This window comes from Serratia sp. MMO-28 (assembly GCF_037199905.1).
Classification (GTDB): domain Bacteria; phylum Pseudomonadota; class Gammaproteobacteria; order Enterobacterales; family Enterobacteriaceae; genus Chania; species Chania oryzae.
Window position 1 is genome coordinate 1 of the sequence record NZ_JBBCVB010000039.1, and the last position, 47,899, is coordinate 47,899.

Sequence of the window (47,899 nt, forward strand, 5' to 3'; positions counted from 1 at the left end):
GATTCTTCCTGGCTGGGCGACCTTGTCAGTCGTTGTTCCCGGTCAGTGGAGGCGCATTATAGGGAGTTCCGCGCCGGCCGCAACCCCTAAATTCAAAAAATGTTTCAAGCGTTCATAAAACAGACAAAAACATCCTTTAAAGGTGTTTATTAGCCAGAAAGAGACCGTTTTTAGCGAAAAAGGCACCAACCAAGCTAAACAAAAAGAAAGGGGGCGGTTCATACAGCACCGCCCACCTTTGCTACAAACACTGACAACACTTACTGCTTGGCAACAATATGCTCGTTTTCCACATCCAGCGTCACAGGTTTGCCCGGTATCAGTTTCCCAGAGAGGATTTGCTGCGCCAGCGGGTTTTCGATTTCCTGCTGGATAGCACGCTTCAATGGTCGAGCGCCATAAACCGGGTCGTAACCGGTTTTACCCAACAGCTCCAACGCCGGCTCAGTGATACTCACCTCATAACCACGCTCTTCCAGACGTTTGTATAGGCGAGCCAACTGAATCTTGGCAATCGCTGCAATATGTTTCTGGCCCAATGGATGGAACACCACCACTTCATCAATACGGTTGATGAATTCCGGGCGGAAATGATGGCTCACCATCTCCATAACCGATTCTTTCATCTGCGCATAGTTCATCTGGCCAAAATGTTCCTGAATCAGATCGGACCCCAGATTAGAGGTCATGATCACCACGGTGTTGCGGAAATCGACGGTGCGCCCTTGCCCATCCGTCAAGCGCCCATCATCCAACACCTGCAATAGAATGTTGAACACATCAGGATGTGCTTTTTCCACTTCATCGAGCAGAATCACCGAATAAGGCCGACGGCGTACCGCTTCCGTCAAATAGCCGCCCTCTTCATAACCGACATAACCTGGAGGTGCCCCAACCAGCCTTGAGACGGAGTGCTTCTCCATAAACTCGGACATATCGATACGCACCATGGCGTCATCACTGTCGAACAGGAATGAAGCCAGCGCTTTACACAGTTCCGTTTTACCTACCCCCGTTGGACCAAGGAACAGGAATGAGCCGATCGGCCGGTTCGGATCGGAAAGCCCAGCGCGACTACGACGAATGGCATTAGATACTGCAACCACGGCTTCGTCCTGCCCAATCACGCGCGAATGCAGCTCTTGCTCAAGACGCAACAGTTTGTCACGCTCACCTTCCAGCATTCTGGCGACCGGAATACCGGTAGCTTTTGCCAATACTTCGGCAATCTCCGCATCGGTAACACGATTACGCAGCAGCTTCATGGTCTTGCCTTCAGCCTGTGTTGCAGCAGCAAGCTGTTTTTCCAGTTCCGGAATTTTGCCGTACTGCAACTCAGACATACGGGCAAGATCGCCCAGGCGGCGGGCCTGCTCCAGGCTAATTTTGGCCTGCTCAAGCTCAGCTTTGATATTCTGCGTACCGGAAAGCGAGGCTTTCTCCGCTTTCCACTCTTCTTCCAGTTCAGAATATTCACGCTCTTTCTGTTCGAGTTCACTGCTCAGCATTTCCAGGCGTTTTTTACTGGCATCATCAGATTCTTTATTCAGCGCCTGCTGTTCCAGCTTCAGCTGGATGATACGGCGCTCCAGACGATCGAGCGATTCTGGTTTGGAGTCCATCTGCATACGAATGCTGGATGCCGCTTCATCGATCAGGTCAATGGCTTTATCCGGCAACTGGCGATCGGAAATATAACGATGCGACAAGGTCGCCGCAGCCACAATCGCCGGATCGGTAATCTGCACATGGTGATGCAGTTCATAACGCTCTTTCAATCCACGCAAAATGGCGATGGTATCTTCGACCGTCGGTTCTGCCACATAGACTTTCTGGAAGCGGCGCTCAAGCGCGGCATCCTTTTCTATATACTGACGATACTCATTCAGCGTGGTGGCACCCACGCAGTGCAGTTCTCCACGGGCCAGCGCTGGCTTGAGCATGTTGCCCGCATCCATCGCGCCGTCGGCCTTACCGGCACCGACCATCGTGTGCAGTTCGTCGATGAACAGAATGACGCTGCCTTCCTGCTTGGAGAGATCGCTCAACACCCCTTTCAGGCGTTCTTCAAACTCGCCGCGGTATTTTGCCCCAGCAATCAACGCGCCCATATCCAAAGAAAGTACACGCTTATGCTTGAGCCCTTCCGGCACTTCGCCATTAATGATGCGCTGCGCCAAACCTTCGACAATCGCCGTCTTACCGACGCCCGGTTCACCGATCAGAACAGGGTTATTTTTGGTACGGCGCTGCAATACCTGAATGGTACGACGGATCTCTTCATCGCGGCCGATGACCGGGTCAAGTTTACCCTGCTCAGCACGCTCGGTGAGATCGATAGTGTATTTCTTCAATGCCTGACGCTGATCTTCCGCACCTTGATCATCCACGCTGTCACCGCCTCGCATTTGTTCAATGGCTTTAGAGAGTTTATCCGCCGTTGCACCAGCTGCTTTCAGCAGATCGGTTAACGTACCGCGATCTTCAAGCACCGCCAGAACAAACAGTTCGGAAGAAATAAATTTGTCTGCACGTTTTTGCGCCAGCTTGTCGCACAGGTTGAGTACGCGCACCAGTTCGTGTGACGGTTGAACGTCACCACCAGTGCCTTCAACCTGCGGCAGACGGGTTAACGCCTGATCGATCTCGCTGCGCACACGCCCGGCGTCGATCCCGGCAGAAGTTAACAATGGGCGAACCGTGCCCCCATCCTGATTGAGCAATGCACTCATCAGATGTAACGGTTCGATAAATTGATTGTCGCGCCCTAGGGCCAAAGACTGGGCATCGGCGAGGGCAAGCTGGAATTTGTTGGTAAGACGATCCAGACGCATAACACCTCCAATATAGTGCAGAATTGCTACAGGAGATTAAATGAGGTCATCCCTCAAATTTTCAAGGTTATTCTGACACTATATTATTAGTACAACGTCATGCATCTGTGGATCGTCCTAGGGCAGTAGGTTATCTCACCCAGATCAAACTTGCCAGACGTCCGGTTACTCCATCGCGCCGATAGGAGAAAAAATGACTCATTTCGCTCACGGTACATCGATTTCCACCATAAATGGCGAAAATACCCGCACGCTGAAGGCGCTGACGCGCCAAAAGATAGATATCGGCGAGAAATTTATCGCCATGGGGAGTAAATGCTGAAGCCGCCGCAGTATCTGCGGCAATAAACGCCGCACGCACTTCTTCCCCCACTTCAAACTGCTGTGGGCCGATGGCCGGGCCAAGCCAGGCCGTGATTTTCCCCGGCGCAGCGGCAAAGTGTTCTATCGTACGCTCTAAGATGCCATTACAGAGCCCACGCCAGCCCGCATGAGCGGCGGCCACTTCATCACCGGCCTGTGAAGCAAACAGCACCGGCAGGCAATCCGCCGTCATCACCGCACACACCTGCCCAGCCACCCGGCTGTAAACCGCATCGGCACGCAAATCATCCGGCGTTTGCCCGTCCAACGTCAGGACTCGAGTTCCGTGCACTTGCTCTAGCCACAGCGGCATCTGCGGTAAACCCGCTCCTACCATCAGCCGTTGACGGTTATCAGCCACTGCCTGGGCATCGTCGCCCACATGAGCCCCCAGATTCAATGAATCGTAAGGCGGTAGGCTGCCCCCCCCATGACGGGTGGTACTGCAGGCCTTTACGCCTGCAGATATCGGCCAATCGGGCAAAATGAGCGCGTCCATTACCAATCCATTTGGTCTTTGAATTCTTCGGTATCCGCTTTCAGCGCCTCGATCAGCTCAACCATATCCTGCGGCAATGGCGCATGCCATTCCATCTGGATACCGCTGATGGGGTGATACAAACGCAGCATCGTGGCGTGCAATGCCTGACGATCAAACCCACGCAGGGTATTGATGAATGCCTCTGATGCCCCTTTTGGCGGGCGCGGACGGCCACCATACAGCGGGTCCCCCACCAGCGGGTGGTTGATGTGTGACATATGCACACGGATCTGGTGAGTTCGGCCGGTTTCCAGGCGCAGGCGCAGACGGGTATGCGCACGGAAATGTTCCATAATGCGGTAGTGCGTTACCGCCGGCTTCCCCATCGGGTGCACGGCCATATGGGTACGCTTGGTGGAATGGCGCGCGATCGGCTCTTCCACCGTGCCCCCCGCGGTCATGGTGCCAATCGCCACCGCTTCATATTCCCGGGTGATGTCACGCGCCTGCAGTGCTTCTACCAGGCGGGTTTGCGCCGGGACGGTTTTCGCTACCACCATCAGGCCGGTGGTATCTTTATCCAGGCGGTGCACAATACCGGCACGCGGCACATCGGCAATTTCCGGGTAATGATGCAGTAACGCATTGAGTACCGTGCCATCCGGGTTACCGGCACCCGGGTGGACGACCAGATCGCGAGGTTTGTTGATCACCAGAATATCGGCGTCTTCATAGACGATATCTAATGCAATATCCTGCGGCTCCCAACGGGCATCTTCTTCTATCTGTGCATCAATGGCGACCGTCTCTCCCCCCAGTACCTTCTCTTTCGGCTTGTTTACGGTTTTGCCATTGACCTGTACCCGATCTTCCAGGATCCAATCTTTTATGCGCGATCTGGAATAATCAGGGAACAATTCGGCCAAAGCCTGATCTAAACGTTGTCCGAGTTGAGTTTCGGCCACCGTTGCGGTGAGTTGTACTTGTTGTGCCATATGCAGCTTCTTTCGTTAACGTTGGGTTTTCACGGCGATGCCGTTTAATATAATGTGCTATTGTAACTGGTCTTTTGTCGGGAGCTTAACGGACAGTCTCCCGGAATAACACCCTGAGGATAATCAAAACGTCATGACGCGTATGAAATATCTGGTGGCGGCAGCCACGTTGAGCCTGGCGCTGGCTGGTTGCTCCACATCCAAGGATGCGGTTCCCGACAGCCCACCTTCGGAAATCTATGCTACTGCCCAGCAAAAACTGCAAGACGGTGACTTTAAGGGCGCGATTAAACAGCTTGAAGCGTTAGATAACCGCTATCCTTTCGGGCCGTACTCCCAGCAGGTCCAGTTGGATCTGATTTATGCCTACTATAAATCTGCCGATTTACCGTTGGCGCAGGCTTCTATCGATCGCTTTATGCGCTTGAACCCAACGCACCCGAACATTGATTACGTCATGTACATGCGCGGTTTGACGGATATGGCGTTGGATGACAGTGCGTTACAGGGCTTCTTCGGGGTTGACCGTTCTGACCGCGATCCGCAATATGCCCGCGCCGCATTCCGCGATTTCAGCCAGCTGCTTCAGCAGTATCCGAACAGCCAGTACGCCACTGATGCATACAAACGTCTGGTGTTCCTGAAAAACCGTCTGTCTAAGTATGAGCTTTCAGTGGCGGAATACTACACTAAACGCGGTGCTTACGTCGCGGTCGTTAATCGCGTTGAACAGATGATGCGTGAATTCCCGGACACTAAAGCGACCCATGATGCGTTACCGCTGATGGAAAATGCCTATCGTCAACTGGAGTTGAATGCTCAGGCTGACAAAGTGGCGAAAATCATCGCAGCCAACCCGGCGTAAGCTTTCAGGTAGTCACAGAAATAAAAAACGGCAGCTTCGGCTGCCGTTTCCATTTGCGGTAAATCCACAAGCAAAAACACAATGTTAACAACCTTTTGCTGCTTGTTAACCTATCAATAATGCGCGTTCTGTCAGTAAGACTCAAGTGTTAGATAGCGGTTTCAGAGCCTAAATCACAGATTGCATTAACTTTGCAAAAAGTGACAAAAATACGTGATTTCTCTCACCCATTTCAGCAAAAAGCGAGTTATGCTGAACATATCCAAGACGGAAAGACAAAGAGGTAAGTTATATGACAATCAACATTACCAGCAAACACATGGATATCACCCCCGCAATCCGTAGTCACGTCGAAGACCGTCTCACCAAACTGGATAAATGGCAGGCTCAACTGATTAACCCGCATATTGTTTTATCCAAAGAACCTAAAGGGTTTGCCGTAGACGCAACCATTACCACCCCTAACGGCCCGCTGGTTGCCAGCGCAAAACATGAAGACATGTACACCGCCGTTAATGACCTGATCGCCAAACTTGAGCGTCAGCTGAACAAAGTGCAGCACAAGAGCGAAGCGCGCCGCGCATACGCTAGTGTGAAAGACATTGCTCCGGAAGTGATCCCGGAAGAGTAATCGCCTTTTCATGGTTGTTTTTCATCAAACGCGCCCTCGGGCGCGTTTTTTGATTACCGGTTTTTATTGACACAGAGAAAAGCCAGCGGTTACCTTAAAACCTGATGCATAGCGATTTTGGACAACAATGACTCGTAAACCGTTTTTCTTCGCATTCTTTTTTACCTTCCCCTGATTGGGAGGCGTTTCGTCGTGTGATAAAGAATGCGAAGACGAACAACCAAGCCTCCTGAAAACAGGGGGCTTTTTTTATGGCTATTTAACGACTTTACCCAAAATAATTCGCGTTGCCTGTAGGCGGCAACTGAGTGAAACCCTAGGGGCATAGATAAGCTCTGTGACTAGGGTGAACGAAGGCAGCCAACCCCCAAGCAGCTTGAAGTATGAAGGGTATATAAGAACACAAGGCAAAGCTGATTATGACTGACAACCCGTTACTCGTGCTGCGCGAACGCATCAGCGCACTGGATCTGAAACTGCTGGCACTGCTGGCAGAGCGTCGTGAGCTGGCGGTGGAGGTGGGCAAAACCAAGCTGCACTCACACCGGCCAATCCGCGATAAAGAACGTGAACGCGACCTGCTGGATGCGCTGATTAGCGCCGCCAAACCTTATGACCTTGACGGTTTTTACGTCACCCGCCTGTTTCAGCTCATCATTGAAGACTCTGTGCTCACGCAACAGGCCCTGTTACAGCATCAGCTTAACCAAATCAGCCAGCACTCTGCGCGCGTTGCTTTCCTCGGCCCCAAAGGGTCTTACTCGCACCTTGCGGCACGCCAATACGGCGCTCGCCACTTCGATCAACTCATCGAATGCGGCTGCCAGAAATTCCAGGATATCTTTACCCAAGTTGAAACCGGCCAGGCGGATTACGCCATTCTGCCAATCGAAAACACCAGCTCTGGTTCAATCAACGATGTGTACGACCTGCTGCAACACACCAGTCTGTCGATCGTCGGGGAACTCACGTTACCGATCGATCACTGCGTACTGGTTGCTGACGCAACCGATCTGAACCAGATCGAGATCGTTTACAGCCATCCACAACCTTTCCAGCAGTGCAGCCAGTTTATTAATCGTTATCCACATTGGAAAATCGAATATTGCGAAAGCACCGCTGCCGCCATGGAAAAAGTGGCCAAACTGAATTCACCAAAGGCGGCGGCATTGGGCAGCGAAGCCGGTGGTGCGCTGTACCAACTGCAGGTCCTTGAGCACAATCTGGCTAACCAGCAGCAGAACATTACCCGGTTCATCGTGCTGGCACGCAAAGCGATCGAAGTCTCAGAACAGGTTCCCGCCAAAACCACGCTGATCATGGCCACCGGCCAACAGTCAGGTGCACTGGTAGAAGCTTTGTTGGTGCTGCGTGACAACGGCATCATCATGACCAAGCTGGAATCACGCCCGATCAACGGCAACCCGTGGGAAGAGATGTTTTATATTGATGTACAGGCCAACCTGCGCTCTGAATCCATGCAGAAAGCCTTGAAAGATCTGACGCCAATCACCCGTTCATTGAAGGTGCTAGGGTGCTATCCGAGCGAAAATGTGGTGCCGGTAAACCCATCTTAAGACCAAAAATTCCAGGTATAAAAAACCCCCGCATCATGCGGGGGCCCTTGAGCATAAACCTGGCTGATTGTGTTACTGGTATTCGCTCATCGGGACGCAAGAACAGAACAGATTACGATCGCCATAAACGTCATCAAGGCGTTTCACGCTCGGCCAGTACTTGTTTTCACGCACACCCGCCACCGGGAATACCGCCAGTTCACGGCTGTAAGCATGCTGCCAGTCGCTGACCAGTTCGGCCTGAATATGCGGCGCATTCACCAGTGGGTTATCGTCCAACGGCCATTCGCCTTTGTGCACCCGGTCGATCTCGCTGCGAATCGCCAGCATCGCGTCAATAAAGCGATCGAGCTCTGCTTTGCTTTCCGACTCGGTCGGTTCCACCATCAGCGTCCCCGCGACCGGGAACGACATGGTAGGCGCGTGGAAACCGTAATCGATCAGGCGTTTGGCGATATCCATTTCGCTGATGCCGGTCTGTTCTTTTAACGGACGGATATCCAGAATACATTCGTGCGCCACGCGGTGATCGCGGCCAGTATACAGCACCGGATAAGCCTCTTTCAGGCGGGTTGCGATGTAGTTGGCATTCAGGATCGCCACCTGGCTGGCCTGCTTCAGGCCTTCCGCCCCCATCATGCGGATATACATCCAGCTGATAGGGAGGATAGAAGCACTGCCGAACGGTGCGGCAGACACCGCGCCCTGCTGCGTGGTCACACCGTCGATCTGCACCACGCTGTGGCCCGGAACGAAGGGGGCCAAATGCGCTTTAACGCCGATGGGCCCCATACCTGGGCCACCACCGCCGTGTGGAATACAGAAGGTTTTATGCAGGTTAAGGTGCGACACATCGGCACCGATGTAGCCCGGCGTAGTAATGCCCACCTGAGCGTTCATATTGGCACCGTCGAGATACACCTGCCCGCCGAACTGATGCACAATCTGGCACACTTCACGGATGGTTTCTTCATACACGCCGTGAGTTGACGGGTAGGTCACCATGATGCACGAGAGCTCATCCCCGGCCTGCTCCGCCTTCATTCGCAGATCGTGCAGATCGATGTTGCCGTTCTTATCGCAGGCCACCACCACCACGCTCATGCCCGCCATCTGGGCAGAGGCCGGGTTGGTGCCGTGTGCGGAACTTGGGATCAGGCAGATATGACGGCTCGCTTCGTTGCGGCTTTCGTGATAACGGCGGATCGCCAGCAAACCGGCATATTCACCCTGGGCACCGGAGTTGGGCTGCATGCATACCGCATCATAGCCGGTCAGTTGCACCAGCCATTGCGAGAGTTGGCCAATCATCTGCTGATAACCAGCGGCCTGCTCTGGCGGGCAGAACGGATGCAGTTCAGCAAATTCAGGCCAGGTGATCGGGATCATTTCCGCCGCGGCATTCAGCTTCATGGTGCAGGAGCCGAGCGGGATCATCGCCTGATTCAGCGCCAAATCTTTGCGCTCCAGGCGATGCATGTAGCGCATCATCTCGGTTTCGCTGTGGTAACGGTTGAATACCGGATGAGTGAGGATCGGATCTTTACGCAGCATCGCCGCCGGGATTGATGCGCTACCGTTGCTGACTACCGCGTCCAACGCATCGATATCCAACCCATGGTTATCCCCCGCCAGCACGGCAAACAGCGCCTGCACGTCTTCGCGCGAAGTGGCTTCGTCCAGCGTGATGCCCACTGCGCCGTGAATATCGGTGCGCAGGTTAATACCGAAGCTTAATGCTCGCTCCAGCACTGCGGCTTTGTCTTTCACTTCCACGGTCAGAGTATCGAACCAGGTTTTGTGGCGCAGTGGCAAGCCCGCCTGTTGCAGGCCTGCGGCCAGAATATCGGTCAGGCGGTGGATGCGCCCGGCGATACGCTGTAGCCCCTGTGGGCCATGGTACACCGCATACAGGCTGGCGATATTGGCCAGCAGCACCTGCGAAGTACAGATATTCGAGTTCGCCTTTTCACGGCGGATATGTTGCTCACGGGTCTGCATCGCCATGCGCAGCGCGGTATTACCGCCAGCGTCACGGGAAACACCGATGATCCGGCCCGGCATTGAGCGTTTGAATTCGTCACGGCAGGCGAAGAACGCCGCGTGTGGGCCACCATAGCCCATCGGCACGCCAAAACGTTGTGCGGAACCAAACACCACGTCTGCGCCCTGTTTGCCCGGAGCAGTCAACAGCACCAGCGCCATGATATCGGCCGCCATGCTGGTAATGATTTTACGGTTCTTCAGTTCAGCCAGCAAAACGCTGTAATCGTGCAGTTCCCCGGTGGTGCCCACCTGCTGCAGCAGAACGCCGAACACGCCTTGCAGCTCCAGCACTTTCGCAGGTTTATCGACGATCACTTCAAAACCGAAGGTTTCGGCACGGGTGCGCACCACGTCCAGCGTTTGCGGATGTACATCGTCGGCCACAAAGAAACGGTTAGCGTCCTTCAGCTTGCTGGCGCGTTTGGCCAATGCCATCGCTTCTGCGGCGGCGGTGGCTTCATCAAGTAGTGAGGCAGAAGCCAGGTCCAGCCCGGTCAGATCGAGCGTCACGGTCTGGAAATTGAGCAGCGCCTCGAGGCGGCCCTGCGATACTTCTGGCTGATAAGGAGTATAAGCGGTGTACCAGCCCGGGTTTTCCAGCATATTGCGCAGGATCACCGGCGGCGTCAGCACCGCGCTGTAGCCCATACCGATGTAGGATTTATAACGCTGATTTTGCGCCGCAATCGCCTTCAGTTCGGCCAATGCCTGATGTTCAGTAACCGCATCCCCCACCGGCGGTGGCCCAGGCAGTTGAATATCTGCCGGCACAATCTGTTGGATAAGCGCGCTGAGCGTGCGTGCCCCCACCACGTCCAGCATCTGCTGCTGTTGCTGTGCAGAAGGGCCGATATGGCGTTCAATAAACGCTTCGCTGTGTTCAAGTTGGCTGAGTGTCTGGGTCATTGCTACAAATTCCTGAATGCTTGCGAGGTACGGGATAGAGCCTGAACTGCAAAACGCCCCGCTGTGAGTCACATGCGGGGCGTTGAACTGATTACTCGTCGATGGAGGCTTGGTATGCATCAGCATCTAGCAGGCTATCTAGCTCTGCTTCGTCAGATGCCTTGATACGGAACAACCAGCCATCGCCATACGGCTCGCTGTTAACCATCTCTGGAGAGGCATCCAGCTCACCGTTGACGGCAATGATTTCACCGCTGATTGGCGCATAAATATCTGAAGCTGCCTTCACGGACTCTGCAACGGCGCAGTCATCACCGGCAGAAACGGTCGTGCCGACTTCCGGCAGATCGACAAAGACCATGTCACCCAGCAATTCCTGTGCGTGTTCGGTAATACCCACCACATATTCGCCGTTACCTTCATCACGCACCCACTCATGGGATGCGGCGTATTTCAGTTCTGATGGCACATTACTCATTAGCCTGCTACTCCTTCGAAAAATAAAAACTAATTGATCACCGATTTACCAGCGCGCACAAAACCGGGCTTAGTCACTTTTACTGGCATTTCCCGGTTGCGGATCTGTACCACCGCCTGCTCGCCGATACCGGCAGGCACGCGCGCCAGCGCAATACTAAAACCCAGGGTTGGTGAGAAAGAGCCGCTGGTGATCACCCCTTCATGCACCCGCCCGGTTGCATCGGTGAAACGCACCGGCAACTCATTACGTAATACGCCTTTTTCCGTCATGATCAAGCCAACCAGTTGTTCCGTGCCCTTTTCACGCTGCTGTTCCAACGCCTCACGGCCAATAAATGGGCGATCCTGCGGTTCCCAGGCGATGGTCCAGCCCATATTGGCCGCCAGCGGCGAAACCCCCTCGTCCATTTCCTGCCCGTACAGGTTCATACCGGCTTCCAGGCGCAGGGTATCGCGCGCCCCCAGCCCGGCGGGCTTAACGCCTGCGGCCAGCAGTTGCTGCCAGAAGCTGGCCGCCTGCTGTTTTGGCAGAGCAATTTCATAGCCTGCTTCACCGGTGTAACCGGTGGTGGCGATAAACAGATCCCCGGCCTGCACACCAAAGAAGGGTTTCATGCCCTCCACTGCCTGCTTTTGTTGCGGGGTAAATAAGGTGGCGGCGCGTTCTTTGGCCTGCGGGCCTTGCACCGCGATCAGCGCCAGATCGTCACGCACCGTCAGTTCGACGCCGTAGGGCGCAGCATGCTGTTCGATCCAGGCTAAGTCTTTGTCGCGCGTGGCGGAATTCACCACCAGGCGGAAATAGTCTTCGGTAAAGAAGTAAACGATCAGATCGTCAATCACGCCGCCGGACGCATTCAGCATGCCGCTGTACAGTGCTTTACCGGGTTGAGTGAGCTTGGCGACATCGTTCGCCAGCAGGTAGCGCAGGAATTCACGGGTGCGGGCACCGTGCAGATCCACGATGGTCATGTGGGAAACATCAAACATGCCCGCATCCTGGCGCACGTTGTGGTGCTCATCAAGCTGAGAACCGTAATGCAGCGGCATCATCCAGCCATGAAAATCGACCATGCGCGCACCGCACGCCAGGTGCTGATCGTACAGTGGGGTTTGCTTTGCCATCTTTTCCCTCTTTCCACTCAAAAAGCCGAAGACAGGGTGTTGCTACGCAATAAGGCAGTGTGGCTCGTGGAACATCTCACGGGCCTGATTACGCGGCGCACGCTGACTGCTCAATACACATTACCGTGCTGGCATAGCTCGCAAACCAGCACAGCGCAAACGATACCTTTACCTTGAACTTACCACTGAACGGGGGCGTTAACCATAAGTTAAAATATACCCAACCGCACTCAAGCGTAGTCAATTGCCGCGCTAGTGTGCAGAGTTTTTCACTGGAAAAATGCGCCTAAAGGCACAAAATTAACAATTGAAGCGGCAAACATCCGAAATTATATAACAAAAAAGCGGTTGGCCGGGCGCTTTCGGCTTTTCAATGCCAGCCATGAAATTAGAAAAAGTAATGATTAAAACCAACTGGAATTAGAATTTCTCAAATGAAGGGTGGGATAAGAAAAAACGATGGTTGCCTCAACTAGCAGATTTTAATGCGAGGAAATAACGAAAGGGGAAACTAAAGAGGCCAGCACACTGGCCTCGGTATAAAGGTTATAGCAACCACTCAGGCAAGTCGTTCAACCCCATCGCCTGACGCACCAACTTAGGCTTCACGCCCGGCAGGCTATCTGCCAAGCGCAGGCCGACGTCGCGCAGCAGTTTTTTGGCTGGGTTGTTGCCGGCAAACAGCTCGCGGAACCCCTGCATGCTGGCCAGCATCACCGCCGCGCCATGCTTGCGGCGGCGCTCATAGCGGCGCAGATACAGGTGCTGGCCGAGATCTTTGCCCTGACGCTGCAAGCGTTTCAGTTCAGATATCAGTTCGGCTGCGTCCATAAAGCCCAGATTCACCCCTTGCCCAGCCAGTGGATGCACGGTATGCGCCGCATCCCCCACCAGCGCCAGACGATGGGCGGCAAAGCTGCGGGCATAACGCCCGGTGAGTGGGAAGGTCAGGCGTTCACTTTCCAACTGGCAGTTGCCCAAGCGCATATCGAAAGTCATCGCCAACTCGCGATTAAAGGCCGCGGGTTCCAGTTGCTTCAGCCTTTCAGCGGCTTCTGGTGCCACCGACCAGACGATGGAGCTTAAATGCGGATCGTTAAATGGCAGGAAAGCCAGAATGCCGTCACCGTGGAAAATCTGGCGTGCCGTCGCTAAATGCGGTTCTTCGGTGCGAATAGTCGCCACCAGCGCGCTGTGGCGATAATCCCAGAAGGTCAGCGGAATATCGGCGTGCTGGCGCAGCCAGGAATTGGCACCATCAGCCCCCACCACCAGGCGGGCAGTCAACATGCGGCCATCTTCCAGCGTGATAAAGGCATCATTCTCGCCCCACGCCACCTGTTTCAGCGCCGCTGGCGCGATCAACGTGACGTCGGCCAAGGTTTGCGCCTTTTTCCATAGCGCCTGCTGGATCACTTCATTTTCAATAATATGGCCCAAATGGCTGAAACCATATTCGTCGCCGCGAAAGGCGATCTTGCCGAAACTGTCCCGATCCCACACTTCCATCGCGTTATATGGGCTAGCGCGCAGATTGAGAATGTCATCCCACACGCCAATCTGTTGCAGCAAGCGTTCGCTGGCAGCGTTAATGGCGGAGACGCGCAGCGCCGGTTGTGCCTGCAACGGCGAGTTTTCCGGCTGCCGCTGTTCCAGCACCGCCACGCGCAGGCCGCTGCCCTGCAAGCCGCAGGCCAACGCCAATCCCACCATACCGCCACCGGCGATAATCACATCAAATGATTGCATGCTGCTTGAATTCCTTAAATTAGCGGACGTCCAAAAAAGGGATATTTAGCGCTCAACCCAGCCTAAAGTACGTTTGGCAAAAGCATCACGCACTGCCGGTAACTGCTCCATCGCCATCAGCCCCAGATTACGCCCGGCCACCAACGGCGCATAGTCGTTGGCAAACAGGCGGATCAAACCGTCGGTCACGCCGATCGTCGCCTGCTGATCCTGTTGCCGCCGTTGCTGATAGCGGCCCAAGAGCGCATAAGCCCCCAGATCTTCACCAGCCAGTGCCCCTTCTGCCAGCGTTTCTGCCAGCGACATCACATCGCGCAGGCCCAAGTTAAAGCCCTGCCCGGCGATCGGGTGCAGCGTCTGCGCCGCATTCCCCACCAGCGCCAAACGGTGGCTGACATGCTGATTCGCCGTTAGCAGGCTGAGGGGGTAACTGTGGCGCTTGCCTGCTTTCAGCATCTTGCCCAGCCGCCAGCCGAATGCCTGCTGTAATTCAGCGAGAAAACGCGCGTCATCCCAGCGATCCACCTGCGCACGATCTTCTTTGGCGTGGCACCACACCAGCGAGCTACGCCCCTGTGACATCGGCAGCAACGCCAATGGCCCGAAGCGGGTAAAACGCTCAAAGGCTCGGCCCTGCGGCGCTTGCGAGGTGGTGACATTGGCGATGGTCGCAAACTGCGGGTAATCACGTTGCTGCCACTGCACATTACAGGCCTGCGCCAATGCCGAGCGCGAGCCGTCCGCCGCAACCAGCAGTTGCCCGCTCAAGCGCCGCCCATTGTCTAACTGCACTTCCGCCTGAGTCAGCGTACGCAACACATCAATCACTTTGGCCGGGCAATGCAGCGTAACGCCGGGGGCTTTCGCCAGCAGCGCAAACAGCCGCTGCCCGGCATCGTGCAACTCAATCACCTGCCCTAACGCATCAACCCGATAATCCTGCGCGTAGAGATTCACAAACCCAGCATGGCCGCGATCGCTGACATGTACATGAGTAATCGGCGTGGCGCAATCGCGCAACGCAGGCCAGATGCCGATGCGCGCCAACTGCTGGCAGGTTCCCTGTGCCAGAGCGATGGCTCGGGCGTCGAAACCAGGGTGTGTACGATCGTCGGGCCGCGTTGCCTCAACCAGATCGACCGCCACCTTGCCTTGAGTCAGGGATGAAATCGCCAGCGCCAGCGTTGCACCCGCCATCCCGCCGCCAACAATAATGATGCTCATGCTATCTGGCCGCCGCCATCAGGGCTTCGATCGCATCGGCGTCCTTCACCACGCTGGCGGTGAGATTCTCATTGCCGTCTTGGGTAATCAGGATGTCATCTTCAATACGGATACCGATACCACGGTACTCCTGCGGCACGTCGGCATCTGGCGCGATATACAGACCAGGCTCGACCGTCAGCACCATGCCCGGCTCCAGAATGCGGTCACGGCTTGGGGAGCCGTAGTGACCAACGTCATGCACATCCAACCCCAGCCAGTGGCTCAGGCCATGCATAAAGAACGGGCGATGCGCCTGCTCGGCAACCAGATGCTCTACCTCGCCCTTCAGCACACCCAAATCAACCAGGCCAGCGATCATAATGCGCACCACCTGATCGTTCACCTCACGGATGCTAATCCCCGGTTTGAACATCTCTAAAGCACGGTTGATCGACGCCAGCACAATGTCATATACCGCACGCTGCGGTTTGCTGAATTTGCCGTTTACCGGGAAAGTACGAGTGATATCACCGGCGTAGCCACGATATTCACAGCCAGCGTCGATCAGCACCAGATCGCCGTCGCGCATTTCGCATTCGTTCTCGGTGTAATGCAGGATACAGCCATTCTCACCGCTGCCGACGATGGTGTTGTAAGAGGGGTAACGCGCGCCGAGGCGGCCGAATTCGTGCAGAATTTCCGCTTCCAGTTGGTATTCAAACATTCCGGGGCGGCACTTTTCCATGGCGCGGGTGTGGGCCAGTGCGCTGATCTCACCGGCGCGGCGCATCACGGCCAGTTCTTCCGGCGATTTAAACAGGCGCATTTCATGCAGCCACGGGCGGTAATCGGTCACGCTCGCCGGGGCTTGCAGGTTCTGGCGGAAGCCTTTGCGTAGTTTATCCAACGCTGCAAACAGGATCTCATCCGCATAAGCGTATTGCCCCTGCGCGTGGTACACCACGTCGAGGCCGTTAAGCAACAGGTGCAACTGATCATTGATCTCGTTAAATGCCAAGGCGCGATCCACGCCCAGTTTCGCCGGCGCGGCCTCTTGCCCGAGGCGGCGGCCAAACCAGATTTCTGCCGTCAGATCCCGTACCCGGTTGAACAGGACGCTGTGATTATGGGTCTCATCGCTTTTCACCAGAATCAACGCGGCTTCCGGCTCATTAAAACCGGTCAGATACCAGAAATCACTGTTCTGGCGATAGGGGTATTCAGAATCTGCACTGCGTGTCGCTTCCGGGGCGGCGAAAATAACCGCTGCGCTGCCCGGTGCCATTTTCGCCAACAGCGCCTGACGGCGGTTGTGAAATTCCTGCTGAGTCATTCACCTTCTCCTGAAATCGGTTGAGCTGTGCTGATGAACTACCGCGCTGAACGGCGCAATCAATGTAATGTCGGTTTGTTAACTTCCGGTGCCGTCTGCTTGTGACGGGTAAACTCGGTATGGCAGAGGATGGCGACGACGCGCACATACTCCACCACTTCTTCCAACGACTGCTCCAACTCTTCCTGATCTTCGTCTTCGTCATAGCCCAGTTGAGCGATGTTGCGCAGATCGTCGATCGCCTCACCCACTTCATCTTTCACCTGCGCCAGTTTTGGCTGCATCATGCCCAATCCCAGCAAGAAATGGTTCACCCACCCCGCCAGTGCGTCGGCACGCTCAAACACGCTGACCGTGTCACCTTCCGGCATCAGCAACTGGAACATAAACTCATCGTCTTCCAGCGTATCGCGAGTCGCTTCATGCAGTTGCTGTAACGGCACACCCAGCGTCTGCGGGAAAGCCACACCTTCGTTGGTCAGTTCAAACACCAGCGTCTGCCAACTGGCATCGTGGTTGCCACCGCACAGCAGGCCGCTGATCAGGCCATGCATTTCTGCGGCCGTTAAGGCTACCGACTGCTGGTTGAGAGCAACGGTCAAAGATTGGTAACTTGGAAATGTATTCTGTATGGACATGCGCATTCGTCGTCGTTGGCAGGATAAGTTCGTGTTATGCTACCACCAAGGTCCGTCGCTATACCAGTTGAGCACAACACCTCAGTGGCGCGTTATAGTCGTGGCGTTTTAACCTATCGACCAGGCAAAATGGCGGTAAGTACGCATTTTGAAACCCTTTTTTGTCTGGTAATGTTGAGCGCTATCGATTAAAACCGGTACTGAAAAAGTGTTGTATCTTGGTACCGAGATATATATAGTGGCGCCCGCTTTGAGTTGCACGGCACAAGCTGGCCGGAGCTGGCGCGAAATTTAGGCAGGAAGGTGGCATGTCTGCACAACCGGTAGATATTCAAATTTTTGGCCGTTCGTTAAGAGTCAATTGCCCGCCAGAACAACAAGATGCGTTGAACATGGCAGCAGAAGATCTTAACCAGCGGTTGCAAGATCTCAAAGTTCGCACTAGAGTCACAAATACAGAGCAACTCGTTTTCATCGCAGCATTGAACGTCTGTCACGAACTTGCTCAAGAACGCTTGAAAACGCGTGACTATGCGGCCAATATGGAACAAAGAATTCGTATGCTGCAACAGACCATTGAACAGGCACTGCTTGAACAAGGTCGCATCTCTGAACGTCAGGATGCACAATTCGAATAACTTAAGTTGCTGAAGTTGAAGGTTTCGGCAATGAGTAAAAAATTTCTCTGAGATGTTTGCCAGCGGGCCAGTCCCCTGAGCCGATATTTAGTACCAATAGAATGTGATGACTCGTGATCGGTGTGCATGCTCGGCCCGTCCGAGAAGCCTTAAGGTTGCGACATCATGTTCACCTTGAACCATGGGTTCAAGGGTTACAGCCTGCGACGGCATCTCGGAGATTCCCTTCACTCGTGGTTTACCACACAAGTTCGCTACTATGTCTTTTCAGCCTCAGTTTATCCAGCAACGCCAAACCATCCGTAATGCAATTCGCCAACGGCGCAGAGCCTTAACGCCCGCGCAGCAGCATGACTTTGCGTTACAGATTGCCGCACGCCTCGCCCAACACCCGCGTATTCAGGCCGCACAGCGTATAGCGGTGTTTCTCTCTTTCGACGGTGAGTTGGATACCCGCCCGCTGATCGAGCAGCTATGGCAACGGGGTAAACAGGTTTATCTGCCGGTATTGCACCCGTTCAGCCCCGGCAATCTGCTGTTCCTGCGCTATACCCCAGATACGCCGCTGGTGCGCAACCGCTTTAATATTCTAGAGCCTGCGCTGGATGTGCGCTGCGTATTGCCGGTGTTGCAGTTGGATGTCGTTCTAACGCCGCTGGTGGCATTCGACGCGTTAGGCCAACGCCTGGGAATGGGCGGCGGATTTTACGATCGTACCCTGCAGAATTGGCAGCATGGCGGCCCATACCCAATAGGGCTGGCACATGATTGCCAGCAGGTAGATCCGTTACCGGTGGAACACTGGGATATCCCGCTGCCGGAGATCATCACGCCCTCACAAATCTGGGCTTGGCAGAAGCTGGAATAGCAAAAGGCCGGACCGCTCCGGCCTTTTGGTCTAACACAACCTTAATCAGAACAGCAGGCGTGCGCGGATAGTGCCTTCGATCGCTTTCATCCGTTGCAATGCGGCATCTGCACGCTCGGTTTCCGCTTCGATATCGATCACCACATAACCGATTTCCGCACCGGTCTGCAGGTACTGCGCGGCGATGTTAACGCCTTCTTCTGCGAAGATCTGGTTAATCTGCGTCAGAATGCCTGGGCGGTTTTCATGAATATGCAGCAGGCGGCTGGAGTTCGGGCCATGCATCGGCAGTGAAACTTCCGGGAAGTTAACCGCAGACAGCGTAGAACCGTTGTCGGAGTATTTCGCCAGTTTCCCGGCCACTTCGTCCCCGATGTTTTCCTGCGCTTCCTGGGTCGAGCCCCCGATGTGCGGCGTCAGCAGCACGTTATCGAACTCGCATAGAGGTGAATTGAACGGATCGCTGTTGGTGGCAGGCTCTTCTGGGAATACGTCAATCGCAGCCCCCGACAGATGATGACTCGCCAGCGCATTGCAAAGCGCAGGAATATCCACCACGGTACCGCGCGAGGCGTTAATCAGAATCGCCCCCGGCTTCATCAGCGCTAGCTCTTCTGTACCAATCATATTCTTGGTCGACGGCGTTTCCGGCACGTGCAGCGTTACCACGTCGCTCATATTGAGCAGATCGGATAAGTGGCGCACCTGCTGAGCGTTGCCCAACGGCAGTTTGTTCTCAATATCGTAGAAGAACACTTTCATACCCAGGCCTTCCGCCAGGATACCAAGCTGGGTACCAATGTGGCCGTAGCCGATAATCCCCAGCTTCTTGCCACGCGCTTCATAGGAACCCACGGCCAGTTTTTGCCACTGGCCACGGTGTGCTTTGGCGTTGGCCATTGGGATACCGCGCAGCATCAGCAGCAGTTCGCCCAACACCATTTCAGCCACGGAACGGGTATTGGAGAAGGGGGCGTTAAATACCGGGATACCGCGTTTGGTCGCCGCTTTCAAATCAACCTGGTTGGTACCGATACAGAAACAGCCCACCGCCACCAGTTTCTCTGCGGCAGCAAAGACTTCTTCGGTCAGATTGGTGCGCGATCGAATACCGACGAAATGCGCATCGCGGATGGATGCCTTAAGCGCTTCGGTGTCTAATGCACCTTTGTGGTATTCAATGTTGGTATATCCGGCCGCACGCAGGCTGTCTACCGTGCTTTGATGAACCCCTTCCACCAACAGGAATTTAATCCTGTCTTTCTCCAATGATACTTTTGCCATTTACCCGACCCTATATTCAGACTTCAGAAACGACTGTCACAAAACAGCACATCCCCCCAACATAACAAAAATAACGCGCCCGGCAATACAAACGATTGCCCGCCGATCAGCACAAGGCTCATTGATGCCGGTGGTTTCTGGTGGAAGATACCATGGTGGAAGAATTTGGTAGGAGCTTAGCGGAGGTTATTGGCATAACGTGACATATATCACTAAATTTAGCGGTTTTAAGATAAGATATTTTTTAGCCCAAAATCGCCAGAAGCGGCAAACCATCGGGGCGCAAGCTACTGCGCCCCTGTTCAGCGCCTTTATTTAATCACTTTCTTGACGCCATCCGGCGTGCCCACCAGCGCAACGTCCGCACCACGGTTGGCAAACAGGCCGACGGTGACCACCCCGGCGATACCGTTGATCTTATTTTCCAACGCTACCGCATCAAGAATGTTCAGGTTATGCACGTCCAGAATCACGTTGCCGTTGTCGGTCAGCACGTTCTGGCGGTATTCCGGCAGGCCGCCCAGCTTCACCAGCTCACGCGCCACATAAGAGCGCGCCATCGGGATCACTTCCACCGGCAGCGGGAATTTACCCAACACATCAACCTGCTTGGTTGAATCGACAATACAGATGAATTTGCGGGCAATCGCGGCAATGATTTTCTCGCGGGTCAGGGCCGCACCGCCGCCTTTGATCATCTGCATATGGCCGTTGATCTCGTCCGCGCCGTCAACGTAAATATCCAGCGAATCCACTTCGTTGCTGTCGAAAACGTGGATCCCCAGGCTTTTCAACTTGGCGGTAGAGGCGTCGGAGCTGGATACCGCCCCTTCAATCTGATTTTTGATCGAGCCGAGCGCATCAATAAAATGAGCCGCCGTAGAACCTGTGCCAACCCCCACGATGGTGCCGGGTTTCACATATTCCAGCGCCGCCCAGCCTACCGCTTTTTTCAGTTCATCCTGAGTCATGTGTGTTCATTGCCTGTGTGCGAAAACGTGTGCGTATTATAGGGTAAATCGCCGTTTTGCACTCAGACGGGATCACACTTATTTCACCCGGAAAAGCGCAAAAATGTGGCATAGTGCAGGTATCAAATTATTTTTATAGGGATATCTCTCCGATGAAACGCCCAGACTATCGAACGCTGCAAGCGCTGGACGCGGTGATTCGTGAGCGTGGCTTTGAGCGCGCGGCACAAAAACTTTGTATCACCCAATCGGCAGTATCCCAACGTATCAAACAGTTGGAAAACCTGTTCGGCCAACCGCTGCTGGTGCGCACCGTGCCACCGCGCCCGACTGAACAGGGGCAGAAACTGCTGGCGTTACTGCACCAGGTTGAGCTGCTGGAAGAGGAGTGGCTGGGGAATGATAATGGCGTCGATACCCCATTATTGCTGTCGCTGGCGGTCAACGCCGACAGTCTGGCAACCTGGCTGTTACCGGCGTTGAAACCGGTTCTGACGGACTCACCGATCCGCCTGAATCTGCAGGTCGAAGACGAAACCCGCACCCAGGAACGCCTGCGCCGGGGTGAAGTGGTGGGTGCGGTGAGTATTCAGCCGCAGCCGTTGCCGAGCTGCCTGGTGGATCAGTTGGGCGCGCTGGACTATCTGTTCGTCGCGTCCAAAGGCTTTGCCGAGCGCTACTTCCCCAACGGCGTGACCCGCTCCGCGCTGCTGAAAGCCCCTGCGGTGGCGTTTGATCATCTCGACGATATGCACCAGGCATTTCTGCAGCAGAACTTCGATCTTTCGCCGGGCAGCGTACCCTGCCATATCGTTAACTCCTCGGAAGCCTTTGTGCAGCTAGCACGGCAAGGGACCACCTGCTGTATGATCCCGCATTTGCAGATAGAGAAAGAGCTGGCCTCGGGGGAGTTGATCGATCTGACGCCGGGCCTATTCCAGCGGCGGATGCTGTTCTGGCACCGTTTTGCGCCGGAAAGCCGCATGATGCGCAAGGTCACCGATGCGTTGTTGGCTCATGGGCATCAGGTACTAAGGCAAGACTGATATACCCTTCATCTTTCAAGTTGCAGGTGTGTTGGTTGCGCTTTCCTGCATATTGAAATCTATTGGGTATATACCCAAATAATTCGAGCTGCTTGTAGGCGGCAACAGAGCGAAGCCCCAGGAGCTTACTCCAGTAAGTGACTGGGGTGAGCGAGGGCAGCCAACACCCAAGCAACTTGAAGTATGACGGGTATAGAGGGCGCAATGGCTGCGCCCTGCGGGCTATTACTGCGCCGCGTTACGCTGCAACTCAAACACCACATCGACCTGATCGTCAAAGTGAATGCTCTGCTGCTCGTAGGTCTGCGCCGCATCGTTTTCCGGTGCAGCAGCCGCTTTAAACATACGCGCTACCGGCATAGGTTGCGCGTTGGCCACGTGATAGCGAATGCTGTAAACCGGCCCCAAGGTCGCCTTAAAGCCTTTCGCCAATGAGGCTGCTTGCTGAGTGGCGTTTTCAATTGCTTTCTGGCGCGCCTGCTCACGATAAGCATCCGGGTTGGCCACACCCAGTTCAACCGAGCGAATCTCATTCAGGCCAGACTTCAGCGCCCCGTCCAGCAGATCGTTCAATTTATCCAGTTGGCGCAGCGTCACCTGCACCTGGCGCACCGCACGATAACCTTTCAGCACCGACTCACCGGTTTTCAGGTAGTCATATTCCGGCTGCGTGCGCAGATTAGCGGCGTTGATATCTTTCTTTTCAATACCGTTTTTTTGCAGGAAATCGAAATATTGCGCCACGCGCCCGTCGACCTGCGTTTTCGCCTGGGCGGCATCTTTGGAGGTAACGCTGACTTCGATCGCCAACGTGGCGATATCTGGCGTCGCATCCACGCTGGCCGTACCGGAAGTGATCACGTGCGGCCCAGCGGGCAATTCCGCCGCCTGCAGCGCCAGAGGTAACGCCCCAAATCCAATCATTGCGGCCATGGCCAATGCTTTCAGCTTCACAGGTGTCTCCTTTAGATGGCTTATTGCCTAAAGCTAGAACCTAACATATCCGGCGGATATTTAAATTCGGATTAGTGACAAATTCTACAGATTTGCTCCACTCCAGGCCAATTGTAGCGCAATCGCCCACATCACCACGCCAACCAAAACGTTGATAATCCGTTGTGCCAGCTGAGTTTGCAGCCACGGAGCCAGCCAGGAAGCCAGCAAGGCCAAAGCGAAGAACCAGGCGAGCGACGCGCTGGCCGCCCCAAAGGCAAACCAGGAGCGCACCTCAGGCGCCAACTGGCTGCCAAGGCTGCCGAGTACTACAAAGGTATCAAGATATACATGCGGGTTCAGCCAGGTCACCGCCAGCATCGTCACCACAATGCGCCAACGGCTTTGCTTCATCTCTTCGGCGGTGGCTAGGGCCAAGTGCTGGCTGAACGCAGTGCGGAAAGCCCCCCAGCCGTACCACAACAGGAAGGCCACTCCCCCCCAGGTGACCAGCAACAGCAGCAGCGGCGAGCGGCTCAGCAAAGCGCTACCGCCAAAAATACCGGCGCAGATCAAAGCGATATCGCTCAATGCGCACAGCGAGGCAATCATCAGATGATATTGGCGGCGGATCCCCTGGTTCATCACAAATACGTTTTGCGGCCCCAGCGGCAGGATCATCGCAGCGCTCAAGGCAAAGCCTTGCAAAAAGATGGTTAACATTTTGTTTCCTCTGGCTATAGAATGCAGGGCTTTTGGCGGCACCTCGAAGGCTGGAACACCAGAAAAGCGGCGCGTGTTATTCAGCACGCGCATCATACGAAGAGATAATTATTAGGGGAAATGGATATTTCTAATCAGGTATCAGCAGAGCTAATGTTCAGCCGTGAGTCACAAATCCCAGTTCCTGGGAAATGCGCTGCGCGGTGGCAAGCAGCGGTTTCATCAGCGCTTTCACCCCAACCTGCTGCAGCTTGGCAGTCGGCAGAGAAACCGATACCGCATAAGGCACCCGCTGCTGAATGTCGAACACCGGTGCGGCAATACAGGAGACGCCCAGCTCATTCTCTTCACGGTCCATCGCCATGCCCCGTTTGCGAATATCCGCCAGTTCTTCATACATATCCGGCAGTTGGGTAATGGTATTGCGTGTTAACGGCTGGATCGTCTGCTGATGGGTTTGCCAATAGTGATCTGGATAATCGCTCTTACCGTAGGCCATAAAAATTTTGCCCATGGCCGAGCAGTACAGCGGCATATGCTGGCCGATATAGGCACGGGTGCGCATCATGCCGGTGGTCGGCTCCAACTTGTAGATCAGGATCACGTGATCGTCTTCACGGCTGGAAAAGTTCACGGTTTCGCCCACTTCCAGATTCAACTGTTCCAGATGCGGTGCTGCCACATGGATGATATTCAGCGAGGAAAGCGCCTTCTGGCCAATAGAGATAAATTTGGTGGTCAGCCGATAGCTGCCGGGGGACGGTGCCTGGGTGACGTAACCGCTGGCGTGCAGCCCTTGCAGCAAGCGATGCACCGTGCTCTTGTTCATCTCCGCCAGCTCGGAGAGATGAGCCAGCGGGCAGCCATTGGGGAAGTTGCTCAATATCTCAATCAGTTGCAAACCACGGAACAGGCTCTGGCTGCCCAGAGGTTTATCCTTTTTATCATCTCTCTCATCAATAGCTTTCAGGCTCATAGCGAAATCTCTCCAATGTCGAACCATTCGTCCATACCACGGCATGATCGGCAGGCTCTTTACCGGAGATGTTACTCCAATGGCCGCACCAGGTGAAGATGGAACGCCGTTTCATTGTCAGCAGCCACGTTAAAATGCGCAACGTTCTGGCAACTTATGAAGTGAGTTATACATCACAAATTCGCAAAGACAAAAATAACCCATTGTTTATTAAAAACAATTAAAAACTTCCGGGCTTTGCTTTAGCGCAAGGTTAGGCATATCATTTTTGAAATTGAATTTCGAATAATGAAATACACGGTAGATTTAACCACCAACAGTTCACTAACCTGCCCCAGGCAGGTTGCGCGAACCGGACACCACGGGGGCATCACATGACGCAGAGCAATGCGCATCAACCCATTCTGACACTCAGCCATATCGTGAAGCAGTTTGGCGGCAACATCGCGGTTAACGATGTCAGCCTGCAGGTGATGCCCGGCGAAGTGCTGGCGCTACTGGGTGAAAACGGGGCTGGCAAATCGACGCTGATCAAAGTATTGGCTGGGGTTTACCCACGCGATGGCGGTGATATTCGCTTTCAGGGCCAGAGTATTGTTTCAGCGGCGGCGATAAAGAGTGCCAACCGCCAGCCGATTGCCTTTATTCATCAGGACTTGGGGCTGATCGAATGGATGACGGTGGCAGAAAACATGGCGCTGGTGATGGGCTTTCCACGCCGTTTCGGGCTGATCGACTGGCGCGCCATCCGCCAGCGTGCCGCCGAGGCGTTGCAGGATGTGGGGATTGCGCTGGATCCCGACGCCCGGGTGTTTGAGCTTTCACGTACCGAGAAATCGCTGCTGGCGATCGCACGCGCGGTGGCGGTCAACGCCGAACTGCTGGTGCTGGACGAACCCACCGCGTCGCTGCCCGCCAACGACGTGCGCCATCTGTTTGCCGTGATCAACCGGCTGCGGGCCAGGAAGGTCGGCATGATCTATGTCACCCACCGCCTGGATGAAGTGATTGAGATTGCCGATCGGGTGTGCGTGATGCGCGACGGGCGCTACGTCGCCGGGGGCAACACCGCCGACTACTCGCTGCGCGATCTGGTGCAGACGATCGTCGGCGAAGCAATAGCGGGCGATCAGCGCGCACCGCTGCCGGTGCGGCAACCGCCGGTACTACAGCTCAACAACGTGGTGGTCGGTGAGATTGGCCCGGTCAGCTTCAGCCTGCAGCCGGGTGAAATGCTGGCCTTGGCCGGGCTGCGCGGTGCCGGGCAGGAAGAGATCGGCCGCCTGCTGTTTGGCCTGCGCCAGCGCGATTGCGGTGAAATCCAGTTCCGCAATCTGCCTTACGCTGCCACCAACCCACAACAGGCGATCGCCTGCGGCGTTTCGCTGGTGGCGGGCGATCGCACCGGAGAAAGCCTGGTGATGTCGATGAGCGTGCGCGAAAACCTGTTCCTCAACCCGTGCGCCAGCGGCCACAAGCTGCTGGCGCGCTACAGCCGCCGCGCCGAAACCACCGCCAGCGAGCAGAAGGTGCAGCAGTTCGACGTGCGGCCAAAGGACGTCGATATCGATATCAGCGCCCTCTCCGGCGGCAACCAGCAGAAAGTGGTGATGGCGCGCTGGCTGCACCTGGATGCCCCCTTGCTGATCCTGGAAGATCCTACCGCTGGCGTCGACGTCGGCGCGCGGGCGGAAATTTACCATCTATTAAATCAATCCCTGGCGGCAGGCGTGGCGGTATTGGTGATCTCCAACGACTTCGAGGAGATCGCCCATATCTGTAACCGCGCCTTGGTCTTCAACCGGGGAAGCGTGGTCGGCGAACTGCAGAACCAGCAGGTCTCGTTCGCCAATTTATTGGAGCTGGCCTCTGCCAGCACCGGGGAAGTTGCGCTGGAGAAACAGCATGTCGAATAAAACATCCGTTAAATCAACGGCATTAGAGCAACGTGTCAGCCTGACGCAGGACGGCGCTGGCCCGTGGTTAATGCAGATCCTCACCCGCTACGGCCTGCTGTTGCTGTGCGTCATGCTGGTGATCCTGTTTTCACTCACCACCCCGTCGTTTGCCTCCATGCTGACGCTGCAGGCGATCCTGTCGAGCAAAGCCAAGATTGCCCTGCTGGCGTTGGCCGCCACCATTCCGATGATCGTCGGCAAGATCGACCTTAACGTCGGTTTCGGCATTGTGCTATGGCACATTCTGGCGATCACCCTGCAGGTGGAATACGGCTTTTCCTGGCAGATGGCGGTGTTGGCCGTGCTGGTGATTTCCGCGCTGTATGGCCTGCTGAACGGGATCCTGGTGGCCTTGGCTGATATCGACAGCTTCGTCGCCACCCTGGGTTCCGGCACCGTGCTGTATGCCATCGCCCTGTGGCACTCTGGCGGGCGGCAGATCGTCGGGGATTTGCCCGACGCCTTTATCGCCCTGCATCACACCGAAATTGCCGGTATCCCGATCGTCGCCTTCTATGTGCTGATCGTGGCCGTGGTCCTGTGGTTGATCACCGAGCACACGCCGCTCGGCCGCTGCATGTATGCGGTAGGCGGCAACCCGGCGGCGGCTCGGCTGAACGGCATTTCCGTCAACCGCTTCACCATTGGCGCTTTTATGGCCTCAAGCGTGCTCACCGGTTTCAGCGGCGTGCTGATCGCCGCTGAACAAGCCGTCGGGCAGGCCAGCGTCGGCATGGATTACCTGTTACCGGCGCTGGTCGGCGCCTTCCTCGGCAGCACCACTATCCGCCCAGGCCGGGTCAACGTCTGGGGCACGGTGGTCGGTATAGCCATTCTGGCGATCGGCATTGCCGGTATCCAACAGTTTGGCGGCGAGTTCTGGGTTGAACCGTTATTCAACGGCGCCACCCTGCTGCTTTCCATCACGCTGGCGGGTTATGCCCAGCGCCGCCGGTTACTCAATCAAAAAGCGGTACAACACAGTCAGGCGGCTTTAGCCGAAAACAATAACCAGAAAGCGATCAATCCTTAATCAGGAGTTCACGTATGAAACGTTTTTGGATGTTATCAGGGGTCACCACGTTGCTGTTAGCCACCGCACCGGCGTGGGCGGATGCTTACCTCGATCAGGCCACCGCCGCGGTCAATAAGGCCACGGCCAGCGCCACACAATGGGACGGCCCCACCAGCGGCCCACGCTTGCAGCCGAACAAGAAAATCATCTTTATTGCCTCCGACATGAAAAACGGCGGCGTCCAAGGGGTGCAGCAAGGGCTGAGCGAAGCGGCCAAAGCGGCTGGCTGGCAGTTGGAAACGCTGGATGGCGGTGGCTCGGTGAAGGATCAGCTGTCATCACTCAACCAGGCGATTGCTCAGAAGCCAGACGGCATCGTCATCGGTGGCTGGAACCCCAACGTCGCCAAGATCCCGCTGAAAAAGGCGATTCAGCAGGGCATCGTGCTCACCGCCTGGCACGCGGTACCAGAGCCGGGCCCGATCGCCAAGTACAACGTGTTCTATAACGTCACCTCCGATTCCAACGAGGTAGCACGCATCGCGGCACAGTACGCGGTGGTGAAATCCGGCGGCCAGGCCAGCGTGCTGATCTTTACCGATTCGCTGTACCAGATCGCGCTGGACAAGGCTAACGTGATGAAAGAGGAGATCGGCAAATGCAGCGGCTGTAAAGTGGTGGAGTTCATCGACACGCCGCTGGCGGACACCGCCAACCGCATGCCCGCCATGACCTTCAGCCTGCTGCAGAAATACGGCGATCAATTCCAGTACGCGCTGGCGATTAACGATCTGTATTTCGACTTTATGGCCCCGGCGCTGAAAACTGCCGGAAAAGGCGGCCAAAATGCGCCGCATAACATCTCTGCCGGCGACGGTTCTATTTCTGCCTATCAACGCATCCGCTCGGGCGACAGCCAAGCCGCCACCGTGCCAGAGCCGCTGAAACTGCACGGCTGGCAGCTGCTGGATGAGTTCAACCGCGCCTTTGCCAAGCAGCCGCCATCTGGCTACGTTACCCCGGCGCACCTGGTCACCCGCGATAATATCAGCGCCAATAACCTGTATGACCCGCAAAACGGCTATCAGGAACATTACAAAACCATCTGGGGCGTAAAATAAACGGAGGGGCTGGCATGAACGCACAATCATTGGAACGCTTATGCTCGCCCGCCATCTGGGCCGAAGGCCCGGTATGGCTGCCACAACAGGATGCCGTAGTGTTCAGCGATGTAAAGGGTAACCGCATGTTTCGCTGGGCGCGCAACGGGGAACTCAGCCTGTGGCGCTCCCCTTCGCACTATGCCAACGGCAATGCCCGCGACAGCCAAGGGCGCGTGATCAGTTGTGAACACGGGCGGCGCGCCATCAGCCGCACCGAGCATGACGGCAGCATCACACTGCTGGTGGAACGCGTTGACGGTAAGCGCTTCAACTCCCCCAATGATGTGGTGGTGCGCTCCGACGGCACCCTGTGGTTTACCGATCCGCCCTACGGCATCATCGGCGACGAAGAGGGCTACAAATCAGAAAGCCAGGTGATCGGCTGCTACCTGTACTGCTTCGATCCCCGCGACGGCTCGTTGAATATCGCCGCCAGCGATCTGCAGCGGCCCAACGGCCTGGCTTTTTCACCGGACGAACGCCTGCTGTACGTGGCGGATATGTCGATCGTCGATTTCCCCACGCTTGGGCGCAGAGAACTGCGGGTCTACCCGGTAGAAGGGCGCAAGCTGGGGGCTAGCCGCCATTTTGCCCAGGTTGCACCCGGCTTCCCGGACGGCTTTTGCCTGGATGCTGCCGGTAATCTGTTCTGTAGCTGTGCCGATGGCATCACCATTTTTAACCCTCAAGGCCAGAAAATCGGCAAGATCGCCGTGCCGGAGCGGGTTTCCAACTGCACCTTTGGCGGGCCAGAGGGTAATGAACTGTACATCACTGCCACCACGTCGCTGTACCGGGTTACCCTGAATACTCACGGGTAAACACGGGTTATACCAATGCAGGGTGAGCCCGCCTCGCCCTGCTTCCCCACGTCTGTAGCACGCCAACACCACCAAAATGTGTCGACGATCACAAAATCGCCACATCAATTTAACCCACTGTTTTTAAGTACTAATTTTCCATTCCTCTGCTTTGACTTCCCCCCCATGCAGGTATAGCATTTATTTGAAATGTGATTTCGCATAATGAAATTTAAAGAGTATGAAAAATACAGATCGCCGTAACGGAGAAGCAGCATGAGAGTGAGTTACACCGAACTAAAACAGCAATTCAAACGCGTGTTGCTGGCACGGGGCGTGGCGGAACAGACGGCGGATGAGTGCGCCGCAATGTTTGCGGAAACCACCGAAAGCGGTGTCTATTCCCACGGCGTAAACCGCTTTCCGCGCTTTATTCAGCAGTTGGAGGCCGGTGACATCGTTCCCGACGCCAAGCCGAGCAAGCTGCTGGCGCTGGGTGCTATCGAGCAGTGGGATGCCCATCAGGGGATCGGCAACCTGACCGCGCGCCAGATGATGGATCGCGCCATGCAACTGGCGGATCAACACGGCATCGGCCTGGTGGCGCTGCGTAATGCCAACCACTGGATGCGCGGCGGCGGCTACGGCTGGCAGGCGGCGGAAAAAGGCTATATCGGCATCTGCTGGACTAATTCAATTGCCGTGATGCCACCCTGGGGGGCTAAAGCGTGCCGCATCGGCACCAACCCGCTGATCGTCGCCGTGCCGAGTAACCCGATCACCATGGTGGATATGTCGATGTCGATGTTCTCCTACGGCGCACTGGAGATGAATCGCCTGGCAGGCAAAACGCTGCCGGTGGACGGCGGTTTCGATAATGACGGCAACCTGACGCGCGATCCGGCCACTATCGAAGAAAATCGGCGCATTCTGCCCATGGGTTACTGGAAAGGTTCGGCGCTGTCGGTGGTGCTGGATATGATCGCCACCCTGCTTTCCGGCGGCAGTTCCGTAGCCGAGGTAACTGAAGATCACCGCGACGAATATGGCGTTTCGCAGGTGTTTATCGCCATCGAGATCGAACGCCTGATCGACGGCAAAACGCGCGATGAAAAATTGCAGCGCATCATGGACTACGTTACCAGCGCCGAACGCGATAACCCCGATGTCGCTATTCGCCTGCCGGGCCACAGGTTCCCACGCGTCCGCGCCGAGAATCAGCGCGATGGCATCCCGGTTGACGACCGCATCTGGGCGCGCATTCAGGCACTTTAAGGAGCAGACCATGATTTTCGGCCATATTGCCCATACGGCAGCAGAGCACTATCCCCCGGCAATCGCTAAAGCGGTGGCCTATTTGCAGAACACCGACTTCGCCGCCCTGCCCGCCGGGCGCTATGAAGATGCGGAAACCGGCTATCTGGTGCAGGTGTTGGATTTACACACGCAAAATAAAGATGAGTTGCGGCCAGAAGTGCACCGCAACAATATCGACGTGCAGTTTCTGGTGAGCGGCACCGAACTTATCGGCGTCGCGGCAGATAATGGTCAAAACCTTATTGAGCAGGAGTTATTGGAACAGCGGGACATCATTTATTATCAGAACGTGGAAAATGAATCTTGGTTAACCATGCAGTCCGGTAATTTCGCGGTATTTTTTCCGCAGGACGTTCATCGCCCTGCCTGTATTAATCAGCACCCCTGCGATATTAGAAAAGTGGTGGTAAAAATACCGGTGGCATTAATTTCAGACAGGAAAGAAATACTATACCCAAAATAATTCGAGTTGCTTGTAGGCGGCAACAGAGCGAATCCCCAGGAGCTTACACCAGTAAGTGACTGGGGTGAGTGACAAATCTGCGTAAGCAGATTTGAACGCTGCTTGCAGCGGCCCCGAAGGGGCGAGGCCCAATATGGGCCGAGTAACGCAGCCAACACCCAAGCAACTTGAAGTATGACGGGTATAAATTAATCATCCAATACTAATGAGTTAAGACTATTCAGTTCCCTCTCCCTCGGGGAGAGGGTTAGGGTGAGGGGTATGGCACCGAGTTAAAGCCCCTCACCCCGGCCCTCTCCCGCAGGGAGAGGGGGCGTCATATGATATCAAGTGCTACGAGAAATTTATTCGCGCTATACCCAAACGACTTGGAGCTTTCAGCTTCAGGTAATTAAAGGAATGCCATTATACCCAAAATAATTCGAGTTGCAGGAAGGCGGCGACGCAGTGAATCCCCAAGAGCTTACTCAAGTAAGTGACTGGGGTGAGCGAGGAAAGCCAACGCACATGCAACTTGAAGTATGAAGGGTATATTTATATGAAGGTATTGATAATATGAATACAGCCTCTATTTCTGTTGGCCGTAGCCAAGCCATACCTAAATTACGCTGGTTACGCATAGTGCCCCCTATTCTTATTACCTGCATTATTTCTTATATGGACCGCGTTAATATCGCTTTCGCCATGCCCGGCGGTATGGACGAAGAATTAGGCATTACCGCTTCAATGGCCGGATTGGCAGGCGGTATTTTCTTTATCGGCTATCTGTTCCTGCAGGTGCCCGGCGGCAAACTGGCGGTCAACGGTAACGGCAAGAAGTTTATCGGCTGGTCGCTGCTGGCCTGGGCGGTTATTTCCGTGCTCACTGGCTTGGTCACCAACCAATATCAACTGCTGTTCCTTCGTTTTGCCCTCGGCGTCTCCGAAGGCGGCATGCTGCCGGTGGTACTGACCATGATCAGCAACTGGTTCCCAGACCAGGAACGCGGCCGTGCCAACGCCATCGTGATCATGTTTGTGCCGATCGCCGGCATTCTCACCGCCCCGCTTTCTGGCTGGATCATCACCGCCTGGGACTGGCGCATGCTGTTCCTGGTGGAAGGTGGGTTATCGCTGCTGGTGATGGTGCTGTGGTATTTCACCATCAGCAACCGCCCGCAAGAGGCGAAATGGATCTCGCAGGCAGAGAAAGATTACCTGATCAAAACCCTGCACGACGAACAGTTACTGATCAAAGGTAAAACCGTGCGCAATGCGTCGCTGCGGCGCGTACTGGGCGATCGGATCATGTGGCAACTGATCCTGGTGAACTTCTTCTACCAGACCGGCATCTACGGCTACACCCTGTGGCTGCCGACCATCCTTAAAGGGCTGACCAACGGCAATATGGAACAGGTCGGGATGTTAGCCATCCTGCCCTATATCGGCGCGATCTTCGGCATGCTGATTATCTCCACCCTGTCTGACCGCACCGGCAAACGCAAAATCTTCGTCTCCCTGCCGCTGGCCTGCTTTGCCCTCTGCATGGCGCTGTCGGTGCTGTTGAAAGAGCACATCTGGTGGTCCTATGCCGCGCTGGTTGGCTGCGGGGTGTTTATTCAGGCCGCCGCCGGGGTGTTCTGGACCATTCCCCCGAAGCTGTTTAACGCCGAAGTGGCCGGTGGCGCACGCGGGGTGATCAACGCCCTCGGTAATCTGGGCGGGTTCTGCGGGCCCTACATGGTCGGCGTGCTGATCAGCCTGTTCAGCAAGGACGTCGGGGTTTACAGCCTGGCGGTCTCGCTGGCGATTGCCTCGCTGCTGGCACTGATGTTGCCGAACAAATGCGATCAAAGCGCAGGGAGCGCGCCATGAAATATTGGTTAGGGCTGGATTGCGGCGGCACCTTTATTAAAGCCGGGCTGTATGACCTACAGGGAAACGAACTGGGGATTGCCCGCCGGAATCTGGCCATTATCGCGCCTCAGCCCGGCTGGGCGGAACGGGACATGCCCGCGCTGTGGCAAACCGCCGCCGCAGTGATCCGCGAAGTGCTGGAGCGCTTTGGTATCAAAGCCACCGCCGTTCAGGGCGTGGGCATTTCGGCTCAGGGGAAGGGGCTGTTCCTGCTGGACAAACAGGGCCAGCCGCTGGGCAATGCCATGCTCTCTTCCGATCAGCGGGCGCTAGCGCTGGTGCAGGCATGGCAGAAAGCCGGGATTCCACAGGCGCTGTACGAGCAAACCCGCCAGACGCTGTGGACCGGCCACCCGGTTTCGCTGCTGCGCTGGGTGAAACAGCATCAGCCGGAACGTTATCGCCAGATCGGCAGCGTGCTGATGGCGCACGATTATCTGCGCTATTGCCTGACCGGTGAGCTGGCCTGTGAAGAGACCAATATCTCTGAGTCCAATCTGTATCAGATGGAGCAGGGCCGCTATGACCCGGCGCTGGCGCAGTTGCTCGGGATCGGCGAAATCGTGGCCGCTCTGCCGCCAATCGTCGGTTCCGCCGAAGTTGCTGGCAGGGTCAATAGCTCCGCCGCCGCCGCCACCGGCCTGCTGGCGGGCACGCCGGTGGTGGGCGGGCTGTTCGACGTGGTGTCCACCGCGCTGTGCGCCGGGTTGCAGGATGAAACCCGGCTGAACGCGGTGATGGGCACCTGGTCGGTGACCAGCGGGATTAGCCAAACGATTGAAACCGGCTTCGATCACCCGTTTGTTTATGGCCGCCATGCCGAAGCGGGCCAATACATCGTGCACGAAGCCAGCCCAACCTCCGCCGCCAATCTGGAGTGGTTCTGCCAGCAATGGGGGCTGCACGATTACCGCCAGCTCAACCAGTGGGTGGCAGCCTTGCCGAAAGCGGGCAGCCAACTGCTGTTTGCGCCTTTCCTCTACGGCTCCAACGCCGGGCTGGGCCTCTGCGCCAGCTTCTACGGCATGCAGGCCTTCCACCAGCGCGAGCACCTGGTACAGGCGATCTTCGAAGGGGTGGTGTTCTGCCATATGACCCACCTGAAGCGCATGTTGCAACGCTTCCCGCACACCCGCGCGCTGCGCGTGACCGGCGGCCCGGCGAAATCGGCCCCGTGGATGCAGATGTTGGCCGACGTCAGCGGCCTGCCGCTGGAACTGCCACAGGTGGAAGAAACCGGCTGCTTGGGGGCGGCGATGGCCGCCATGGTCGGCACCGGCGCGTTCCCAGACTTTACCGCTGCCCAACAGGCGCTGGCCCCGCGCCTGGAAAGCGTGCAGCCAGACGCACAGGCGCAAGCGGCTTACCAGCACAAATACCAACGCTATCAGGCGCTGATTGGCGCGTTACAAACGCTGCAAAGCGGCCACTCCAAGGAGGCTTTATGACCATCAAACCGCGCCTGCAACTGGCGCTCGATCACACCCGGCTGGATGCGGCCCTGCAAACGGTAGAACGCCTCCATCCGCATGTCGACATTATCGAAGCAGGCACCATTTTGTGCATCAGCGCCGGGATCCAAGCGGTACGCGCCCTGCGTGAGCGTTGCCCGCAGCATACGCTGGTGGCCGATCTGAAGGTGGCTGATGCCGGTGCCACCCTGGCAGAGCAAGCCTTTGCGCAGGGGGCTGACTGGATGACGGTGATCTGCGCCGCCCCGTTGGCCACCATGGCCAGCGCGCAGGAAGTGGCAGCGCGTCATCAGGGGGAAATTCAGATCGAACTGTTTGGCCGCTGGACGCTGGAAGATGCCAAACACTGGCTGGATCTCGGTATCAGGCAGGCGATCTACCACCGGGGGCGCGACGCGCAGGCCAGCGGGCAAACCTGGGGCCAAGCGGATCTCGACACCATGAAGGCGCTGTCTGATTTAGGCATCGAGCTTTCGGTCACCGGCGGTATCACCCCCACCGATTTACCGCTGTTTAAAGATATCGCCGTTACGGCATTTATCGCCGGGCGCGCGCTGGCCGAAGCACAGGATCCGGTTGCCTCTGCGCGCCAGTTCCACACCGCCATTAATGACATCTGGAGAGGTTGATATGCGTCAGCATCCGTTAGGGATTTATGAAAAAGCCTTGCCGAAGCACCTGAGCTGGCCGGAGCGGCTGGCGCTGGCCAAAGCCTGCGGCTTTGATTTTGTCGAGATGTCGATCGATGAAAGTGACGAACGGCTGGCGCGCCTGAGCTGGAGCAAAGAGCAGCGCCTTTCGCTAGTGAGTGCCACACTGGAAACCGGCATTACCATTCCATCCATGTGCCTCTCCGGCCACCGCCGTTTCCCGTTTGGCAGCCACGACGAGGCCACGCGCCAGCAGGCCTACCGCATCATGGAGCAGGCTCTCCAACTGGCGAAAGACGTCGGCATCCGCACCATTCAACTCGCCGGTTACGACGTGTATTACGAACAGCAGGACGCAGGCACCCTCGCCCGCTTCAGTGAAGGGTTGCAGTGGGCGGTGGAACGCGCCGCCGCCGCGCAGGTGATGCTGGCGGTTGAGATTATGGATACCGCCTTTATGAACTCGATCAGCAAATGGAAAGCCTGGGACGCTTGCCTGGCCTCGCCGTGGTTCACGGTTTACCCGGACGTTGGCAACCTCAGCGCCTGGGGCAACGATGTGGCGCAGGAGCTAAAACTGGGCATCGATCGCATCGCCGCCATTCATCTTAAAGATACCTTACCAGTCACCGACAGCTCGCCGGGGCAGTTCCGCGATGTGCCGTTTGGTGAAGGCTGCGTGGATTTTGTGGCGCTGTTCCGCACGCTGCAACAGCTCAACTATCGCGGCGCTTTCCTGATTGAGATGTGGACCGAAAAAGCCGATGAGCCAGTGGCCGAGATCGTGCAGGCGCGCCGTTTTATCGAACAGAAAATGCAGCAAGGGGGAATGCCATGCTAACTCTGCCACAGCTCAAGCAACAGGTGCTGGAAGCCAACCTCGATCTGCCGCGCCATAAGCTGGTGACCTTTACCTGGGGCAACGTCAGCGCGGTCGATCGCGAGCGTGGGTTGGTGGTGATCAAACCCTCCGGCGTGGAATATGAACAAATGACGGCGGACGATATGGTCGTGGTCGATCTCGCCACTGGCCGCACGCTAGAAGGCAGCAAAAAACCCTCTTCGGATACCGCTACCCATTTGGCGCTGTACCGCGAGTTCAGCGAGATCGGCGGGATTGTGCACACTCACTCACGCCACGCTACCATCTGGGCGCAGGCCGGGCTGGATATTCCCGCCTGGGGCACCACCCATGCCGACTACTTCTACGGCACCATTCCCTGCACCCGCTTGATGACCGCCGACGAGATTGAGCACGACTATGAACGGGAAACCGGTCAGGTGATTATTGAAACCTTCCACCGACGCGGTATCAGCCCAAGCGCCATCCCGGCGGTGTTGGTCAACGCCCACGGGCCGTTCGCCTGGGGTAAAGATGCCCAAGACGCGGTGCACAATGCGGTGGTGCTGGAGGAAATTGCCTATATGGGGATTTTTTCCCGCCAGTTAACGCCGGGGATCGGGGCTATGCAGCAGGTGTTGCTGGATAAACATTACCTGCGCAAGCACGGCAAACACGCTTATTACGGGCAGTAGCGATTGCTGGATGGGTAAAGTAGGTCGGTTTACTTTACCCATTCAATCATTACGGCGGCGTTCTATCCACTCTTCGATCTGGATCGGGAAAACATCCGGCGCTTTTCTGAACATCCGCCGCACCAAATCCAATACTGTGTGTTGTGCCAGCGCCTCTTCCATCCGCTGCTGAGCGACCTGCATCACCTGGCGTACTCCGCACAGACCTTCGCAGGCCCACTCCGGTGCCGGTTCATCAAATACGGCCATCCGCTGGCGGATCTCTTTACAGTCAAACAGCGATTTCTCACCGTCGATAGCCGCCACAATATCCAGCACGCTAATCTGATCGGCCGGTTTTGCCAGCCGGAAGCCCCCACCTTTACCCTCGGTGCTTTCAACCAGTTGGGCTTTAGACAGCTTGGTGAAAATCTTGGCCAGATAATCATAGGGAACGCCCTGCAGCTCAGCGATTTCACGAACGCTCATTTCGCGCCCCTCCCCTTTGCCATCAACCATACACATCAGGCTATGGATGCCATACTCCACCCCGGAACTGTAGAACGCCATCTTATCTCCGCACCGTTAAGTCTGAGTTATAGAGTAATTTCTTCCTGCCGCCGATGCAATTTTTAGCCAAATACGGGGCTAAATAGAGCCCAATGCAATGCACTTCCCATCTTAACAAAACGCTTGCCACATTTAACTACGATCAATATAGTCGTAGTTAATAAATCACCCCTCCTTTTACAAGGTGGCTAACGGAGTCAAAGCATGAAAGAAAAAATTCTTATCCTCGGCGCTGGTTTTGCAGGGATGTGGGCAGCCTTGAGCGCAGCGCGAATGACGGATCTGCACGAACGCACAGACATTGAAATCACCGTGCTGGCCCCACAGCCCGAATTGCGCATCCGTCCGCGTTTCTATGAGGCCAAGGTCAACACCTTCGCCGCACCGCTGCTGCCGTTATTTGGCGTAACCGGCGTGAAGTTTTTGACCGGTACTGCCAGCGAGATCGACAGCCAAAACCAGCAGGTCTGGTATCACAATGCTCAAGGGCAGCTTGCCGTTGCCGGCTATGATCGCCTGGTTCTGGCCACCGGTAGCCAGATCAACCCGGCGTTACCCGGCGCGCAGCAGCATGCTTTCGATCTGGATCAGTTGGAAAGTGCCACCCGCCTGGAACACCACATCAATGCCCTCGCCGATCGGCCAGAGAGCGCAGCGCGTAATACCGCGATCGTCTGCGGCGGGGGTTTCACCGGTATTGAGATGGCCACCGAGCTACCTGCACGTTTGCGAGCCGTGCTGGGACATGCCACACCGGTACGAGTGATCGTCGTCGAACGCGGCCCGGTGATTGGCGGGCGCTACAGTGAGCAACTGCGCGGCGTTATTGAGCAGGCCTCTAATGAACTGGAAGTGGAATGGTTACTTAATGCAGAGATCATGGCGATCGATGAAAAGGGCGTGACCTTGAAAAACGGCCAACATCTCGCTTCCAGCACCGTGATCTCAACCGTAGGCGTGCAGGCCAGTTTGCTGACCCGGCAAATTCCGGCACAGCGCGATCCGCAGGGCCGGTTGCATGTTGATCAACATTTGCGCGTCGCGGGCCTGCCAGAGATTTATGCTACCGGGGATGTGGCCTTCGCCGCCACGGACGATCTGGGCAATCACGCCCTGATGACCTGCCAGCACGCCATTATGCTAGGGCGCTTTGTCGGCCATAACGTGGCCGCCGATCTGCTCGGCGTTACCCCTTTGCCTTACCGCCAGGTGAATTATGTTACCTGTCTGGATCTGGGAGCCTGGGGAGCGGTCTACACCGAAGGTTGGGAACAGGTGGTTAAATCCACCCGAGAAGAGGCCAAGAAAATCAAGATCGCTATCACCAACGAATTGATCTATCCGCCAAAAGCACAACGAGAAGTGGCCTTTGCCGCCGCCGATCCGTTAGCACCTTTTGTCTGATGAGATCCCAACAGGCCACCATGACGGTGGCCTTTCTGTTAGCGCGGTTTATTCCGGCTGTTCGGCCGATTTCGCCACGTGACGGACATGCACATCCATCTGCGGGCATGGCACCGCAATCTGGTTAATATCCAACTGACGTTTGAAGTTTTCCATCAGATCAAAATAGACGTTCCAGAACTCGGCGTTGGTGGTCCAGCAACGGGTGACAAAGTTCAGCGCCGGCGGTGCCATTTCGTTCAGGCGCACGGTAACGCCCTTATCGTGCATGATGCGCTTGTCTGCAGCAATCACGTCACCCAATACCTGTTTCACCCGATCGACGTCGGCGCTGTAGGCGACCGCCACCACGATATCCACGCGGCGATTCGGTTCACGCGAGAAGTTGATGATATTGCCAGCGATGATTTTACCGTTCGGCACCACGATGATTTTGTTATCAGCCGTGCGCAGGGTGGTAGAGAAAATCTGCACCTGATCGACCGTACCGGCCACGCCGCCCAGATCGACAAACTCACCGGCACGCAGTGGGCGGAAGGCAACCAGCAGCACACCCGCCGCAAAGTTGGACAACGATCCCTGCAGCGCCAAGCCAATAGCCAAACCAGCGGCACCCAAGACGGCAATCACCGACGTGGTTTGCACACCAATCCGCCCCAGCACCGCGATCAGCGTAAACGCCAGAATACTGTAACGCACCATCGCCGCGAGGAAATCTGCCACCGTGGCATCAATGCCGCGCAATTTCATAACGCGATTGACCGCATTACTGATGACGCGCGCAATGATAGAACCGATGATGAAAATGACGATCGCAGCAACGATGTTTACCGCGTACTGGATCAACAGATCCTGATGATCCACCAACCAGCTGCCAGCGCTATTGATGTCCTCGATAATATTGAGATCTTTCATTCTAATACCCTACTTTATTCCCCCAATCGGGTGGGGATTCGCAACAATACTGACCACACTACCGCCAGTAAGGAAACCACGCCTTTAAGGGTAACCAACATTCCTCTCCTACGCCAACCACTACAAGTAAAATAACCCTCTGTTCTCTCTAAGTTATCTTATCTATTCTGACAACAATCGCGTTGGTGAAAGTCAAAAATAAGGAACGCCTGTAGTGATTAACGTCGGTGCCGGGTTGCTGAAGCAGCAACAAAAAAGGCCCCCAGATGGGAGCCTTTCAGCATCAAGAAAAACAAATATTACAGCACGTTTACGGCGTTCAAATCTTTAAAAGCCTGTTCCAGACGGGTAATCATAGAAGTCTGGGCAGCGCGCAGCCATACGCGTGGATCGTAATATTTCTTGTTCGGCTGATCTGCGCCTTTAGGGTTACCCAACTGGCCTTGCAGATAAGCTTCGTTCTCTTTGTAGTAGTTCAAGATGCCTTCCCATGTTGCCCACTGGGTATCGGTATCGATGTTCATCTTGATCACGCCATAGCTGACGGATTCTTTGATCTCTGCATCGCTGGAACCCGAACCGCCGTGGAACACGAAGTTCAGGCTGTTGTGCGGCAGATTGAATTTCTTGGACACGTAAGCCTGAGAATCACGCAGGATGGTTGGGGTCAGCTTCACGTTACCTGGCTTGTACACACCGTGTACGTTACCGAAGGACGCCGCGATGGTGAAATTCGGGCTGATAGCGTTCAGTTTTTCGTAGGCATAAGCCACGTCTTCTGGCTGAGTGTACAGTGCGGAAGCGTCCATATGGCTGTTGTCTACGCCATCTTCTTCACCACCGGTGCAACCCAGTTCGATTTCCAGCGTCATACCGATCTTCGCCATGCGAGTCAGGTATTTGCTGCAAATTTCGATGTTTTCTTCCAGGGATTCTTCAGACAGATCGATCATATGAGAAGAGAACAGCGGTTTTCCGGTGGCAGCAAAGTGTTTTTCACCCGCATCCAACAGGCCGTCTAACCATGGCAGCAGTTTCTTCGCACAGTGGTCGGTATGCAGAATCACCGGCACGCCATAATGTTCAGCCATTTGGTGAACGTGGTGTGCGCCAGAGATCGCGCCCAGAATGGCGGCACCCTGCGGAATATCCGTTTTCACGCCTTTGCCAGCAATAAACGCAGCGCCGCCGTTAGAGAACTGAACGATAACCGGAGCGCGCACCTTCGCGGCTGTTTCCAGCACGGCGTTGATCGAGTCGGTACCCACGCAGTTTACCGCTGGCAGAGCAAAGTTGTTCTCTTTAGCGATTGCGAATACTTTCTGAACGTCATCATCGGTGATCACACCAGGTTTTACGAAATCAAATATTTTAGACATGCGACTTTGTCCTGTTTCGTTGGCCGTTATACCCTTTATTTTCAAGCTACTGCACTGCTTGAAATCTGACGGGTGGGGATGGAAATCTATGTTACATACCGCACCGCAATCTGCGGGCGGTATAAAGCAAACGGGCGGCTTGCGCCCCCCGTTATCTGAATCACTTCTTGGCACGCTCTTCCAGCATCACCACTGCTGGCAGCTGTTTCCCTTCCACGAACTCGAGGAAAGCACCGCCGCCGGTAGAGATGTAGGAGATTTTGTCAGCAATACCGAACAGATCGATCGCTGCCAGAGTGTCGCCGCCGCCTGCAATGGAGAAGGCTTCGCTATCTGCGATAGCGCGAGCGACAATTTCGGTGCCCTTACGGAAGTTAGGGAACTCGAATACGCCAACCGGGCCATTCCACAGAATAGTTTTAGCGTCTTTCAGGATCTTGGCCAGACGCTCGGCAGAAACGTCGCCCAGATCCAGAATTTGTTCGTCGTCTTTGATTTCGCTGGCAGGCTTCAGGGTCGCCACCGCGGTTTCAGAGAACTCGGTTGCTACACGCACATCGGTAGGCACCGGAATATCACAGGTTTCCAGCAGCTTCTTCGCTTCTGGGATCAGATCGGCTTCGTACAGGGATTTACCGACGTTGTGGCCTTGCGCGGCGACGAAGGTGTTGGCAATACCACCACCCACGATCAGCTGATCGGCAATCTTGGACAGAGAATCCAGAACGGTCAGCTTGGTAGAGACTTTAGAGCCGCCGACGATCGCCACCATCGGACGCGCCGGGTTACCCAGGGCTTTACCCAGAGCTTCCAGCTCGGCAGACAGCAGCGGGCCAGCACAGGCCACAGGAGCAAACTTGCCCACGCCGTGGGTTGAAGCCTGCGCGCGGTGCGCTGTGCCGAAGGCGTCCATCACGTACACGTCGCACAGCGCCGCATATTTCTTGGACAGGGCTTCGTCGTCTTTCTTTTCGCCTTTGTTGAAGCGCACGTTTTCCAGAACAACCAGTTCACCTGCAGCAACGTCAACGCCGTCCAGGTAATCCTTTGCCAGGCGCACTGGGGATTTCATGTGTTCTTTCAGGTAGTTCACCACCGGCAGCAGGGAGTACTCTTCGTTGTACTCGCCTTCGGTAGGACGGCCCAGATGCGAAGTGACCATCACATGCGCGCCTTGCTTCAGCGCAGCTTCAATGGTCGGCAGGGAGGCACGGATACGCGCATCGGAAGTCACTTTACCGTCTTTTACTGGAACGTTCAGATCGGAACGGATCAGAACGCGCTTACCGGCCAGATCCAGATCGGTCATCTTGATTACAGACATGGTGAACCCTCTTGGTTGATTCTCTATAAAATTGCCTGAGCGGCACATCAACACGGCGTTGATGGTGCCTGATTAGAAACCGCTTGCGGCCATTGCCTGTGTTGTATCCAACATCCGGTTGGCAAAGCCCCATTCATTATCGCACCAGACCAAGGTCTTTATCAGGTGCTGCCCGCTGACCCGAGTCTGTGTGCCATCAACGATGGCGCTGTGCGGGTCGTGGTTAAAATCGATCGAAACTAATGGTAGTTCGGTGTAGTCAACTATACCACGAAATGATCCCCTTGCGGCCTTTTGCAACAACTGGTTGACCTCTGTCACTAACACCTTGGCACTCACGCTGACGCTGAGATCAATGGCCGTGACGTTTATCGTGGGCACACGCACGGAAATCGCTTCAAAACGATCGCAAAACTGCGGGAAGATGCGCGTGATGCCGGCAGCCAGCTTGGTGTCGACCGGAATAATCGACTGGCTCGCCGCGCGGGTACGCCGCAAATCCTGGTGATAAGCATCTATCACCGGCTGATCGTTCATTGAGGAGTGGATGGTGGTCACCGTACCGGACTCGATGCTGTAGGCATCGTCCAGCAGTTTGATAATCGGAATAATGCAGTTGGTGGTACAGGATGCATTGGAGACGATACGGTGTTCGCCACGCAGCGTCTGGTGGTTAACCCCAAACACGATGGTGGCATCCAGATCGTTGCCCCCCGGATGGGCAAACAGCACCTTCTTCGCACCGGCGGCCAAATGGGCCTCACCCTCGGCACGGCTGCCGTACACACCGCTGCAGTCCAGCACCACGTCCACGCCCAACTCGCCCCAGGGCAGTTGCTCCAGCGCCGGTTGATGCAACAGCCGGATGCTGTCATCCCCGACGATCAGCATCTCCGCCTCCTGGCGCACATCCCAGGCAAAGCGGCCGTGGCTGGAGTCATACTTCAGCAGGTGGGCCATCCCTTCGGCGTTCGCCAGTTCGTTGATGGCCACTACGGAAATTTCAGCGCATCGTCCCGATTCGTACAGTGCGCGTAAAACGCTGCGGCCGATGCGGCCAAAGCCGTTTATCGCTATGCGGATTGTCATGCTACTCCCTGAGAAAGGGCCTTCCCTGCCGATAAGGTTCCGGTCAAAGGTCGGGTTGTCATTATCCGCCTAGAGTACTTTAGCGTACCGCCTGCTGTGAATCGCTGCATTACATTATTCGTCAAAACCTGTTGCTCATCGCAACCGCTCTCTCAGGCGTTTGAGTTGCGCACAACGCCAACTGAAACGCTTCAGCCGAGAATAAACCAAACTTTTGCTAAAAGGAACAGGTGGACCCCCCTCGCCTGTCGAGTGGAGGGATTTTTGCGAAGATAAAATGATCTAGCGCACATTTTTACCCCCTCATCCCCAATAGCATCGTCAACGCCGGCAGCCAGCGCATGAGCGAGCGTCAATAGTCAGATACTTAAGATAAATTCAGCATTTATTGAGAGAAACTGTTAGCCTGTCGGGTGCCCCTGACGGCGGGAAACCATCCGCTGCATGTTAAAGTATGACGGGTGTGTGCCCTCCGGGTTGCAAGCTGCGGCGAGATGAAGCCAACGGCGCGGTAGCTTGAAAAACGATGGGCACGGATATAAGTCGCTATTTTTTGTGGTCAATGTTGCACAACAAGGAGCAGAAATGAGTGAAGTTAAAGTAGTCGCCCTGATCAAAGCCCTGCCAGAACACCGCGCTGCCGTGGATAAAGCCGTGCGCGCCATGGTTGCTCCAAGCCGTTCTGAGCCAGGCTGCATCCAATATGATTTGCATGAAGAACAGGGCCATCCAGGCGCTTTCGTGTTTATCGAGCGTTGGACTTCTGAGCAGGCACTGAAAGAGCATATGGCGATGTCTTACCATGATGCCTTCCTGGCCGAGTTGGAAGGGAAGCTGGTGAGCTTGGAAGTGAAAAAATTGACTCAGCTCTGAGTCAGTAAAAGCCCGGGGAACCGGGCTTTTGATCGTCGTTCAAACCTGTGGGAAACCCCATGGGAGCGGTATACCGCTCCCGGCAGATTTATTTCAACAGCGCTTTGGCCTTAGCCACCACGTTGTCGACAGTGAAGCCGAACTCTTTGAACAGCAGATCCGCTGGCGCAGACTCACCGAAGGTGTGCATCCCTACGATCGCGCCGTTCAGGCCCACGTACTTGTACCAGTAATCCGCGATACCTGCTTCCACCGCCACGCGGGCAGTCACGGAAGAGGGCAGCACAGACTCACGGTAGGCCGCATCCTGCTTGTCAAACGCGTCGGTAGACGGCATAGAAACGACGCGCACTTTACGCCCTTCGGCGCTCAGTTTGTCAGCCGCTTGTACGGTAATCCCTACTTCGGAACCGGTCGCGATCAGGATCACCTCTGGGGTGCCCGCGCAATCTTTCAGCACATAAGCCCCACGGTAAACGTTCGCCAACTGCTCGGCGGTACGCGGCTGCTGGGTCAGGTTCTGACGCGAGAATACCAGCGTGGTCGGGCCGTCGTTGCGTTCAATACCGTACTGCCAGGCAACCGCAGACTCCACCTGGTCACAAGGGCGCCAGGTGCTCATGTTTGGCGTCACGCGCAGGCTGGCCAGTTGTTCAACCGGCTGGTGCGTCGGGCCGTCTTCACCCAAGCCGATCGAGTCGTGAGTGTAGACAAACACGTTGCGCAGTTTCATCAATGCTGCCATACGCACTGCGTTACGGGCATATTCCACAAACATCAGGAAGGTCGCGGAGTACGGCAGGAAACCACCGTGCAGCGCGATACCGTTGGTGATGGCGGTCATGCCGAATTCGCGCACGCCGTAGTGGATGTAGTTACCCGCCGGGTCATCGCTCAGCGATTTGGAGCCAGACCACATGGTCAGGTTGCTCGGTGCCAGGTCAGCGGAGCCGCCGAGGAACTCTGGCAGCACTTTACCAAAAGCTTCCAGCGCGTTCTGCGAGGCTTTACGGCTGGCAATGTTGGCCGGGTTGGCCTGCAGTTGCTCAACAAACTTCTTCGCTTCGGCTTGCCAGTTGGCAGGCAGTTCACCGTTCACACGGCGTTTGAACTCGGCAGCCAGTTCTGGGAAGGCCTTGGCGTAGGCAGCAAACTTGTCGTTCCAGGCCGCTTCTTTCGCCTTGCCTGCTTCTTTGGCATCCCACTGGGCATAGATATCCTGTGGGATCTCAAAGGCCGGGTATTTCCAACCCAACTGCACGCGAGCCGCAGCCACTTCGGCCTCACCCAGCGGAGCACCGTGGGAATCATGAGTGCCCGCTTTGTTCGGTGAACCGAAACCGATGATGGTTTTGCACATCAGCAGAGAAGGCTTGTCGGTAACTTTATGGGCTTCTTCAATCGCTGCCTTGATGGCATCGCTGTTGTGGCCGTCAACACCGCGCACCACGTGCCAGCCGTAGGCTTCGAAACGCTTGGCGGTGTCGTCGGTGAACCAGCCTTCTACGTGGCCGTCGATGGAGATGCCGTTGTCATCATAAAACGCGGTCAGCTTGCCGAGCTTCATGGTGCCAGCCAGCGAGCAGGCTTCGTGAGAGATACCTTCCATCATGCAGCCGTCACCCATAAAGGCATAGGTGTGGTGATCGACGATCTCATGGCCCGGACGGTTGAACTGCGCGGCCAGCGTGCGTTCGGCAATGGCAAAACCAATGGCGTTGGCGATACCCTGGCCCAGTGGACCGGTGGTGGTTTCTACCCCTGGGGTATAACCGTATTCCGGGTGCCCTGGGGTTTTAGAATGCAGTTGGCGGAAGTTTTCCAGTTCGCTCATCGGCAGATCGTAGCCGGTGAGGTGCAGCAGGCTGTAAATCAACATGGAGCCATGGCCGTTGGACAACACGAAACGGTCACGGTCAGCCCAGTGCGGGTTGGTCGGATTATGGTTCAGGTAGTCACGCCACAGGACTTCGGCGATATCTGCCATCCCCATAGGGGCCCCAGGGTGGCCGGAATTGGCTTTTTGCACGGCATCCATGCTAAGGGCGCGGATCGCGTTGGCAAGCTCTTTACGAGAGGACATGTTTTACTCCAGGTCGGATTAAAAAAGCAGTCTAGTTTTCTATTTTCTCAGACTCAGCATTAAAACGGCAATCCCTAATGCCAAATGAGAGCAAGTTCACAACTTATTAGCACGTTCGGTCAGTTTTTCGGAATAACACTATTTTCACTACACTTGACGTACAATAGGCTCGTGCCACAGAAATGACGTCAACAAACAGGGCACATACCCCCTTTTTACTATCATGGGAAGATAGCTTTATGAAGATCCGTACTTCTTTGATTGCATTAAGCATCACCACTCTGTTGAGCGGCTGCCAGAACCTCAATACCGACACGCTGATGCAATCTGGGGCACAGGCCTTTCAGGCCGCCACGCTGAGTAACGACGATGTCAAAGCGCTAAGTGATAAATCCTGCGCCGAGATGGACAGCCAGGCGCAAATCGCGCCAGCAAACAGCCCCTACACGCAGCGCCTGAACAAGATCGCTGCCGCACTGGGTGACAATATCGACGGTACTACCGCCAACTACAAGGTTTACCTGACAAAAGACGTAAATGCTTGGGCGATGGCCAACGGTTGTATCCGCGTTTACAGCGGCCTGATGGATATCATGAACGACAACGAGGTCGAAGGCGTACTCGGCCACGAAATCGGCCACGTCGCGCTGGGCCATACCCGTAAAGCCATGCAAGTGGCTTATGGCACCGTGGCACTGCGCACCGCCGCCTCTTCAGCGGGTGGCATTGTAGGTTCACTGTCTGAGTCTCAGTTGGCCGATCTGGGTGAAAAACTGGTGAACGCCCAGTTCTCGCAGAAGCAGGAAAGCCAGGCTGACGATTATTCGTTTGATCTGCTGAAGAAACGCGGTATCGATCCGAACGGATTGGTGACCAGCTTCGAGAAGCTGGCGCAGATGGAGGGGAACCGCAAGAGCAGCATGTTTGATGGCCACCCGCCTTCAGAAGCCCGCGCGCAGCATATCCGTGAGCGCATTGCCGCCGGGAAATAATCCCCTCACCCTAACCCTCTCCCCCAGGGAGAGGGAACTCACCGTGCTACAGATTAACTTCTGAATCTCACAAGACACCGCATCAACTCCCTCCCTGGGGAGAGAGAATCAGCCATGCGACAAATTAACCTCAGTGCCTCACCAAGACACCGCATCAATTTCTCTCCCTAGAGAGAGAACCAGCCCTGCGACAAATTAACCTCTGCGTCTCACCAAAACACCGTACTAACTCCCTCTCCCTGGGGGAGAGCAGCTGTGTTTAAAGTCAATGGGTGATGATTAATTTGTCACCCATTGCCTATTATCTCGCAGCATCGCGTTTAATATCGTTAACAGCTTTCTGATGCACGCGG

42 protein-coding genes, 1 other RNA gene and 1 other annotated feature are annotated in these 47,899 nt (G+C 55.7%); of the genes, 22 read left to right on the forward strand and 21 right to left on the reverse strand.

Annotated elements, in window-relative coordinates:
- Positions 1–260 precede the first annotated feature (260 nt).
- The 3 genes from clpB to rluD form a co-directional block, all read right to left on the reverse strand.
- Complete coding sequence (gene clpB, locus WG891_RS24010) at positions 261–2,834, reverse strand: ATP-dependent chaperone ClpB (RefSeq protein ID WP_337264790.1); 2,574 nt, start codon at positions 2,832–2,834, stop codon at positions 261–263.
- 130 nt (positions 2,835–2,964) lie between these two features.
- Positions 2,965–3,696 (reverse strand): purine nucleoside phosphorylase YfiH, encoded by a 732-nt coding sequence (gene yfiH / locus WG891_RS24015; RefSeq protein WP_337264791.1) that lies wholly within the window; start codon positions 3,694–3,696, stop codon positions 2,965–2,967.
- Positions 3,696–4,673 carry a 23S rRNA pseudouridine(1911/1915/1917) synthase RluD gene (gene rluD / locus WG891_RS24020; RefSeq protein WP_337264792.1) on the reverse strand — a complete coding sequence of 326 codons (978 nt, stop codon included), beginning with the start codon at positions 4,671–4,673 and terminating at the stop codon, positions 3,696–3,698. Before rluD ends, yfiH begins: the two co-directional genes overlap by 1 nt.
- 133 nt (positions 4,674–4,806) lie before the next feature.
- Between rluD and bamD the strand changes: the two genes are divergently transcribed.
- The 4 genes from bamD (at position 4,807) to pheA (ending at position 7,746) form a co-directional block, all read left to right on the forward strand.
- Positions 4,807–5,538: an outer membrane protein assembly factor BamD gene (gene bamD, locus WG891_RS24025; RefSeq protein WP_337264793.1), complete on the forward strand. Its 732-nt coding sequence runs from the start codon at positions 4,807–4,809 to the stop codon at positions 5,536–5,538.
- A 292-nt stretch (positions 5,539–5,830) separates the two neighbouring features.
- A complete protein-coding gene (gene raiA, locus WG891_RS24030) occupies positions 5,831–6,169 on the forward strand; it encodes a ribosome-associated translation inhibitor RaiA (protein WP_076943310.1) in 339 nt (112 codons plus the stop codon).
- Positions 6,170–6,295: 126 nt separating this feature from the next.
- Positions 6,296–6,422, forward strand: a sequence feature (Phe leader region).
- The gene (locus WG891_RS24035) at positions 6,297–6,344 is read left to right on the forward strand and encodes a hypothetical protein (RefSeq protein ID WP_197062210.1); all 48 of its coding nucleotides are present in this window, start codon (positions 6,297–6,299) and stop codon (positions 6,342–6,344) included. (Overlaps the previous feature by 48 nt.)
- 166 nt (positions 6,423–6,588) lie before the next feature.
- Positions 6,589–7,746, forward strand: coding sequence for a bifunctional chorismate mutase/prephenate dehydratase (pheA, locus tag WG891_RS24040; RefSeq protein WP_337264794.1), 1,158 nt, complete (start codon positions 6,589–6,591; stop codon positions 7,744–7,746).
- Between the two features lie 72 nt (positions 7,747–7,818).
- On the opposite strand, the gene gcvP is transcribed toward pheA, so the two are convergent.
- The 7 genes from gcvP to WG891_RS24075 all read right to left on the reverse strand — a co-directional run bounded on the left by gcvP (position 7,819) and on the right by WG891_RS24075 (position 17,229).
- Positions 7,819–10,698 (reverse strand): aminomethyl-transferring glycine dehydrogenase, encoded by a 2,880-nt coding sequence (gcvP, locus tag WG891_RS24045; RefSeq protein WP_337264795.1) that lies wholly within the window; start codon positions 10,696–10,698, stop codon positions 7,819–7,821.
- A 91-nt stretch (positions 10,699–10,789) separates the two neighbouring features.
- A complete protein-coding gene (gcvH, locus tag WG891_RS24050; protein ID WP_076943313.1) occupies positions 10,790–11,176 on the reverse strand; it encodes a glycine cleavage system protein GcvH in 387 nt (128 codons plus the stop codon).
- A 29-nt stretch (positions 11,177–11,205) separates the two neighbouring features.
- Complete coding sequence (gcvT, locus tag WG891_RS24055; RefSeq protein WP_337264796.1) at positions 11,206–12,303, reverse strand: glycine cleavage system aminomethyltransferase GcvT; 1,098 nt, start codon at positions 12,301–12,303, stop codon at positions 11,206–11,208.
- A 546-nt stretch (positions 12,304–12,849) separates the two neighbouring features.
- Positions 12,850–14,052, reverse strand: a complete 1,203-nt coding sequence (ubiI, locus tag WG891_RS24060; protein WP_337264797.1) for an FAD-dependent 2-octaprenylphenol hydroxylase — start codon at positions 14,050–14,052, stop codon at positions 12,850–12,852.
- 45 nt (positions 14,053–14,097) lie between these two features.
- Positions 14,098–15,276, reverse strand: a complete 1,179-nt coding sequence (gene ubiH / locus WG891_RS24065; protein ID WP_337264798.1) for a 2-octaprenyl-6-methoxyphenyl hydroxylase — start codon at positions 15,274–15,276, stop codon at positions 14,098–14,100.
- 1 nt (position 15,277) lies between these two features.
- Positions 15,278–16,591, reverse strand: a complete 1,314-nt coding sequence (pepP, locus tag WG891_RS24070) for a Xaa-Pro aminopeptidase (protein WP_076943317.1) — start codon at positions 16,589–16,591, stop codon at positions 15,278–15,280.
- Between the two features lie 59 nt (positions 16,592–16,650).
- Positions 16,651–17,229 (reverse strand): YecA/YgfB family protein, encoded by a 579-nt coding sequence (locus WG891_RS24075; RefSeq protein WP_337264799.1) that lies wholly within the window; start codon positions 17,227–17,229, stop codon positions 16,651–16,653.
- Positions 17,230–17,537: 308 nt separating this feature from the next.
- Here WG891_RS24075 and zapA point away from each other — a divergent pair, with 308 nt between their 5' ends.
- The 3 genes from zapA (at position 17,538) to WG891_RS24090 (ending at position 18,735) form a co-directional block, all read left to right on the forward strand.
- Positions 17,538–17,867, forward strand: coding sequence for a cell division protein ZapA (gene zapA, locus WG891_RS24080; protein ID WP_021179791.1), 330 nt, complete (start codon positions 17,538–17,540; stop codon positions 17,865–17,867).
- Positions 17,868–17,908: 41 nt separating this feature from the next.
- A non-coding RNA gene (gene ssrS, locus WG891_RS24085) (6S RNA) lies at positions 17,909–18,092 on the forward strand.
- A 34-nt stretch (positions 18,093–18,126) separates the two neighbouring features.
- Entirely contained in the window at positions 18,127–18,735 is a 609-nt protein-coding gene (locus tag WG891_RS24090; protein WP_337264800.1) for a 5-formyltetrahydrofolate cyclo-ligase, read from the forward strand.
- Positions 18,736–18,780: 45 nt separating this feature from the next.
- Here WG891_RS24090 and serA read toward each other — a convergent pair whose 3' ends face one another.
- Together serA and rpiA are read right to left on the reverse strand one after the other, a co-directional pair.
- Positions 18,781–20,019 (reverse strand): phosphoglycerate dehydrogenase, encoded by a 1,239-nt coding sequence (gene serA / locus WG891_RS24095; protein ID WP_076943319.1) that lies wholly within the window; start codon positions 20,017–20,019, stop codon positions 18,781–18,783.
- A 311-nt stretch (positions 20,020–20,330) separates the two neighbouring features.
- Complete coding sequence (rpiA, locus tag WG891_RS24100; protein WP_076943320.1) at positions 20,331–20,990, reverse strand: ribose-5-phosphate isomerase RpiA; 660 nt, start codon at positions 20,988–20,990, stop codon at positions 20,331–20,333.
- 152 nt (positions 20,991–21,142) lie between these two features.
- On the opposite strand from rpiA, the gene WG891_RS24105 reads away from it, so the two are divergent.
- The gene (locus WG891_RS24105) at positions 21,143–22,036 is read left to right on the forward strand and encodes a LysR family transcriptional regulator ArgP (RefSeq protein ID WP_156293124.1); all 894 of its coding nucleotides are present in this window, start codon (positions 21,143–21,145) and stop codon (positions 22,034–22,036) included.
- A gap of 225 nt (positions 22,037–22,261) precedes the next feature.
- Here the strand turns inward: WG891_RS24105 and WG891_RS24110 are convergent, their stop codons facing one another.
- The 3 genes from WG891_RS24110 to WG891_RS24120 form a co-directional block, all read right to left on the reverse strand.
- A complete protein-coding gene (locus WG891_RS24110; protein ID WP_076943323.1) occupies positions 22,262–22,990 on the reverse strand; it encodes an oxidative stress defense protein in 729 nt (242 codons plus the stop codon).
- Between the two features lie 84 nt (positions 22,991–23,074).
- Positions 23,075–23,692 carry an arginine exporter ArgO gene (argO, locus tag WG891_RS24115; protein ID WP_076943472.1) on the reverse strand — a complete coding sequence of 206 codons (618 nt, stop codon included), beginning with the start codon at positions 23,690–23,692 and terminating at the stop codon, positions 23,075–23,077.
- A 157-nt stretch (positions 23,693–23,849) separates the two neighbouring features.
- Entirely contained in the window at positions 23,850–24,668 is an 819-nt protein-coding gene (locus tag WG891_RS24120) for an IclR family transcriptional regulator (RefSeq protein WP_156293121.1), read from the reverse strand.
- A gap of 374 nt (positions 24,669–25,042) precedes the next feature.
- Here WG891_RS24120 and WG891_RS24125 point away from each other — a divergent pair, with 374 nt between their 5' ends.
- The 11 genes from WG891_RS24125 (at position 25,043) to araD (ending at position 36,938) form a co-directional block, all read left to right on the forward strand.
- Entirely contained in the window at positions 25,043–26,584 is a 1,542-nt protein-coding gene (locus WG891_RS24125) for a sugar ABC transporter ATP-binding protein (protein WP_337264801.1), read from the forward strand.
- Positions 26,574–27,659, forward strand: a complete 1,086-nt coding sequence (locus WG891_RS24130; protein ID WP_337264802.1) for an ABC transporter permease — start codon at positions 26,574–26,576, stop codon at positions 27,657–27,659. Before WG891_RS24125 ends, WG891_RS24130 begins: the two co-directional genes overlap by 11 nt.
- A 14-nt stretch (positions 27,660–27,673) precedes the next feature.
- The gene (locus WG891_RS24135; protein ID WP_337264803.1) at positions 27,674–28,762 is read left to right on the forward strand and encodes an ABC transporter substrate-binding protein; all 1,089 of its coding nucleotides are present in this window, start codon (positions 27,674–27,676) and stop codon (positions 28,760–28,762) included.
- 14 nt (positions 28,763–28,776) lie between these two features.
- Complete coding sequence (locus WG891_RS24140; protein WP_337264804.1) at positions 28,777–29,625, forward strand: SMP-30/gluconolactonase/LRE family protein; 849 nt, start codon at positions 28,777–28,779, stop codon at positions 29,623–29,625.
- A 255-nt stretch (positions 29,626–29,880) separates the two neighbouring features.
- The gene (gene yiaK / locus WG891_RS24145; protein ID WP_337264805.1) at positions 29,881–30,879 is read left to right on the forward strand and encodes a 3-dehydro-L-gulonate 2-dehydrogenase; all 999 of its coding nucleotides are present in this window, start codon (positions 29,881–29,883) and stop codon (positions 30,877–30,879) included.
- A gap of 10 nt (positions 30,880–30,889) precedes the next feature.
- Entirely contained in the window at positions 30,890–31,384 is a 495-nt protein-coding gene (locus WG891_RS24150) for a YhcH/YjgK/YiaL family protein (RefSeq protein ID WP_337264806.1), read from the forward strand.
- A 555-nt stretch (positions 31,385–31,939) separates the two neighbouring features.
- Positions 31,940–33,238: an MFS transporter gene (locus WG891_RS24155; protein ID WP_076943331.1), complete on the forward strand. Its 1,299-nt coding sequence runs from the start codon at positions 31,940–31,942 to the stop codon at positions 33,236–33,238.
- Complete coding sequence (locus WG891_RS24160; RefSeq protein ID WP_337264807.1) at positions 33,235–34,728, forward strand: FGGY-family carbohydrate kinase; 1,494 nt, start codon at positions 33,235–33,237, stop codon at positions 34,726–34,728. The genes WG891_RS24155 and WG891_RS24160 overlap by 4 nt, the downstream gene beginning before the upstream one ends.
- The gene (ulaD, locus tag WG891_RS24165) at positions 34,725–35,381 is read left to right on the forward strand and encodes a 3-keto-L-gulonate-6-phosphate decarboxylase UlaD (protein ID WP_337264808.1); all 657 of its coding nucleotides are present in this window, start codon (positions 34,725–34,727) and stop codon (positions 35,379–35,381) included. Before WG891_RS24160 ends, ulaD begins: the two co-directional genes overlap by 4 nt.
- 1 nt (position 35,382) lies before the next feature.
- Complete coding sequence (locus tag WG891_RS24170) at positions 35,383–36,243, forward strand: L-ribulose-5-phosphate 3-epimerase (RefSeq protein WP_156293115.1); 861 nt, start codon at positions 35,383–35,385, stop codon at positions 36,241–36,243.
- Complete coding sequence (gene araD / locus WG891_RS24175; RefSeq protein WP_337264809.1) at positions 36,237–36,938, forward strand: L-ribulose-5-phosphate 4-epimerase; 702 nt, start codon at positions 36,237–36,239, stop codon at positions 36,936–36,938. Before WG891_RS24170 ends, araD begins: the two co-directional genes overlap by 7 nt.
- Before the next feature lie 42 nt (positions 36,939–36,980).
- On the opposite strand, the gene WG891_RS24180 is transcribed toward araD, so the two are convergent.
- A complete protein-coding gene (locus WG891_RS24180; protein WP_337264810.1) occupies positions 36,981–37,487 on the reverse strand; it encodes an RrF2 family transcriptional regulator in 507 nt (168 codons plus the stop codon).
- Positions 37,488–37,691: 204 nt separating this feature from the next.
- On the opposite strand from WG891_RS24180, the gene WG891_RS24185 reads away from it, so the two are divergent.
- Complete coding sequence (locus WG891_RS24185) at positions 37,692–38,891, forward strand: NAD(P)/FAD-dependent oxidoreductase (protein ID WP_337264811.1); 1,200 nt, start codon at positions 37,692–37,694, stop codon at positions 38,889–38,891.
- Positions 38,892–38,939: 48 nt separating this feature from the next.
- Here the strand turns inward: WG891_RS24185 and mscS are convergent, their stop codons facing one another.
- The 4 genes from mscS to epd all read right to left on the reverse strand — a co-directional run bounded on the left by mscS (position 38,940) and on the right by epd (position 43,598).
- Positions 38,940–39,806, reverse strand: coding sequence for a small-conductance mechanosensitive channel MscS (gene mscS, locus WG891_RS24190; RefSeq protein ID WP_337264812.1), 867 nt, complete (start codon positions 39,804–39,806; stop codon positions 38,940–38,942).
- Between the two features lie 299 nt (positions 39,807–40,105).
- Positions 40,106–41,185 carry a class II fructose-bisphosphate aldolase gene (fbaA, locus tag WG891_RS24195; RefSeq protein ID WP_337264813.1) on the reverse strand — a complete coding sequence of 360 codons (1,080 nt, stop codon included), beginning with the start codon at positions 41,183–41,185 and terminating at the stop codon, positions 40,106–40,108.
- A 160-nt stretch (positions 41,186–41,345) separates the two neighbouring features.
- The gene (pgk, locus tag WG891_RS24200; RefSeq protein ID WP_076943338.1) at positions 41,346–42,509 is read right to left on the reverse strand and encodes a phosphoglycerate kinase; all 1,164 of its coding nucleotides are present in this window, start codon (positions 42,507–42,509) and stop codon (positions 41,346–41,348) included.
- 72 nt (positions 42,510–42,581) lie between these two features.
- Positions 42,582–43,598: an erythrose-4-phosphate dehydrogenase gene (gene epd, locus WG891_RS24205; RefSeq protein ID WP_337264814.1), complete on the reverse strand. Its 1,017-nt coding sequence runs from the start codon at positions 43,596–43,598 to the stop codon at positions 42,582–42,584.
- 585 nt (positions 43,599–44,183) lie between these two features.
- On the opposite strand from epd, the gene WG891_RS24210 reads away from it, so the two are divergent.
- On the forward strand, positions 44,184–44,471 hold the full coding sequence (locus WG891_RS24210) for a putative quinol monooxygenase (RefSeq protein WP_076943340.1): 288 nt from the start codon (positions 44,184–44,186) through the stop codon (positions 44,469–44,471).
- An 88-nt stretch (positions 44,472–44,559) separates the two neighbouring features.
- Here the strand turns inward: WG891_RS24210 and tkt are convergent, their stop codons facing one another.
- Complete coding sequence (gene tkt, locus WG891_RS24215) at positions 44,560–46,554, reverse strand: transketolase (protein WP_337264815.1); 1,995 nt, start codon at positions 46,552–46,554, stop codon at positions 44,560–44,562.
- Between the two features lie 239 nt (positions 46,555–46,793).
- On the opposite strand from tkt, the gene WG891_RS24220 reads away from it, so the two are divergent.
- Positions 46,794–47,546 carry a M48 family metallopeptidase gene (locus WG891_RS24220; RefSeq protein ID WP_337264816.1) on the forward strand — a complete coding sequence of 251 codons (753 nt, stop codon included), beginning with the start codon at positions 46,794–46,796 and terminating at the stop codon, positions 47,544–47,546.
- The last annotated feature ends 353 nt before the right edge of the window (positions 47,547–47,899 follow it).

What these genes read in the sequence shown, in the direction of transcription:
- WG891_RS24090 (WP_337264800.1), top strand. Translation starts at nt 18,127, where the DNA reads ATGTCTTTTCAGCCTCAGTTTATCCAGCAACGCCAAACCATCCGTAAT.
- rpiA (WP_076943320.1), bottom strand. Translation starts at nt 20,990, where the DNA reads ATGACTCAGGATGAACTGAAAAAAGCGGTAGGCTGGGCGGCGCTGGAA.
- WG891_RS24135 (WP_337264803.1), top strand. Translation starts at nt 27,674, where the DNA reads ATGAAACGTTTTTGGATGTTATCAGGGGTCACCACGTTGCTGTTAGCC.
- araD (WP_337264809.1), top strand. Translation starts at nt 36,237, where the DNA reads ATGCTAACTCTGCCACAGCTCAAGCAACAGGTGCTGGAAGCCAACCTC.
- WG891_RS24125 (WP_337264801.1), top strand. Translation starts at nt 25,043, where the DNA reads ATGACGCAGAGCAATGCGCATCAACCCATTCTGACACTCAGCCATATC.
- rluD (WP_337264792.1), bottom strand. Translation starts at nt 4,673, where the DNA reads ATGGCACAACAAGTACAACTCACCGCAACGGTGGCCGAAACTCAACTC.
- gcvH (WP_076943313.1), bottom strand. Translation starts at nt 11,176, where the DNA reads ATGAGTAATGTGCCATCAGAACTGAAATACGCCGCATCCCATGAGTGG.
- WG891_RS24180 (WP_337264810.1), bottom strand. Translation starts at nt 37,487, where the DNA reads ATGGCGTTCTACAGTTCCGGGGTGGAGTATGGCATCCATAGCCTGATG.
- serA (WP_076943319.1), bottom strand. Translation starts at nt 20,019, where the DNA reads ATGGCAAAAGTATCATTGGAGAAAGACAGGATTAAATTCCTGTTGGTG.
- fbaA (WP_337264813.1), bottom strand. Translation starts at nt 41,185, where the DNA reads ATGTCTAAAATATTTGATTTCGTAAAACCTGGTGTGATCACCGATGAT.
- zapA (WP_021179791.1), top strand. Translation starts at nt 17,538, where the DNA reads ATGTCTGCACAACCGGTAGATATTCAAATTTTTGGCCGTTCGTTAAGA.
- tkt (WP_337264815.1), bottom strand. Translation starts at nt 46,554, where the DNA reads ATGTCCTCTCGTAAAGAGCTTGCCAACGCGATCCGCGCCCTTAGCATG.
- raiA (WP_076943310.1), top strand. Translation starts at nt 5,831, where the DNA reads ATGACAATCAACATTACCAGCAAACACATGGATATCACCCCCGCAATC.
- WG891_RS24130 (WP_337264802.1), top strand. Translation starts at nt 26,574, where the DNA reads ATGTCGAATAAAACATCCGTTAAATCAACGGCATTAGAGCAACGTGTC.
- WG891_RS24140 (WP_337264804.1), top strand. Translation starts at nt 28,777, where the DNA reads ATGAACGCACAATCATTGGAACGCTTATGCTCGCCCGCCATCTGGGCC.
- pgk (WP_076943338.1), bottom strand. Translation starts at nt 42,509, where the DNA reads ATGTCTGTAATCAAGATGACCGATCTGGATCTGGCCGGTAAGCGCGTT.
- WG891_RS24185 (WP_337264811.1), top strand. Translation starts at nt 37,692, where the DNA reads ATGAAAGAAAAAATTCTTATCCTCGGCGCTGGTTTTGCAGGGATGTGG.
- clpB (WP_337264790.1), bottom strand. Translation starts at nt 2,834, where the DNA reads ATGCGTCTGGATCGTCTTACCAACAAATTCCAGCTTGCCCTCGCCGAT.
- WG891_RS24160 (WP_337264807.1), top strand. Translation starts at nt 33,235, where the DNA reads ATGAAATATTGGTTAGGGCTGGATTGCGGCGGCACCTTTATTAAAGCC.
- ubiH (WP_337264798.1), bottom strand. Translation starts at nt 15,276, where the DNA reads ATGAGCATCATTATTGTTGGCGGCGGGATGGCGGGTGCAACGCTGGCG.
- yiaK (WP_337264805.1), top strand. Translation starts at nt 29,881, where the DNA reads ATGAGAGTGAGTTACACCGAACTAAAACAGCAATTCAAACGCGTGTTG.
- ulaD (WP_337264808.1), top strand. Translation starts at nt 34,725, where the DNA reads ATGACCATCAAACCGCGCCTGCAACTGGCGCTCGATCACACCCGGCTG.
- pheA (WP_337264794.1), top strand. Translation starts at nt 6,589, where the DNA reads ATGACTGACAACCCGTTACTCGTGCTGCGCGAACGCATCAGCGCACTG.
- gcvT (WP_337264796.1), bottom strand. Translation starts at nt 12,303, where the DNA reads ATGGCAAAGCAAACCCCACTGTACGATCAGCACCTGGCGTGCGGTGCG.
- WG891_RS24105 (WP_156293124.1), top strand. Translation starts at nt 21,143, where the DNA reads ATGAAACGCCCAGACTATCGAACGCTGCAAGCGCTGGACGCGGTGATT.
- bamD (WP_337264793.1), top strand. Translation starts at nt 4,807, where the DNA reads ATGACGCGTATGAAATATCTGGTGGCGGCAGCCACGTTGAGCCTGGCG.
- WG891_RS24150 (WP_337264806.1), top strand. Translation starts at nt 30,890, where the DNA reads ATGATTTTCGGCCATATTGCCCATACGGCAGCAGAGCACTATCCCCCG.
- pepP (WP_076943317.1), bottom strand. Translation starts at nt 16,591, where the DNA reads ATGACTCAGCAGGAATTTCACAACCGCCGTCAGGCGCTGTTGGCGAAA.
- WG891_RS24170 (WP_156293115.1), top strand. Translation starts at nt 35,383, where the DNA reads ATGCGTCAGCATCCGTTAGGGATTTATGAAAAAGCCTTGCCGAAGCAC.
- WG891_RS24155 (WP_076943331.1), top strand. Translation starts at nt 31,940, where the DNA reads ATGAATACAGCCTCTATTTCTGTTGGCCGTAGCCAAGCCATACCTAAA.
- argO (WP_076943472.1), bottom strand. Translation starts at nt 23,692, where the DNA reads ATGTTAACCATCTTTTTGCAAGGCTTTGCCTTGAGCGCTGCGATGATC.
- gcvP (WP_337264795.1), bottom strand. Translation starts at nt 10,698, where the DNA reads ATGACCCAGACACTCAGCCAACTTGAACACAGCGAAGCGTTTATTGAA.
- mscS (WP_337264812.1), bottom strand. Translation starts at nt 39,806, where the DNA reads ATGAAAGATCTCAATATTATCGAGGACATCAATAGCGCTGGCAGCTGG.
- ubiI (WP_337264797.1), bottom strand. Translation starts at nt 14,052, where the DNA reads ATGCAATCATTTGATGTGATTATCGCCGGTGGCGGTATGGTGGGATTG.
- WG891_RS24220 (WP_337264816.1), top strand. Translation starts at nt 46,794, where the DNA reads ATGAAGATCCGTACTTCTTTGATTGCATTAAGCATCACCACTCTGTTG.
- WG891_RS24210 (WP_076943340.1), top strand. Translation starts at nt 44,184, where the DNA reads ATGAGTGAAGTTAAAGTAGTCGCCCTGATCAAAGCCCTGCCAGAACAC.
- epd (WP_337264814.1), bottom strand. Translation starts at nt 43,598, where the DNA reads ATGACAATCCGCATAGCGATAAACGGCTTTGGCCGCATCGGCCGCAGC.
- yfiH (WP_337264791.1), bottom strand. Translation starts at nt 3,696, where the DNA reads ATGGACGCGCTCATTTTGCCCGATTGGCCGATATCTGCAGGCGTAAAG.
- WG891_RS24120 (WP_156293121.1), bottom strand. Translation starts at nt 24,668, where the DNA reads ATGAGCCTGAAAGCTATTGATGAGAGAGATGATAAAAAGGATAAACCT.
- WG891_RS24075 (WP_337264799.1), bottom strand. Translation starts at nt 17,229, where the DNA reads ATGTCCATACAGAATACATTTCCAAGTTACCAATCTTTGACCGTTGCT.